The organism is Nesterenkonia natronophila (genome assembly GCF_003595215.1).
GTDB lineage: Bacteria > Actinomycetota > Actinomycetes > Actinomycetales > Micrococcaceae > Nesterenkonia > Nesterenkonia natronophila.
The window spans coordinates 516,291-573,197 of record NZ_QYZP01000002.1 but is presented as its reverse complement, the minus strand read 5'-3'; the positions used below and the strand labels follow the sequence as shown (position 1 = coordinate 573,197).

At 61.4% G+C, this 56,907-nt stretch carries 52 protein-coding genes and 3 tRNA genes (2 of these 55 running past the window's edge); 29 read left to right on the top strand and 26 right to left on the bottom strand.

Going from position 1 to position 56,907, the window contains the following annotated elements; translation table 11 throughout:
* From D3250_RS07770 to D3250_RS07745, 6 genes are all read left to right on the top strand, one after another.
* Positions 1-178, top strand: partial view of a hypothetical protein gene (locus D3250_RS07770; RefSeq protein WP_119902779.1) — the 3' portion only. Its footprint begins 143 nt before the window's first position; the window shows 178 of its 321 coding nt (coding positions 144-321); its start codon lies beyond the left edge, outside the window; its stop codon occupies positions 176-178.
* Between the two features lie 20 nt (positions 179-198).
* A complete protein-coding gene (locus D3250_RS07765; RefSeq protein ID WP_119902778.1) occupies positions 199-408 on the top strand; it encodes a hypervirulence associated TUDOR domain-containing protein in 210 nt (69 codons plus the stop codon).
* 17 nt (positions 409-425) lie between these two features.
* Entirely contained in the window at positions 426-1,838 is a 1,413-nt protein-coding gene (locus D3250_RS07760; protein WP_119902777.1) for a dihydrolipoyl dehydrogenase family protein, read from the top strand.
* Positions 1,839-2,056: 218 nt separating this feature from the next.
* Positions 2,057-2,767 (top strand): Crp/Fnr family transcriptional regulator, encoded by a 711-nt coding sequence (locus tag D3250_RS07755; protein WP_225973214.1) that lies wholly within the window; start codon positions 2,057-2,059, stop codon positions 2,765-2,767.
* Positions 2,768-2,827: 60 nt separating this feature from the next.
* Entirely contained in the window at positions 2,828-3,370 is a 543-nt protein-coding gene (locus D3250_RS07750) for a carboxymuconolactone decarboxylase family protein (protein ID WP_119902775.1), read from the top strand.
* Between the two features lie 268 nt (positions 3,371-3,638).
* Positions 3,639-3,866, top strand: a complete 228-nt coding sequence (locus tag D3250_RS07745; protein WP_119902774.1) for a hypothetical protein — start codon at positions 3,639-3,641, stop codon at positions 3,864-3,866.
* Positions 3,867-4,100: 234 nt separating this feature from the next.
* On the opposite strand, the gene D3250_RS07740 is transcribed toward D3250_RS07745, so the two are convergent.
* On the bottom strand, positions 4,101-5,081 hold the full coding sequence (locus tag D3250_RS07740) for an NAD(P)H-quinone oxidoreductase (protein ID WP_119902773.1): 981 nt from the start codon (positions 5,079-5,081) through the stop codon (positions 4,101-4,103).
* Between the two features lie 65 nt (positions 5,082-5,146).
* Between D3250_RS07740 and D3250_RS07735 the strand changes: the two genes are divergently transcribed.
* From D3250_RS07735 to D3250_RS07720, 4 genes are read left to right on the top strand one after another with little or no spacing between them, the layout of a single operon-like run.
* Entirely contained in the window at positions 5,147-8,008 is a 2,862-nt protein-coding gene (locus D3250_RS07735; protein ID WP_225973213.1) for a DEAD/DEAH box helicase, read from the top strand.
* Positions 8,008-12,663 carry an Eco57I restriction-modification methylase domain-containing protein gene (locus tag D3250_RS07730; protein ID WP_119902772.1) on the top strand — a complete coding sequence of 1,552 codons (4,656 nt, stop codon included), beginning with the start codon at positions 8,008-8,010 and terminating at the stop codon, positions 12,661-12,663. The genes D3250_RS07735 and D3250_RS07730 overlap by 1 nt, the downstream gene beginning before the upstream one ends.
* Positions 12,660-19,268: a DEAD/DEAH box helicase gene (locus D3250_RS07725; RefSeq protein ID WP_119902771.1), complete on the top strand. Its 6,609-nt coding sequence runs from the start codon at positions 12,660-12,662 to the stop codon at positions 19,266-19,268. Before D3250_RS07730 ends, D3250_RS07725 begins: the two co-directional genes overlap by 4 nt.
* Positions 19,268-21,574 carry a 3'-5' exonuclease gene (locus tag D3250_RS07720; RefSeq protein WP_119902770.1) on the top strand — a complete coding sequence of 769 codons (2,307 nt, stop codon included), beginning with the start codon at positions 19,268-19,270 and terminating at the stop codon, positions 21,572-21,574. The genes D3250_RS07725 and D3250_RS07720 overlap by 1 nt, the downstream gene beginning before the upstream one ends.
* A 154-nt stretch (positions 21,575-21,728) precedes the next feature.
* On the opposite strand, the gene D3250_RS07715 is transcribed toward D3250_RS07720, so the two are convergent.
* Positions 21,729-22,388, bottom strand: coding sequence for an SHOCT domain-containing protein (locus D3250_RS07715; protein ID WP_147383505.1), 660 nt, complete (start codon positions 22,386-22,388; stop codon positions 21,729-21,731).
* Positions 22,389-22,887: 499 nt separating this feature from the next.
* Here D3250_RS07715 and D3250_RS07710 point away from each other — a divergent pair, with 499 nt between their 5' ends.
* Positions 22,888-23,154, top strand: coding sequence for a hypothetical protein (locus D3250_RS07710; RefSeq protein WP_119902768.1), 267 nt, complete (start codon positions 22,888-22,890; stop codon positions 23,152-23,154).
* 6 nt (positions 23,155-23,160) lie between these two features.
* Positions 23,161-23,739 (top strand): hypothetical protein, encoded by a 579-nt coding sequence (locus tag D3250_RS07705; protein WP_119902767.1) that lies wholly within the window; start codon positions 23,161-23,163, stop codon positions 23,737-23,739.
* Between the two features lie 82 nt (positions 23,740-23,821).
* On the opposite strand, the gene D3250_RS07700 is transcribed toward D3250_RS07705, so the two are convergent.
* The 4 genes from D3250_RS07700 to D3250_RS07685 form a co-directional block, all read right to left on the bottom strand.
* Positions 23,822-25,369 carry a gamma-glutamyltransferase gene (locus tag D3250_RS07700; protein ID WP_119902766.1) on the bottom strand — a complete coding sequence of 516 codons (1,548 nt, stop codon included), beginning with the start codon at positions 25,367-25,369 and terminating at the stop codon, positions 23,822-23,824.
* A gap of 151 nt (positions 25,370-25,520) precedes the next feature.
* Positions 25,521-27,035, bottom strand: a complete 1,515-nt coding sequence (locus tag D3250_RS07695) for a tripartite tricarboxylate transporter permease (RefSeq protein ID WP_119902765.1) — start codon at positions 27,033-27,035, stop codon at positions 25,521-25,523.
* 21 nt (positions 27,036-27,056) lie between these two features.
* Complete coding sequence (locus D3250_RS07690; protein ID WP_119902764.1) at positions 27,057-27,551, bottom strand: tripartite tricarboxylate transporter TctB family protein; 495 nt, start codon at positions 27,549-27,551, stop codon at positions 27,057-27,059.
* Between the two features lie 2 nt (positions 27,552-27,553).
* Entirely contained in the window at positions 27,554-28,525 is a 972-nt protein-coding gene (locus tag D3250_RS07685) for a Bug family tripartite tricarboxylate transporter substrate binding protein (protein WP_119902763.1), read from the bottom strand.
* A gap of 191 nt (positions 28,526-28,716) precedes the next feature.
* Between D3250_RS07685 and D3250_RS07680 the strand changes: the two genes are divergently transcribed.
* Positions 28,717-29,376: a GntR family transcriptional regulator gene (locus D3250_RS07680; RefSeq protein WP_119902762.1), complete on the top strand. Its 660-nt coding sequence runs from the start codon at positions 28,717-28,719 to the stop codon at positions 29,374-29,376.
* Positions 29,377-29,407: 31 nt separating this feature from the next.
* On the top strand, positions 29,408-30,082 hold the full coding sequence (locus D3250_RS07675; protein ID WP_158583104.1) for a YoaK family protein: 675 nt from the start codon (positions 29,408-29,410) through the stop codon (positions 30,080-30,082).
* Between the two features lie 20 nt (positions 30,083-30,102).
* Here the strand turns inward: D3250_RS07675 and D3250_RS07670 are convergent, their stop codons facing one another.
* The gene (locus D3250_RS07670; RefSeq protein WP_119902760.1) at positions 30,103-30,528 is read right to left on the bottom strand and encodes a hypothetical protein; all 426 of its coding nucleotides are present in this window, start codon (positions 30,526-30,528) and stop codon (positions 30,103-30,105) included.
* 90 nt (positions 30,529-30,618) lie between these two features.
* On the opposite strand from D3250_RS07670, the gene D3250_RS07665 reads away from it, so the two are divergent.
* Positions 30,619-30,707: transfer RNA gene (locus tag D3250_RS07665), tRNA-Ser, on the top strand.
* Positions 30,708-30,842: 135 nt separating this feature from the next.
* Here D3250_RS07665 and D3250_RS12020 read toward each other — a convergent pair.
* Positions 30,843-31,439: an integrase core domain-containing protein gene (locus tag D3250_RS12020; protein ID WP_225973212.1), complete on the bottom strand. Its 597-nt coding sequence runs from the start codon at positions 31,437-31,439 to the stop codon at positions 30,843-30,845.
* Positions 31,440-31,664: 225 nt separating this feature from the next.
* A complete protein-coding gene (locus D3250_RS12015) occupies positions 31,665-32,006 on the bottom strand; it encodes a helix-turn-helix domain-containing protein (protein ID WP_225973211.1) in 342 nt (113 codons plus the stop codon).
* A gap of 97 nt (positions 32,007-32,103) precedes the next feature.
* On the opposite strand from D3250_RS12015, the gene D3250_RS11800 reads away from it, so the two are divergent.
* Positions 32,104-32,355 carry a hypothetical protein gene (locus D3250_RS11800; protein WP_158583103.1) on the top strand — a complete coding sequence of 84 codons (252 nt, stop codon included), beginning with the start codon at positions 32,104-32,106 and terminating at the stop codon, positions 32,353-32,355.
* 259 nt (positions 32,356-32,614) lie between these two features.
* Complete coding sequence (locus D3250_RS07650) at positions 32,615-33,388, top strand: Ltp family lipoprotein (RefSeq protein ID WP_225973210.1); 774 nt, start codon at positions 32,615-32,617, stop codon at positions 33,386-33,388.
* A gap of 52 nt (positions 33,389-33,440) precedes the next feature.
* Here the strand turns inward: D3250_RS07650 and D3250_RS07645 are convergent, their stop codons facing one another.
* From D3250_RS07645 to D3250_RS07625, 5 genes are read right to left on the bottom strand one after another with little or no spacing between them, the layout of a single operon-like run.
* Positions 33,441-33,995 carry a hypothetical protein gene (locus D3250_RS07645; protein WP_119902758.1) on the bottom strand — a complete coding sequence of 185 codons (555 nt, stop codon included), beginning with the start codon at positions 33,993-33,995 and terminating at the stop codon, positions 33,441-33,443.
* Positions 33,992-35,545 carry a sodium/proline symporter gene (locus D3250_RS07640; RefSeq protein WP_119902757.1) on the bottom strand — a complete coding sequence of 518 codons (1,554 nt, stop codon included), beginning with the start codon at positions 35,543-35,545 and terminating at the stop codon, positions 33,992-33,994. Before D3250_RS07640 ends, D3250_RS07645 begins: the two co-directional genes overlap by 4 nt.
* Positions 35,545-35,730: a hypothetical protein gene (locus D3250_RS07635; protein WP_119902756.1), complete on the bottom strand. Its 186-nt coding sequence runs from the start codon at positions 35,728-35,730 to the stop codon at positions 35,545-35,547. The genes D3250_RS07640 and D3250_RS07635 overlap by 1 nt, the downstream gene beginning before the upstream one ends.
* 3 nt (positions 35,731-35,733) lie before the next feature.
* Positions 35,734-37,122: an aspartate aminotransferase family protein gene (locus D3250_RS07630; protein WP_119902755.1), complete on the bottom strand. Its 1,389-nt coding sequence runs from the start codon at positions 37,120-37,122 to the stop codon at positions 35,734-35,736.
* A gap of 45 nt (positions 37,123-37,167) precedes the next feature.
* Positions 37,168-38,652, bottom strand: coding sequence for a CoA-acylating methylmalonate-semialdehyde dehydrogenase (locus D3250_RS07625; protein WP_119902754.1), 1,485 nt, complete (start codon positions 38,650-38,652; stop codon positions 37,168-37,170).
* Positions 38,653-38,736: 84 nt separating this feature from the next.
* On the opposite strand from D3250_RS07625, the gene D3250_RS07620 reads away from it, so the two are divergent.
* Positions 38,737-40,056: a PucR family transcriptional regulator gene (locus tag D3250_RS07620; protein WP_119902753.1), complete on the top strand. Its 1,320-nt coding sequence runs from the start codon at positions 38,737-38,739 to the stop codon at positions 40,054-40,056.
* A gap of 34 nt (positions 40,057-40,090) precedes the next feature.
* Here the strand turns inward: D3250_RS07620 and D3250_RS07615 are convergent, their stop codons facing one another.
* Positions 40,091-40,393, bottom strand: a complete 303-nt coding sequence (locus tag D3250_RS07615) for a P-II family nitrogen regulator (protein ID WP_119902752.1) — start codon at positions 40,391-40,393, stop codon at positions 40,091-40,093.
* Positions 40,394-40,408: 15 nt separating this feature from the next.
* Positions 40,409-41,338 carry a sodium-dependent bicarbonate transport family permease gene (locus D3250_RS07610; protein WP_119902751.1) on the bottom strand — a complete coding sequence of 310 codons (930 nt, stop codon included), beginning with the start codon at positions 41,336-41,338 and terminating at the stop codon, positions 40,409-40,411.
* 122 nt (positions 41,339-41,460) lie between these two features.
* Between D3250_RS07610 and D3250_RS07605 the strand changes: the two genes are divergently transcribed.
* Positions 41,461-41,742 (top strand): helix-turn-helix transcriptional regulator, encoded by a 282-nt coding sequence (locus D3250_RS07605; RefSeq protein WP_119902750.1) that lies wholly within the window; start codon positions 41,461-41,463, stop codon positions 41,740-41,742.
* A gap of 28 nt (positions 41,743-41,770) precedes the next feature.
* On the opposite strand, the gene D3250_RS11795 is transcribed toward D3250_RS07605, so the two are convergent.
* Both D3250_RS11795 and D3250_RS07600 read right to left on the bottom strand, forming a co-directional pair.
* Positions 41,771-41,908 (bottom strand): hypothetical protein, encoded by a 138-nt coding sequence (locus D3250_RS11795; RefSeq protein WP_158583102.1) that lies wholly within the window; start codon positions 41,906-41,908, stop codon positions 41,771-41,773.
* The gene (locus D3250_RS07600; protein WP_147383504.1) at positions 41,908-42,750 is read right to left on the bottom strand and encodes a hypothetical protein; all 843 of its coding nucleotides are present in this window, start codon (positions 42,748-42,750) and stop codon (positions 41,908-41,910) included. The genes D3250_RS11795 and D3250_RS07600 overlap by 1 nt, the downstream gene beginning before the upstream one ends.
* Positions 42,751-42,845: 95 nt before the next feature.
* Here D3250_RS07600 and D3250_RS07595 point away from each other — a divergent pair, with 95 nt between their 5' ends.
* Positions 42,846-44,255 (top strand): phosphomannomutase/phosphoglucomutase, encoded by a 1,410-nt coding sequence (locus D3250_RS07595; RefSeq protein ID WP_119902748.1) that lies wholly within the window; start codon positions 42,846-42,848, stop codon positions 44,253-44,255.
* 22 nt (positions 44,256-44,277) lie between these two features.
* Here the strand turns inward: D3250_RS07595 and D3250_RS07590 are convergent, their stop codons facing one another.
* The 3 genes from D3250_RS07590 to D3250_RS07580 all read right to left on the bottom strand — a co-directional run bounded on the left by D3250_RS07590 (position 44,278) and on the right by D3250_RS07580 (position 48,020).
* Positions 44,278-44,724, bottom strand: coding sequence for an SRPBCC family protein (locus D3250_RS07590; RefSeq protein ID WP_119902747.1), 447 nt, complete (start codon positions 44,722-44,724; stop codon positions 44,278-44,280).
* 42 nt (positions 44,725-44,766) lie between these two features.
* Positions 44,767-46,596 carry a phosphoenolpyruvate carboxykinase (GTP) gene (locus tag D3250_RS07585; RefSeq protein WP_119903043.1) on the bottom strand — a complete coding sequence of 610 codons (1,830 nt, stop codon included), beginning with the start codon at positions 46,594-46,596 and terminating at the stop codon, positions 44,767-44,769.
* A gap of 260 nt (positions 46,597-46,856) precedes the next feature.
* Positions 46,857-48,020, bottom strand: coding sequence for an ATP-grasp domain-containing protein (locus D3250_RS07580; RefSeq protein WP_158583101.1), 1,164 nt, complete (start codon positions 48,018-48,020; stop codon positions 46,857-46,859).
* Positions 48,021-48,246: 226 nt separating this feature from the next.
* Between D3250_RS07580 and D3250_RS11790 the strand changes: the two genes are divergently transcribed.
* The 3 genes from D3250_RS11790 to D3250_RS07565 are packed head-to-tail and all read left to right on the top strand — an operon-like array spanning position 48,247 to position 49,535.
* The gene (locus D3250_RS11790) at positions 48,247-48,609 is read left to right on the top strand and encodes a DUF2267 domain-containing protein (protein WP_158583100.1); all 363 of its coding nucleotides are present in this window, start codon (positions 48,247-48,249) and stop codon (positions 48,607-48,609) included.
* A 14-nt stretch (positions 48,610-48,623) separates the two neighbouring features.
* Positions 48,624-49,085, top strand: a complete 462-nt coding sequence (locus D3250_RS07570; RefSeq protein WP_119902745.1) for a hypothetical protein — start codon at positions 48,624-48,626, stop codon at positions 49,083-49,085.
* 24 nt (positions 49,086-49,109) lie between these two features.
* The gene (locus D3250_RS07565) at positions 49,110-49,535 is read left to right on the top strand and encodes a DUF302 domain-containing protein (protein ID WP_119902744.1); all 426 of its coding nucleotides are present in this window, start codon (positions 49,110-49,112) and stop codon (positions 49,533-49,535) included.
* Between the two features lie 98 nt (positions 49,536-49,633).
* On the opposite strand, the gene D3250_RS07560 is transcribed toward D3250_RS07565, so the two are convergent.
* Positions 49,634-50,137 carry a MarR family winged helix-turn-helix transcriptional regulator gene (locus D3250_RS07560; RefSeq protein ID WP_119902743.1) on the bottom strand — a complete coding sequence of 168 codons (504 nt, stop codon included), beginning with the start codon at positions 50,135-50,137 and terminating at the stop codon, positions 49,634-49,636.
* 396 nt (positions 50,138-50,533) lie between these two features.
* Between D3250_RS07560 and D3250_RS07555 the strand changes: the two genes are divergently transcribed.
* Positions 50,534-50,848 carry a hypothetical protein gene (locus tag D3250_RS07555; RefSeq protein ID WP_119902742.1) on the top strand — a complete coding sequence of 105 codons (315 nt, stop codon included), beginning with the start codon at positions 50,534-50,536 and terminating at the stop codon, positions 50,846-50,848.
* A gap of 47 nt (positions 50,849-50,895) precedes the next feature.
* A complete protein-coding gene (locus D3250_RS07550; protein WP_158583099.1) occupies positions 50,896-52,854 on the top strand; it encodes a M64 family metallopeptidase in 1,959 nt (652 codons plus the stop codon).
* 98 nt (positions 52,855-52,952) lie between these two features.
* Here D3250_RS07550 and D3250_RS07545 read toward each other — a convergent pair.
* The 4 genes from D3250_RS07545 to upp all read right to left on the bottom strand — a co-directional run bounded on the left by D3250_RS07545 (position 52,953) and on the right by upp (position 55,209).
* Positions 52,953-53,029: transfer RNA gene (locus tag D3250_RS07545), tRNA-Arg, on the bottom strand.
* 95 nt (positions 53,030-53,124) lie between these two features.
* The gene (locus D3250_RS07540; protein ID WP_119903041.1) at positions 53,125-53,643 is read right to left on the bottom strand and encodes a SixA phosphatase family protein; all 519 of its coding nucleotides are present in this window, start codon (positions 53,641-53,643) and stop codon (positions 53,125-53,127) included.
* A gap of 3 nt (positions 53,644-53,646) precedes the next feature.
* On the bottom strand, positions 53,647-54,432 hold the full coding sequence (locus tag D3250_RS07535) for a winged helix-turn-helix domain-containing protein (RefSeq protein ID WP_119902740.1): 786 nt from the start codon (positions 54,430-54,432) through the stop codon (positions 53,647-53,649).
* 141 nt (positions 54,433-54,573) lie between these two features.
* Positions 54,574-55,209, bottom strand: coding sequence for a uracil phosphoribosyltransferase (gene upp, locus D3250_RS07530; RefSeq protein WP_119902739.1), 636 nt, complete (start codon positions 55,207-55,209; stop codon positions 54,574-54,576).
* A gap of 43 nt (positions 55,210-55,252) precedes the next feature.
* On the opposite strand from upp, the gene tadA reads away from it, so the two are divergent.
* From tadA to D3250_RS07510, 4 genes are all read left to right on the top strand, one after another.
* Positions 55,253-55,729 (top strand): tRNA adenosine(34) deaminase TadA, encoded by a 477-nt coding sequence (tadA, locus tag D3250_RS07525; RefSeq protein WP_264080523.1) that lies wholly within the window; start codon positions 55,253-55,255, stop codon positions 55,727-55,729.
* Positions 55,730-55,786: 57 nt separating this feature from the next.
* A tRNA-Ser gene (locus D3250_RS07520) sits at positions 55,787-55,874 on the top strand.
* A 68-nt stretch (positions 55,875-55,942) separates the two neighbouring features.
* Positions 55,943-56,401 carry a 23S rRNA (pseudouridine(1915)-N(3))-methyltransferase RlmH gene (locus D3250_RS07515; protein ID WP_119902737.1) on the top strand — a complete coding sequence of 153 codons (459 nt, stop codon included), beginning with the start codon at positions 55,943-55,945 and terminating at the stop codon, positions 56,399-56,401.
* Positions 56,394-56,907 carry the 5' portion of an NADPH-dependent F420 reductase gene (locus D3250_RS07510; RefSeq protein ID WP_119902736.1) on the top strand. Its footprint extends 158 nt past the window's final position, so 514 of the gene's 672 nt are visible here — the first part of the coding sequence; the start codon lies at positions 56,394-56,396; its stop codon lies off the right edge, out of view. The genes D3250_RS07515 and D3250_RS07510 overlap by 8 nt, the downstream gene beginning before the upstream one ends.

The following is a 56,907-nucleotide window of genomic DNA, read 5'->3' as shown; positions in this document are numbered from 1 at the left end:
CGCCGGGCAGATCAAGAAGATGCAGCAATACTTCAAGCGGCACGTGGTGGACCGCGACACCGAGGGCTTCCATCGGGGCGAGGCTGGCTATCCCACTCCTGGCCGTGTCGCGTGGGACGCTTGGGGCGGCGAACCTGCCCGCACATGGGTCAACCGCCAGAAGTTTAGGGACCTCTGACAGCTTAGAAGGAGTCGACGATGACGTTTCAGAAGGGCCAGATAGTCAGCTGGAAGACCAGTCAGGGAAAGACCTACGGCAAGGTGGTCTCGAAACACACCGAGGATCTCACGTTCAAGGGGCAGACATTCCGAGCCTCAGGCGAAGATCCGGTCTACGTGGTGGAATCTGAGAAGTCCGGTTCCCAGGCAGCACATCACGAGGGCGCCCTCGAAAACGACTCCCGGTAGCACCCGCGCTCCCCGCCATGGAAGAACACATAGATCTCCTCGTGATAGGCGGCGGGACGGCGGGCATTGTTGGGGCCAAAACTGCCGTCCGGCTGGGCGCCCGCACCGTCTTAGTGGAACAAGCGCGCACCGGCGGTGACTGCCTGTGGACGGGTTGCGTTCCGTCCAAGACTCTCCTCTCAGCTGCCGCCCAAGCCGCTGCTGCCCGGCAGAGAACCGGGGCGGAGCCGAACTACGATGCCGTCCGTGCGCGAATACACGAGACCATCCGCGCCATTGAGCCAGAAGACTCCCCTGAAGCGCTTGAGGCATTCGGCGTAACCGCCCTACACGGCTCAGCACGGTTCATCGCCCCAGGTGAAGCGACTGTGGACGGGAAGCTGATTCGCTTCCGCCAAGCGCTCATCGCCACCGGCAGCACGCCAGCGATTCCTCCAATACAAGGGCTGGAAAACGCTCCATTCGTCACCTCTGAGACCATTTGGGACCTGCCAAGCCTTCCGCCCCGGCTGCTGGTGCTTGGAGGCGGACCCATGGCGTGCGAACTGGGTCAGGCCTTCGCTCGGCTGGGTTCAGAGGTGACGCTGCTGGCTCGCTCTGGTCTGCTCCCCAAAGAGGACGACGACGCCTCCTCCCTGGTCCGCTCCAGCCTAGAACGCGACGGGGTGACAGTGCTGCATGAGGAGGCCGCCCGAGTCAGCACGGCCGATGGAACGACTGCAGTGAGCACAGGAACCGGTGAGTCGGTCGAAACTGATGTGGTCCTGATCGCCGCCGGGCGCGCTCCCCGCGTCGGGAACCTGGGTCTGGACACCGTCGGCGTGGACTGCGACGACGCCGGGCAGGTGCTCGTCGACGGTTCGATGCGAACGTCGAATCGCTCCATCTGGGCCGCTGGTGATGTGACCCAGTACCCCAAGTTCACTCACCTCGCGGGCGTGTATTCCAGCACGGCGGCGTCGAACGCTGTTCTGGGTCTGCGACGCACGGTGAGCCGGGATGCGCCCCGGGTGACCTTCACGTCCCCGGAGGTCGCCGCGGTGGGCAAGACCGACGCCTCGGGCCCAGGAGAGACCACCTCCACCGTCACGCTGCAGGACACGGACCGTGCAGTGACCGAAGGGACAAAGGAAGGCTTTGTCCGCTTGGTCATCGGCAAACGCGGCCGGATCCTCGGGGGAACAATCGTGGGCCCGAGGGCTGGCGAATCCTTGGGTGAGCTCGCTGTGGCAGTCTCCCAGAAGATGACCACGCGGCAGCTGGCGGGCGTTACTCACGCCTATCCCACGTACAACGACGCCCTCTGGAATGCCGCCATCGCTCATGCCCGGTCCGGCCTGGACTCCCGCCTGGTCCAAAGAGCCACCGGGGCACTCTCCAGCCTGGTGCGTCGTCGCCAAGAACGACGACGCCGTCACGGCAGCACCTGACGGGAACCGCCGACCCATCATCCTAATTCCGTGAACGTATGTGTCCTGGATTGCAGACTTGAGCTCATCGGCTTGCCTACTGTCGGTAGGGTCGTCGAAACGAGGAGGTCCAGCACATGTCGGTGGTCGCCAGCCGCTTGCTGTGTGCCCGTGACCTGGTACAAGCTTCAACATGCGGTGACCAGCCATGGTCGTCGCAGCGACAGGAGAGCGACACTTTGACCGCCCAAGACTCCGAGTTCACCTGCCTCAGCGAGGTGGACCTCTTTGCCGATCTCTCCTCAGAGGAGAAGGACTCGCTGCATGAGCGAGTCCCGGAACGGCGATTCCGTCGCGGTGAGCTCGTCTTCTCCCAGGAAGAGCCGGTCAGTGCGCTGTTTGTGCTGCAGGAAGGCAGGGTGCGCATCTTCCGGGTGGCGGAGGACGGCAAGGCCTTCACGCTGGCCATCCTGGAACCAGGAGCCGTCTTCGGTGAGATGTTACTGGTCGGTCAGCAGATGTATGACAACTACGCCGAAGCCTTAGAGGATTCGGTGGTGTGCCAGCTCAGCGTGAGCGACGTCGAGCAGCACCTCCTCACCGACCCCAGAATTGCGGTGCGGATTGCTCGGCTGCTCGGTGGCCAGGCAGCGCGCTTGGAGGAGAGACTCACCGACCTTGCGCTGCGTCCGCTGGCGGCGCGTGTGGCAAAGACTCTCCTGACCCGCAATGAGCCGACCACCGCGAGGTCCTTGGGCGCGCGGTTAGGCCAGCGTCCTGCAATTCGCATCACCCACGAACAGCTTGCAGGGCTGCTGGGCGCCACGCGGGAAGCCACCAGCAAAGTCCTCTCAGAATTCGCCGCCCAGGGCCTGATCCGCCAAGTCCGTGGACGGATCACTCTCTTGGATCACCAGCGCCTGAACGCCATCGCGCGAACAACTGCCTGAGCCAAGACCTAAGAACCGAAGTTGCACAACTACACCCCAACAGAAGGAAAGGCCAGCATTATGAGCCGCGCAAAAGTAGAATCTGTCGACACCGCCCCCGAGAGCGTGCAGACTGAGCTGAAGGGTCTCGAAGAGCAGTTCGGGAAGGTCCTGAACATTCACGGCGCCATGGCCTCATCGCCCGTGGTCCTCCAGGGATATGTCGCACTGCAGCAGGTCATCAAAGACTATGGCACCTTCGATGCCCAGACCCGTGAGGCCATCGCACTTGCGGTCGGCAACGTGGATGAGTGCACCTACTGCCAATCCGCGCACACCCAGGGGGCCAAGGCCGCCGGGTTCAGTGAGGACGAGACCATTGCCATCCGGCAGGGCGCCGTCCAATTTGATGACAAGCTTGCAGCTCTGCTTGAGGTAGCCAGGGAGGCCACGGCCGACAAGGGCAATGTGAAGGATTCCACCTGGCAGGCTGCGCTGGATACAGGATGGTCAACAGAGCAGCTCACCGAGCTCTCCACCCATGTGACCCTGAACCTCTACACCAATTACTTCAACCATATGGTTCAGACGGACCTTGATGTGCCTGCTGCACCCCAGCTCTGAGCCGTGTTGATCTGAGCCCTGTTGAGCATTTAAGACCAATAGGACGACGCCGGTGGGCCGGTGGTGGAGCCATCAGTGCTCTGCCACCGGCCCACCGTTTTCTGAGCGGCGCCACCTGCTCAGAGTGCACCTCGCGAGCGCTCAGTAGGCCCCGCCCTACCGCCTACCGGCACATGGAGGGTATTCTTGAATATCGGATGCGGGGTGCACAGCCCCGCTCCCCGATCGAGGAATCACCCGCAACATCAGCGAGGATGTGATGGTCCCGATGTCCACTCCGAGTGCACACAATCCGCAAGAGCAGAATGCCACGGTCCACGGTGCAGTCCCAAGCAGTTGGCGCCGCGAGGGCGCCTCAGGTCCCATGTCGGCCGATGACCTGATCACAGAACCCGTTATTTCGCCGACGTTTCTGGCGACTTTCGCTCTAGTCTGCGTGGCGTTGCTGTTTCTCCTGCTCATTGGTGAGATCTGGATCTTCGCGCTGGGAAGATAACTCTCTGCACGCCACTTTTTGAGCAGGTGGTTAACGCCGAAACCGTCGAGGGTCAGTTCTTCAGCCCCGAGGAGGCTGGCCCTGTCCACGGTTGCGCTGCTGGAACATGCGAATAGCTGCGCGTGCGACGCGCATTGCGATGAGACGAACAATCATGCAAGGACTGTATCCCAAGACCCTCAACAATTCTTGAACGGGACCTCTGGACTGAAGTTCTGGCCTGCCGCCGGAAATTCAGGGCGTCAGCACGAGTTTCCCGATGACCTTGCCCTGGGCCAGCATGCGGTGGGCTTCGGCGGCGTCCTTCATGGGGAGCACGGTGTGCACCACCGGTTTGACTCGGCCGTCGGCGACCATGGGCCACACGTTCCGCTCCACTGCGGTGACGATCTCCGACTTCTCCTCTGCGGGGCGCCCGCGCAGGGTGGTCGCGGACACGTGGAGCCTGCGCTTGAGCATCCGACCCAGATCCAGCTCGGCGTCACTGAGCCCACCTTGGGCGCCGATGATGACCAGGTGCCCGTTGTAGGCCAGTGAATTCAGGTTCGGCTTCAGGTAGGGCGCCCCGATGATGTCGAGGATGGCGTCCACCCCGGCACCATCGGTCTCCTCCTTGATCCTGTCGGCAAAGTCCTCTTCGCGGTAATTGATGACGACGCTGGCACCCAGCTCTAGTGCCGCGTCGAGTTTTTCTTGGCTACCGGCGGTGATGAACACGCGCGCCCCCAGGGCGTGGGCCCATTGGATGGCGTGGGTGCCGATGCCGCTGCCACCGCCGTGGACCAGGAAGGACTCCCCGCGCTTGAGACCAGCGACCATCCCGATATTGGAGTAGACGGTGCAGGCAGCCTCGGGAAGCGCGGCCGCGCTGACCAGATCCAGGTTCTCCGGCACGGGCAGTAGCTGCTCAGTGGGAACGGCCACCCGTTCGGCGTAACCTCCACCGGTGAGCAGGGCAGCGACGTGCTGGCCGACCTCCCACCCGGTGACATCTTCACCCAGGACGATGATTTTTCCGGAGCACTCCAGTCCTAGAATCTCGGAGGCTCCGGGCGGCACGGGATAGTTGCCCTTGCGCTGCAGCAGGTCGGCGTTGTTCACACCCGCCGCAGCGACCTCAATGAGCACCTCATCGGGACCAGGCTCCACACCAGGCACCTCGCTCCAGGTCAGGACCTCTTCGTCTCCAGGGGCATCGAATGTGATGGCTCGCATGAGTTCAGGCTACGTCAGCACGTCATGTCCTCCACAGTCTCCTTGGTCGCATATAGGCTCGTAGTGTGACGGGGACAATACTCAAGACCGCTTCTGACCAGGTGCATCGCGTCAACGTGGCGCCCGGCTCCGTGGTCACGGTGCGCGATGAAGAGTGGATGGTCACCGCCGCCGCAGACACTCCGCAGGGCACATTGGTCCACGTACGGGGACTGAGCGACCTGGTCCGAGACACCACCGCCGCGTTCTACTCCGGGCTGGACCAGATCACCGTGGTGGATCCGGCACACGCGCAGATCGTCGCCGACCCCTCGCCGGGCTTCCGCCTGTCCAAACTCTTCCTGGAGACCACGCTGCGGAAAACCCCCCAGCCCACCTCCAGTGGCGAACTGACTGTGTCTACGCGCAGCATGGCGGACCCCTTGGGATACCAACAGCTGGCGGTGACCCGGGCGCTAGACCCCGCAAACCTGCGTCCGCGGATCCTTCTGGCCGACGCAGTAGGTCTCGGCAAGACCTTCGAGATCGGCATGATCCTCTCCGAGCTTGCCGCACGCGGCCGGGCCGAGCGGATCCTGATCGTGACACCCCGCCACGTGCTCGAACAGTTCCAGCAGGAGATGTGGGTCCACTTTGCTCTGCCGTTCGTGCGCCTGGACTCCGCGGGTATCCAGAAGGTGCGCCAGAAGATTCCGGCCACGCGCAATCCCTTCACGTACTACAAGCGGGCCATCGTCTCCATCGACACCCTGAAGTCCGCCCAGTACCGGGCGCACCTGGAACGCATGCACTGGGACGCTGTGGTGATCGATGAGTCGCACAACCTCACTAACAGCAGCACGCTGAACAATCGCCTAGCCCGCACCCTGGCACCACGTACCGATGCCCTCATCCTTGCGTCTGCGACTCCACACAACGGGAACCCGTCATCCTTTGCAGAGCTGATCCGGCTTCTGGATCCCACCGCGGTCAGCCCGGAGGGCCGGGTGGACCAGGAGGCGGTCAAGCGCCTGATCATTCGGCGCCACCGCTACAGTCCTGAGGTCGCCTCCGAGGTGGGCGAACAATGGGCGGAACGTCCCGAGCCGCGGAACCTGCTGGTCTCACCCACCCCGGCAGAAGATGCTGTCGCCTCAGAGATCGCAGACACGTGGTTGTACCCCGCCTCCGGCAAGTCTCCCTCCACCAAGAACAACGCCCTCTTCGGCTGGACCCTGGTCAAGGCGTTCCTCTCCTCCCCCGCCGCGCTGGCTGAGACGGTCGCAGAGCGGCTCAAACGCATCGAGACCAACCTCTCCCCCGCCGCAGACACTGAACGTGAGGCGCTCCGGATCCTGCAGGAACTCACTGCCGAGGCCCAGCGAACACCCGGTGCCAAACTCACCCGGCTTGTCGAGGAGCTGAAGACCATTGGCATCGGCCCCCGCTCCGAGACCCGGGCCGTGGTCTTCGCTGAACGAGTGGCTACGCTTCATCATCTCTCCCACGGGCTCAAAGATGCCCTGAAGCTGAAAGACCCTGCCGTGCGCATCCTCCACGGAGGTCTCAGCGACGTCGAACAACAGGAGATCGTGGACGAGTTCAAGCGCGGCTCCTCCAAAGTCCGGCTGCTGATCACCGGGGACATGGCATCGGAGGGGGTAAACCTCCACTCCCAGTGCCATCACCTCTTTCACTATGACGTGCCGTGGAGCCTGATCCGCATTGAACAGCGCAACGGGCGGATTGACCGCTACGGCCAGCTGCGGCCTCCGCAGATCGCCACCCTGCTTCTGCAGCCGAATCACGAGCGTTTCCGCGGAGACATCCGCATCTTCACCAACCTTGTCCGCAAGGAACACGCCGCCCACAAGGTGCTCGGGGATGCGGCTTCACTGATGGGCAAGCACAGTGTCGCCGCCGAGGAGAAGGATGTGATGACCGCCCTGGAGCGCGGTCAGGACGTCGATGACTTCATTCCTGAACCGGAGGCAGTCTCCGGGGACGACGACGGCGCCTGGGGCCAGTACTTGATGCTGTTTGAAGAGGCCAACTCACCCGAGACCGAGACCAGCCCCACCGAACGAGCAGCTGTCGCTCCGCGGGAGTCGCTCTACGGCTCGGATCTGGAGTACCTGGAGGAGGCCCTGCGCCAGGCCTTCGACGATCCGCACACCAAGCTGGGGTGGACCAATTACTCGCCGCACTCAGCCATTGCCGAGCTCTCCGTCACCGAGGACATCCGCGACCTTCGCCGCCGGTTGGAGTACCTTCCGCAGGACTACGTCAGCGAGCGCAAAGTGCTGCAGCAACTCAAGCTGGCCACCACCCCGCAGGAGGGCCGCCGCCAACTGGAGCACGCCCGCAAAGAAGAGTCGATCACCTGGCCTGCGGCGCACTTCCTCGGCCCCCTGCACCCGGTGCTGGACTGGGCTGCGGACCGTGCCCTGGCTGATATGTCCCGCAACCAGGTGCTCGCGCTGCGCGCCAACGTGCCGGCACCCACGTTCCTCATGATGGGCACCGTGACCAATCGTCGCGGTCACCTGCTCAGCCGAACCTTCATGGCAGTCAACCGTCTCTACGTCCTTCCCCTGCATGATCTGAGTGACTGGCTTGAGGAGACCGGGCTGAGCACCCGCCTCACCAACCCGGGCGCCCTGGATGTAGAGCCGCTGACCCAGCAGCTGGGGCCAGCCATCACCAAAGCACAGGACCACTTGGAGTCCAGCAATGAGATGCACCGTTCCCACGCAGAGCAGCTGCTCAACCGCTGGTTGAACCGGGCCAGCCGGTGGGAGCAGGAAGCTGATGCACTGGTCAGTCGCCAGGAGCTGAGGTCCCGCCGGAACCGGATCGCTGAGGAGAAGCAGCTCGCTGAAGACCTGCGCCCGGCCCAGAACCTGGTCCGCCCGCTGCTGGCCCTGGTGCCGGAAGGAGCAGCCTGATGCCCCAATTCGAATCGCTGCTCAACAGCTCGGAGTTCCTGAGCGACCACTTCTTCACGACCGATGACACCAAGGCCTCCTTCCTCAAAGAGGTCCACACCCTCCGCAAAGAGTGGAAAGAGGCCGACAACGCCGGCGAACCCAACACCCACCGTCGCTTCAGCTCAGTGCGGCAGAAGTTGGTCACGGACCTGGCCAACCTGACCGAAGGTGCACCGGCAGAGCGAATGCAACCGGTCTACGCCACGCTGCGTGAAGCCCTGGGCTACCCGGGCGAACTCACCACTGTGCGCACCGAACGCTCCGGCGCCCCGCTCACCGTGGAGGGCGTCTGGGCGGAGCCTTCTGAGACGGAGACCTCCGACCTCATCTGGCTCAGCGCCACCCCCGCCGACACCGTGGAGGATGCCCTGACATCTTCGGTCCCGTTGGGCGCCATCTACGAGGGAGAGAAACTCACCAGACCGACTCTGGGCTCACTGATCTCAGACCTGTTTCTCACCGAGGAAGCACCTCAGTACGTGGCCGCTATGGCAGGGCGCTTCATCATCCTGGCTGAACGTGAACGCTGGCCAGAAGGCCGGTTCCTTGCCGCTGATGTGCTGCTCGTCTCTGAACGCAATCAGAGCACCCGCGGCGGAGAGATCGACTACTTCCTGGCGATCTTCGGCAGAGATTCCCTCCGGCCCGCCGCAGACGGCAGCATCTGGTGGGACCGAGTCCTAGAGGAATCAGTGGCGCACTCCGTGTCAGTCTCGAAGGACCTGCGCGAAGGTGTGCGGCGCAGCATCGAGATCATTGCTAACGACGCTTTGGCCCGGCGCCGAGCCCAAGACCTCCCGGTCACAGACATCGACGGGAAAGAACTCGGACGCCAATCACTGCGCTATCTATACCGGATACTCTTCCTTCTCTACGCCGAGGCCTCGCCAGAGCTGCAGGTGCTCCCTGTGGGAGCCCAGGAATATGACACCGGCTACGGTCTGGATCGGCTGCGTGAACTGATCGGCCAGGAGCTCAACACAGAATCCTCCCGCCGCGGCACGCACTTCTATGACTCTCTGCAGCTGCTCTTCGAACTGGTTAACGGTTCCCACCACTCCCAGCAGCACGACCGGCCGGAGTCAGAGGAGAACCTCGATGCTCCCACCCTGGACTTCCAGCCCCTCGAGGCTGACCTGTTCAACCCCGAACGCACCGCGCTGATTGATGAGGCGCAGCTGTCTAACGAGGCGTTGCATGACGTCCTGACTCGCCTGCTGCTCTCCAGTGAGAAGCGCGGTACACAGCGTGGCTTCGTTTCATACGCCAACCTGGGCATCAACCAGCTCGGCGCGGTCTATGAGGGCCTGATGTCTTATACGGGTTTCATCGCACAGGAGGACCTTCACGAGGTCGCCCCCGACGGCAACGCGGAGAAGGGCTCCTGGGTGGTGCCCACCACCCGCAGTGACGGCATCGAACCCCAACACTTTGTCCAGACTGAGGACGGCACCGGTGGCTCACAGGCGGTAGTTCACCGGCGTGGCAGCTTCGTCTTTCGTTTGGCAGGCCGGGAGCGTCAACAGTCCGCCAGTTACTACACCCCCGAGGTCCTTACCAGGTTTGTGGTCTCCCAGGCTCTGGAGGAACTGCTGGACCAGCCTGATGAACACGGACACCCCCACACCACCACGGCCTCGGAGATCCTGCAGCTGACCATCTGTGAGCCCGCACTGGGCTCCGGTGCCTTCGCGATTGAGGCTGTCCGGCAGCTTGCCGGTGAGTATCTCAAGCGCCGCCAGGCCGAACTCGGAGAGCAGATCCCTGCCGAAGACTTCGCCGTTGAACTGCAGAAGGTCAAAGCCCAGATCGCGCTACACCAGGTTCACGGTGTTGACCTGAACTCCACTGCGGTGGAGCTGGCAGAGGTCTCCTTGTGGCTGGACACCATGAACAAAGGGTTGCAGGCGCCGTGGTTCGGGCTGCGCCTGAAACGCGGCAACTCCTTAGTCGGGGCCCGGCGTGCGGCCTACACCGCCAACGCAGTACGAGCAGGCCACTACACGGGTGAGAATGCAGTGGAGCCCACGCCTCTCCCCCTGCGCGAAATGGCGGAGGCCAGCCAGCGAGGGGAAACTGATCCCGCCGCAGCAGGCGCCATCCATCATTTCCTGCTACCCGGTGAGGGGTGGGGAGCCGCTGCGGACGCCAAAGAGATCAAGACCCTGGCAGGCGCCAACCAGAAGGCGCTGAAGGTCTGGCAGAAGGACGTCAAGCGCAAGCTCACTAAGGAGCAGGTCCAACGTCTTCAGGGGTTGGCCCAGCGCGTGGAGAGCTTGTGGCCCATTGCCCTGCGGCGTCTTCAAATCGCTGAGGCGGAAGCTCGTCGCGATATCGACTACTACGGCCGTGAGGCTCCCGAACACGGCACCCCGGCGGTGACTCGCACCGAGATTGAGCGGAAGCTCTGGGACCCTGACGGCATCTTTCAACGCCTAAAGCGTGCGATGGACGCTTGGAGTGCGTTGTGGTTCTGGCCAGTGCTGCCCGACGACGCCGAACAGCCCTTGCCGCCGAATCTCGATGAGTGGATTGTGGCCCTGGAGGGAATCCTCGGCACCACTGGGACCAGCTTGAAACCTAAGTACCGGTCTGAAGGCCAAATGAGCGTGCTGAGCAGTGCCAGCTGGGCCGACCTGGAAGAAGCGGAAGAACTCGAAAAACAGTTCTTCCTGATGCGGCCGGTCAAGAACCTGGTAGAGGAACACGGATGGCTGACCACCTGCGAGCGCATTGCCAACGAACAAGGCTTCTTCCATTGGGAGCTGGAGTTTGCGACTGTGTTTGCTGAAGGCGGGTTCGATCTCCAAGTGGGGAACCCGCCCTGGGTGCGGCCACGATCAGATCTCGACGCGCTTCTGGCTGAACACGATCCGTGGTGGCAATTGGCCGCCAAGCCGACGCAGGCACAGCGTAGTGCTCGTGAAGTGGAGACTCTGGCACTACCCGGCGCCCGCGAAGAGTTCGTCTCCGGCGCCGTGCAGGCTCCGTTGCTGGCCGAGTGGCTGGGCGCAACCACACAGTACGCCACCCTCAAGGGCTTGCAACCAGATCTATACAGGGCGTTTATGGTCCGTACATGGCGATCGTCAAGCGAATCTGGTCGCGTCGCTCTCATCCATCCAGAATCACACTTCACTGAGAAGAAAGCTGCCCGGCTCCGCGAAGAGACGTACCGACGGTTGCGACGACACTGGCAGTTTGTGAACGAGAAGAAACTGTTTGAGGTCGACAACCACACCGTTTACGGGGTTCACGTTTACGGAGACCGCCGTACTGAGGCGCAGTTCATCATGGCCGCTTCCCTCTATCAACCGGACACCGTTGAGCGATCCCTGCATCATCAAGGCGGAACCGAAGTTCCTGGTCTTAAAGACCCCGAGGGAAACTGGGACGTGCGTCCCCACCCGGAGCGCATACTGGCCGTGGACCAAAGCGTCTTGGCCACATGGGCGTCGATTCTCGACGAACCGGGGACACCCGCACTGCAGGCAAGAATGGTCTACCCAGTGAACCGTGCGAGTTCACTCGTCCTGGGCAAACTCGCTCACGCTCCACGCGTTCGAGAGCTGAAACTGCAGTATTCCTCCGGGTGGCATGAGACCGCTGACCGAAAAAGAGGCTACTTCGAGGTGGGTTCCGCAGTAAACGACTCCTGGGATGACATCATCCTCCAAGGACCCCATTTCTCAGTGGCGAATCCCTTCTTCCAAGAGCCTCGCGCCACTATGAAGAGCAATAAAGACAACGAGGAAATTGACCTCGAGGCCCTCCCCGCGGACTTCATCCCACGAACCAGCTACCAACCCAATCGCGACATGCCCTACGACCGCGACTACGGATCTTGGATCGGACCAAAGGGCCAGCCGGTGCCCGAACGTTCGTACTTCAGAGTCGCGTGGCGGCGTATGGCCTCCACAACGGGCTTTCGGACCCTCTATCCGACAATCGTCCCGCCGGGGGCAGCGCACCTCTTCACTCTCAGGAGCGCTTCAACCTTCCGTATCGGGGCTACGAATGCACTAGCGCTCGCTGGTGCCTTGTCCAGTCTCCCCTATGACTTTTATACGCGAGTGTCCGGTGTCGCAGACCTTACCGAGTCATTCATGTTGAGTGCGCCTGGCTTGCCTGCCTCCTGGGGACGCGCCTCAATGGCTCGTCGGGCCGCCTCTCTCATCTGCCTCACATCCGCCTACGCCCCACTTTGGGAAGAAGTCATGGGTGAGCCGTGGACGCCGTCGTCGCCTGCTCGCAATGCTGCTCAACGCCGTCAGCTCATGGTCGAGCTAGACGCGTTGGCCGCACTCTCACTCGGCCTCACCGCCGACGAACTGTGCATCATCTACCGTACGCAGTTCCCCGTCATGCAGGGGTACGAGAAGAAGGATCGCTACGACGCCAACGGGCGGAAGGTGCCCGATCCCGTTCTGAAGGCCTACGCCAAGCTCGGCGAAGAGGGTATGACCCGAGAGGACCGGCAGTGGACGCACCCTCAGTCCGGCGTCACCTACACCTACGAGTTCCCGTTCCGACAGTTCGACCGCGAAAACGACATGCGCGAAGCCTACGCCCGCTTCGAAAAGGAATTCACCACCCGTGAGGATGAACCATGAGCCCGACCCAAGAGCTGTGGCCCACCGAGCACGCCGGGTCTCTGATTGAGAACCTCACTGAGTACCTGACCACCACATTTGCGCTCTCGGACAAGCGAGCCGCCGACGCCCTGGAACATTTCCTGCAGCAACCCGACCAGGGCATGTTCCGTGGCCCCTACGTACGCTTGCGCCTACCCTTCGCTTCCGCGCCAGCCGCACTCGACGCGCAAGACAAGCCAACGAGCCTCGACTTCTACCCGGTGGACTATCCCCCTTATGGCCACCAGCTTGAAGCGTTCACCAGACTGACCACCAAGTCCCCCCAACCCGGTCAGTTCCGCCGTCCCGAACCCACACTGGTCACTACCGGCACCGGCTCGGGTAAGACCGAGGCGTTCCTCTTCCCCATCCTGGACCATATACTCCGTGCCAAGCGTGAAGGCATCACGGGGATCAAAGCGCTGATCCTGTACCCGATGAACGCCCTCGCCAATGACCAGGCCAACCGGCTGACCCAGCTGCTCACCACACACCCCGAGCTGTCTGGCGTGACCGCAGGGCTCTACACCGGACAGCAAGACACCGCACGTTCGCAAGTGACCACCGAAGGCCTGATCACCAGCCGTTATGCGATGCGGGACAGGCCGCCGGACATTCTGCTCACCAACTACAAGATGCTGGACCAGCTGCTCCTGCGCCGCGACGACAGCCGTCTGTGGCAGGCATCGGCCACCAGCCTCCAATACTTGGTGCTGGACGAATTCCACACCTACGACGGCGCTCAAGGCACTGACGTTGCCATGCTCCTGCGCCGGCTGGGCGCAGCGCTGAAGTCCTACTGGCCTGCCGACCTCACGGGCGTCGCCCATGGTCCGGACGAATCAGACCGAGAAAAGCCATTAGGCCGCATCACACCAGTAGCGACCTCAGCCACCCTGGGCGGCGCGCTGGCCCCAGGCGAGGAAAGCCCGATGCTCACCTTCGCGAAGACTGTCTTCGGTATCGACTTCCCGCACTCTGCCGTGGTGCCTGAGTCCAGGCTAAGCATCAACGACTGGCTCGCCCGGGGCGCTAACGTGTACGCCCGCCCCCGAGAGGATCGGGAAATCCGGCCGAAAATCACCAAGGCCAATGCTGCGATCCGCCACAGCAGCGACCCGCAGGAACTTATCGCCAAAGTACTGGATGTGCTGTTCGAAAAGTCCCCCGCCGCAGACTCCCCAGCGGACATTCAGGCCGCCCTGAAGGCCCACCCCTGGACTAGGAAGTTGTTGGAAACCGCCACCGAGGCCGTGGCACTTCCTGACCTAGCTGATCAGTTGCTTGTCTCCGGGGATGGACTCGGACAGAAGGAGATCGCGGAGTTCCTCACCCACCTGCTGGCCGTGTTCTCCCATGTGCGCAAACACTTGGACCGCGCGGCTGTGACCGTAGAGACTCACCTGTGGGTCCGCGAGGTCAGCCGCCTGGACTCCTTCCTGGACCATGTGCCGGTCTACCGGTGGTCCGATGATGGACCCGTCCAAGAAGACGCGGAGGGCGAAGGCCTCACCCCACTGCCCGCGATCTTCTGCCGTCACTGCGGAGCCCGAGGATGGGCCTCCATGCTCACCCCCGACGGGCATTCGGTCGAAATGAACGGGCCTAAAATACGGGAAGCATCCGTACGCCGCGACCCAAAAATCCGAGCGCTGATGGATGCCTCCAAAGAGATCGATGCCCTGTTAGAACGCGGCCGGCACCCCAATGTGGCCGAAGGCCTGGAGATCCTCCACACCCGGAACCGGGCCTTCCTGCAGAAAGACAAGGTGTTCACCGAGACCGGGACCGCGGTCGACGTCGCAGACGACTACCGGGACGAATTCACCCAGCAGAACCTGTTGGCCGTGCGCATGCATCATGGACTCACCGCCGAGGATCTCTCCCACCGGCAGGTCTGTCCGGTCTGTGACACCCCAGACGCCATCCGGTTCGTCGGCAGCTCCATCGCCACGCTGCTCACAGTGGCGGTCAGCGGACTCTTCGGCGCAGAGCACTTGGACACAGCAGAGAAGAAGGCCCTGGTCTTCACCGACTCCGTCCAAGACGCCGCCCACCGCGCCGGATTCATCCAATCCCGGTCCCACACGTTCACATTGCGCACACTGCTGCGCCAAGGCATGGCAGAACTCGCAGAGCAGGGCCAGCATGCCCCATCCCTGGCCGAGGTGGTGGACGCGGTCATGGACCTGGCCAATAGTGGTGAGGCCTCTGACCGGTTCATGGTGGTCCCCCCTGAACTCACCGAACACCAGAGATTCAAGCCGTTCTGGGACCCGGAAGTTACACAAAGCCAACGCAGCAAAGCCAAAGCCACCGTCCGGCGTCGTCTGCTGTTTGATGCCGAGCTGGAGTTCGGCCTCCAGGCCCGGTTCGGACGGACCCTGGAGCTGACCGGGGCGGCCGTGGTCGAGACGGATGTACCCTCCGGTGCGTCTCTGCCGGATCTGGCCAAGGCAGCCCTCGCACGGCGCGGAGACCAGTTGGAGCTCGGTCTTGAAGATGATTCCGCATTGGCTCAATGGGCGCGCGGGGTGCTGATCCGTATGCGGCTACAGGGTGGGCTCGCCCACCCCTGGTTGGAGAAGTATCTGCGCCATGACGGGCACCGGTGGCACATCTGGGCGGGCCGCAGACGCAGCGAAGGGGCACCCGCCTTCCCCACTGGCCGGTCCACGCCTGCTTTCCCACGTGTGGGAGGAGAGAAGCCCAAGGACTCCGAGCTCGACGCCGTCACCGCCGCAGAAGCCTGGTACTCCTGGTGGACCAGACAGGCCCTAGGCGCCGGACGTGAGGAAGCCGGGCACCTTGCCAAAGCACTGTTCGCTGAGCTCGCCGAGGCCGGAGTGGTGGAGACGCACACCTCCGAGAAGACCCAGGCGGTCATCTACGCGCTCAACCCGGAGCGAATTCGCCTCACTCTCACTCGGGGCGAGGACTTGGCAGGAGGCAAGCATTCCCTGGCATGCACCGCCTGCCGAGCCAAGACGATGGGCACCCAGAAGGTGGTCGAGCAGATGAACGGCGCACCCTGCCTGCATCTGCGGTGCACCGGCACTTTGGAACCGGCCAAGATGTTGGCAGAGAACTATTACCGGCAGCGGCTCTACGGGGCGCGGAGGATCTCCCGGGTCATCGCCCGGGAACACACCTCACTGCTCAACGACGCGGTACGGCTGGAGTATGAGGACCAGTTCCGGCAGTCTTCCCAGACCCCGTCCGCGCCCAATGTGCTGGTAGCGACCCCGACCTTGGAAATGGGCATCGACATCGGCAGCCTCTCCACCGTGATGCTCTCCTCCATGCCGACCTCAGTGGCCAGCTACGTCCAACGAGTGGGACGTGCCGGAAGGCTCTCCGGGAACTCCCTGGCCCTGGCCTTCGTTCAGGGCAGGGGGAAGCATCTGCCGCGGCTGCACGAACCCCTGTCCGTCATCAACGGTGAAGTCCGGCCACCGGGAACATACTTGGAGGCAGACGAAATCCTGCGCCGGCAGTTCCTCGCATTCTGCGGTGACATTCTGGCCCGCACTGAAGACGCGCCACGGCCCAACAGGCTCAGTGATGTCCTGCGCAGCATCACCGAGGACCAGGACAACTACCTGGGCCGCATCATCAGTCTGCTCTCCATCAGAGGCCAAGAGACTCTGGACCAGTTCCTCAGCCAGTTCAGTGATGAGCTCCCCCACTCCGCCCGCGAACGTCTCCAGCAGTGGGCCCTGGCGCCACAGGGGCAGGGGGAGACTGCACTGATCAGCAGACTGCACCAGGCCTGTCACCGGTACAACGACGACCTGCGCGAAGAGCAGGAACGAGTCAAGCAGCTCACCGCGCAGATGCCCACCCTCCGGGAAGCCCTCGCCACTGCACTGCGCACCAGCACTGCCGCAGACTCGAAGGATGTAGCCGACGCCAAGGAGGAACTGCGCGGGGCTGAAAGCTCCCGCCGTCACTCTGAGGCGGCCATAAGGCAACTGACCACAGAGCAGTGGTGGATCTCCGGGTTGGAACGCTACGGCCTCTTCCCGAACTACACGCTCATCGAAGATTCTGTGGAACTGGAAGCACGCATCTCCTGGCTGGACGACAGCGATGGCGAATGGAGAGCTGAGGTCTACCCCTTCAAGCGTGGCGCCGAGGCGGCCTTGCGCGAACTGGCACCCGGGTCCACCTTCTACGCCCAGGGCATGCAGTTGGAAGTCGATGCCGTGGAGCTCGGAGAGGACAGTAGGCATCTGAAGCACTGGCAGGTCTGCCCCTCCTGCGGCTGGATCAACACCGAGGTCCACTCCGCCGGTGAGACGGGGGACGGCTCGCTGCGCTGGTCCAACACGGTCCAAGCCTGCCCCCGGTGTGGGGCAGCCGGGGTCGCTGATACCGGTCAAGTGCTCAACGTCGTCGTGCTTGAAAAGGTCAGCGCTGAAATGCGTCGGGACGAGGCAGCTATCAATGACCGGCGCGATGATCGCGCTCGCTCCTCCTATGAAGTACTTGCCGCTGCCGATATTGACCCCCACGCCGTTCGTGAGCCTTGGTACGTCAAAGACTTCGCGTTCGGGGCGGAGTTCCTTGAGTCAGTGACTCTGCGCTGGCTGAACCTGGGGCCTCGCGGTCATCATGCCCGGGCGCGCACCCTGGTGGGTCAAGAGGTGCAGGCGCCTATGTTCCGTGTGTGCGCGCAGTGCGGAACGCGTGACCGCCACATTCAGAGCAACCACGCCAAGGATCACCGTTTCTGGTGCAGCTACCGTAATGAAGTCGAGGAGCAGTCGCTGGAGATTGCGCTGGCGCGTGAGCTGACCACTCAAGCTGTGCTGCTGCACCTGCCCGTGGAGCTGGTGGAGGACACCTACACGATCCCCACGTTGAAGGCCGCACTGTTGTTGGGGATGCAGGAAGCCTTCCGCGGCACCCCTGCACACCTCAATGTGATGGAAGTGCCGGAGCAGGAATCCATGAGCAGCGGTGGTTACTCCGGCCAGACGCTGCTGCTGCACGACAACATTCCCGGCGGCACCGGATACTTGGCGGAGTTCACCCAGCCGGAGAAGGTCCACGCCATGCTGCACGCTGCGTGGAGAGTGGTTAGCGAATGCCTGTGTGACTCCGGCGGAGCCCAGGAACGCCAGCTGGCCTGCCACCGGTGCCTGCTGCCGCACGCCGATCACCATGCGATGGACCTGGTCTCCCGGTCCTCGGCCGAGCGGATTCTGTCCACGCTGCTGGCCGCGACGTCTGACAGTACTGGCCCCTTCGATCCCTGGGAGACCTCGCAGGAACGGCCTGTCGTGGAGAGCTCCGGGGAGTCCCCGTTGGAGATCCAGTTCCGGGATGTGCTGCGGCAACGGGTGGAAGCCGAAGGCGGCGTCGTCACCCAGGATGTCCAGAAAGGCCGGACCCGGCTGTCTTTCACACTGCCAGGTCATCGTCGCCAGTGGCTCTTGGAACCACAGGTGGACCTCGCAGGCACTCGCCCCGACTTCCTGCTGCGATCCCCTGGCGTGCCCCACATTGCCATCTATACCGACGGCCGGCAGTATCACGCCTCGCAGAAACACAACCGCCTGGGCGACGACGCCAAAAAGCGTCACTCGTTGCGAGTCAGTGGGGAAGCTATCCCGTGGGCATTGACCGATCAGGACGTCCGATCGTTCCGTGCCGACAGCGCCCCGGCGGTGACACCGGTCTCCTGGATCAATAGCCGTTACTTAGAGATGCTCGGAGCTGAGGAAAAGTTGGTGGCGGCCATGCAGCGTTCTGCCATGCACTTGCTGTGGGAATGGCTCCACCAGCCGGACCGGGAAGTCTTCGCAGAATTCGCTCACCGGGTAGCGCTTGCCTCCATGCCCCAGGGCAAGCCTCCGCATCTGGCTGAATTGGACGCCACAGCGTTGGAACCAGCGCCGCAGGTGGAACCGGGTGTCATCAGCGAGCGACTGAGCCTAGGTGCCGGCCCGCAGGACCGGTGGTGGCGACGGCACCTGGGGGCCGCGGATCTCTTCGTGGCAGTGGGCAGCCCGGGGGCCAACGGCCTTCCCACCTCCCCCCGGGTGGTCTACAGCTTGGAAGACACCCCGGAGGCCTTGGCAGCTCCAGACTTTGCCCACCATTGGCGGGATTGGTTACTCGTCTCCACCCTGCTCAGTTTCCGACCCACCGTGGAGACCGCCCTGCTGACAAGGAGATCGGCGGAATCCATCCTGGCGGCCGATTACGCAGCAGTCAGCGTACCCGTCACCTACCCGGCACCACGCACCGCCACCGAGACACCCGTCCCGGACCATGTCCGGCAGACTGCTGCCGAAGCCGAGCTCACTCCTGAGTGGCGGACCGCGATCGGTCAAGGGATCAGCGAAGTTGAGCGGGCACTGCTGCGCGAACTGGCGACTCTGGAGTTACCCATACCTGAAGTCGGCGAGGAGCAGGTGGACGGAATCCCCGTGGACATCGCCTACCCCTCGGCGCAGATTGCGGTCTTCGCAGTAGACGACCAGGGCGTGGAGGAAGAGTTGACGAAGGAAGGTTGGACAGTCCTGGTGGCGCCGTCTGCTGCCGAGGTCGCTGACATGGTGAGGAGCAACTAATGGCGACGATGGTGATGACCAAGACGGGCCTGAAGTCCATCAGTGCCCTTGACCAGTCCGTACAGCCCATGGTGTGGAGCTTCTTGGAGAAGCTCAGTGACAACGATGAATCACCGGGGTTGAAAATCAAACCCCTCAAGAACGCCGCGGACAGGCGCGTGCGCACCGGGCGGGTCAACAAGTTCTACCGTGCTGTGCTCTTCCGAGTGGATCACGACGACCAACGCATCTACCACATGGTCGGCGTATGGCCCCACGACGAAGGCAACGAAAAAGCCCTCACTAGTACGGCCGAAGAAATGGCTTCGAGTGTTCAGCTGACATTCAACGCAGCACTCGGCGTCGCTGAAGTGACCGGTGCCGAAACGCGTGATCACGCAGCCGTGGAGAAAGCCTTCCAAATGGGGCGGGAGGAAGGCCGCGAGGAAGCCCTGACCGCAGCCGGTCAACGGGATAATCCCCTGGAGAATTTCTCCTGGACGGTAGACACGCTCGTCGAAGACGCCGGCATCACACCCCGATACGCCGAGGCGGCGCTGCAGGCAAACGACCAAGCTGGCGTCAGCGCCGTCGCAGACCGGATGCCTGAGGTGCAACGCCTCATGCTGCTGGAGCTGGCCATGGGTACTGGCATTGCGGAAGCGCGGCGGAACCTGAGCCTGCCAGACGATCAGGAAGTCCAGCAGCTGCGTGAAGCTGAGGAAGATCAGCAACTCACCGCCGGCGCCCGGAATGCGCCGTCAGCATTCTCCTTCATCGGAAGCACGCCCGAAGAAGTCAAGAAGGCCTATAACGAGCTGTCGATGGCCGAGTGGCAGATCTTCCTGCACCCGGAACAGCGCCGATATGTGGACCACCGCGGCACCGGATCCTTCAGGCTGACTGGTGGAGCAGGTACCGGCAAGACCGTCATTCTTGTGCACCGTGCGCGCGAGATGCACCGGCGCTCCCCTGAGGCGCGCATTCTGCTGACGACCTACACGGTGGCGCTCGGTGATTCGCTCCGGCACCAACTCAAACAGCTGGACCATACTGTTCCGCAGGTCCCTCTGGGGGCCGCTGGAGTGGCTGTGACAGGGATCGATCAGGTGGCTGCCAAGGTGCTTGACGCCGCCACCGCCGAGGAGAAGGGTGCGGCCCAGGAGCTTATTTTCGGGCCCGGACGCAATGAGTTCCGGCGTCGTGTGGGCGGCCCTCAGGAAGCACAGCTGTGGAAGGATGCGGTGCTGACTGCCGACCCTCAGCTGGACCAGTCACTGACCCAGGAGGCGTTTCTTGAACAAGAGTATCTGTCGGTGGTGCTCGCTCGCAGGGTGAAGTCTTTGGAAGAGTATGTGCGCGTTCCGCGGACCGGCCGGGGTACCCGGCTGTCCCGTCCACAACGCGTGGAGCTGTGGAAGATCTTTGAACAGTTCCGCACCTCAAATTTGGCGTCCGATCGCCTGACCTTCGCAGAGGTCACGGTGCTGTCCGCCGCTATTCTCGAGCCGCGGGCTGACCTTGGCGGGGGCCACCTTGTAGACCATGTCTTGGTTGATGAGGCCCAGGACTTTCACGCCGGACACTGGCAGTTGTTGCGAGCCCTGGCGCCTGTGCATGGCGACGACCTCTTCATTGCTGAAGATGCCCACCAGCGGATCTATGGGCAGAAACTGACGCTGAAGCAGTTCGGGATTGAGATTCGTGGGCGCAGCCGGCGCCTGAAACTCAACTACCGCACCACCGCGCAGAATCTGCGGTTCGCGGTGTCACTGTTGGAAGGCGAGAAGTGGGAAGCGTTGGAGGACAACACAGAGGATCCCGACGAGGTGACGTCCACACTGGGCTACACCTCCATCCTTACCGGGCCCGAGCCGGTGATCATCGAGCGCGAGACCGTCCAGGAAGAGTACGTGGCGGCCGCCGAACGGATCCAATACTGGCAAGAATGGGGCCGCGCCTTAGAGGATGTCACGGTTCTCGCGCGCAGCAAACGTCATATGCAGGACCTGGCCCAGGTGCTCGGTTCCCAGGGGGTCCCTGCCCAGGTGCTCGGGCGGGACAGCGCCGTCAAGGAGGGTGCTGTGCAGATACGCACCATGCACGCCGCCAAAGGAATGGAATTCCAGTGCGTGCTGCTCACCGGCGTGGGCGCGGACCATCTCCCTGCCCGGTACGCCTTGAAGAACCTTCCCGAAGCGGAGAAAAGGGACGCCCGGCAAAGGGAGCGCTCCCTGCTGTACGTCGCGGCTTCTCGGGCTCGCGACGAGTTGGTGGTCACCTACAGCGGAGCGCCCAGCGAATTCATGGAACTGACTCCCCCGTAGAGGGCCGTTAAAGTCGAGGAGTCAGAGTTGATCGATTCGTTAGGTCTACCCTGAATGTCGCGCTTGATTCGGATTGTTATACACCTACGTAGCAACACCTGAACTCCGAACCACGCTGCCGGACCTGCATCGCCCCCGGGGGGGGCGAGCAGTCTCAAGTTTCTGACAGGACTTGCATTCTTCGCTCCTGGTATTCCTCCTCAGAGATCAAGTCCGACTCACGCAACTCCAACAGCGATTCCAGGCGTTTACGAGAGGGTGGCTGGACGCTTGTCGCGGCGTCACTGGGCGGAAGCGGGTTCGGGGTCTCCAAAGACTTAGTCGCACGGGACGACCCCGAGCCGATCAGTGCGACGACTATTCCCGCGATGAGCGCCAGCACTCCACCACCGACTAGGAAATAACCCGTGATCTCGACGGTACCGACGGAAAGCTCCGAGCATGGACCCCGGGATGATTGACCGAGCATGGCACGTGTGAGGTTGTTAACTTCGCATTCAGACCGCGCTGTTTCGGCAGCGGTTGTTATGACCGCTATGCCAATTGAAATGCTCACGATACCCGCGAGCGCCAGGAGCAGCCCTTTACTTGCCGTACCGAGGGCGTGGCTCGTGCTCGATGTTCGATTATCGGCGTTCTTAGCGGGCATCGTGTGCCCAAGATGGGTCGCAGATTCACTGGCATCACCTAGTTTTCCTTGGGCATTTCCACGGTGAGTCTTCCGTTTTCTGACTACGTAGATACCCACGATCACCATAGCGACTCCAGCGCCGAGCATGGCATATCCAGTGTATTCACCGGTTGTCGTTGCCAAGTCGCCACATCTCAATTCGCTGAGACGATATTGTCCGCGATTGGTGTAAAAGGTTTCGCAACTACGGCGGCGATCCGCCCCGGTCAGCAGTGCCGTACTTAGACCCAAAATGACTAGTATCGCGCCCCAGATAGGCGCGAAGGAGCCAGTAGTGAGTTTTTTCATTCTTAAGCCTCTCGTACGCGACAAACTGATCTTCTGTGAATTTATCGCAAGGGGCATCCTTCGCACTTTCCAAGCGATTCAGACTTCCAAAAGCGACCTGCTTTTTCACCCAAGCACTTCTCTTGCAAAATCGACGCGGCGGTGCGCTTTGACCCGGTGTCGGTCACGGGGGACAAAGGTTTCGGCAGCGTAGGTCCGTACGCCACAACTTGGAGGGCTCCGATCCTCACTCGAGACGCACCTGCCAAAAGAAGTTTCAGATTTTCACCATCCAGTCCGCCCGGAGCTCCGAATCCCTCATGACCCTGAAAACGGATACTGAAGGAGCAACGCAATGCGGACCTCAAAAATCACCATGGGCGCAGCAACCGGACTAACCCTGGCCCTGACACTGGCAGCGTGCGGCGACAACGGCGCAGAGGCCGAAGAGCCCATGCCGGAAGAGCTCGCCACCGAGACCGTGGACGAGAACTCAGTGGCTCTGGCCGACGCCGTCGGTGAGCTCGCCGGCGACGACGCCCGTGAGTCCTTCCTGCGCAACTGGCGGGAGCACATCGACTACTTCGTCGACTACGCCGTGGCCGCAGAAGCTGGCGACTAGGAAGGCATGGACCAGGCCGTGGCCGACCTCACGGAGTACGCCGACGGCGTAGGGATGTTCTTTGACCGGACTACCGACGGCGCGCTCGACGCAGACGCCGTCAAGGAGTCCATCAACGGTCTCATCCAGACCCTCGCAGCCGCCGTAGATTCCCTTGCTGCCGGTGACCCGCAAGCCTTCGCAGACCTGAAGGCGGCCGCAGATCACATGGTCATGGGCGCTGCCACCATGGCTGAAGGCCTGAGCGAAGCCGCAGCCGGTGTGGTCGACGACAATGCCGTGGCACTGGCTGACGCGGTCGGTGGACTCGCCGGAAACGAACAGCGCGATCCGTTCCTGGACCTGTGGTGTGACCACATCGGCTACTTTGTGGACTACGCCGGGGCCGTAGCTGAAGGCGATGACGACTCGGCCGACTCAGCCTTGATGGCTCTCGACGCCTACCGTTCCGACGCCGGTGAGTTCTTCGGGGACATCCCCAGTGGAGAACTTCCTGCCGAGGATGCCGAAGAGGGCCTGAGCATGCATGTTCAGACTGTGGCAGGCGCGATCGATTCGCTGAACGAGGCCCTGGTTCAGAACTGATTAAGAATTACGATCACGCCGTAGCGCTCGGTGAGGCCGGTGGCGGATCATTTAACCTTCGCCGGCCTCACCGACGTCATTGTCACCTGACGATTACGGCAGAGCCATCCGAACGAGGATCACTAGAAGCACGATACACAGTGTGCTCAGCACTATCAGCAGAAATCTCAATCACGTTGGAATGGCCCAGTTTTTCGTCTCGTGGCGGGACGCGAGTGACTCCATAATCTGATGTATCCAGCACTGAGCGCGCCTCCTCATCTAAATCGGCCTCCATTATGAGAGGGGTCACGGGGTCCGACTCGGTCTTGACCCCTGTGATCCAACGCGGAGATGAGGTCGCTTCCTGGGGTGACCGACCCGCTAGCAGCTGGAGAAGAAGCTGCGCATGTATCTGAGGCTGAGCTTGTCCACCCATCGTTGCATTCACGTACTTCAGACGACCTGCCTCCTCAACAACCACTGGCATGAGCGTGTGGGGCGGCCGCATCCCTGGCTTGATGGCGGCCGGGTGGGCGGGGTCAAGGGAATAGGATGCTCCGCGGTTCTGAAACAAGATGCCCGTTTCTGGTTCCAGGATCCCTGACCCGAAGCCTTTGAATAAGGATTGAACCAGGGAGATAGCCCAACCGTCCGAGCTGACGGCCGAGAGCCCGACTGTATCCCCCGTGGCGGGCGGCAGAATGGGGGCCCAATCTGGTGCGGAAACTGTCAGGAGCTCCTCCCCTGTGATGGACATTGATCGGGGATCCGCCAAGTGCGCATCACGAATCCTGTTCCCTTCGTCAAAGAAGCCAGCGAGGCGATTTGCGTCGGCACCCAGTGGAGCCTTTACTCCTTCCTGCGCCAATTTTTGCATCGTGCGTAGTAACGAAAAGCCCTGAGTATTCGGACCACCGGTGTAGATCCGCAGCCCCATGACGTCCGCCGTCATCGGAGACTCAACTGTGGGTGCATACTCTGCTGCCTCCTGAGCGGAGATGCGCCGGCCTAGATGCTGGAGCCCCTCTCTCCACCTCCGGCTGAGCTCGCCAACATAGAAATCCTCGGGACCGCGCGCGATGAGCGCATCAAAGGAGCCAGCCAGCGCAGGTTGGACCAGGGTCTCCCCGCGTGCTAGTGGTTCTCCGTCAGAGAAGAAGACGCCTCGAGCGCCGTTGTCAGACGACAATAGCTCTTTGTTCGTCTGCAAGGCCTTAGCAACGGAGGACGCGACTGGAGCACCTGCGGCAGCGAAGTTGCGGGCAGCTTCTAAACGCTGGGCCCAGGTGAGCACTCCCCCAAGGTCGCTTAGTTTTTGCCAACCTCGCACGCCGCCCGGCAGAGTGATGGTGTCAAGACCACGCTCAGGCATCTTCTTCCCGTGTTTGGTACGCAGAGACTCGAGGGATTGATCTGCGGCCGCTGGTCCCGTCGCGTTGACAAACTGAACCTTACCGGAGGGACTTCGAACCACAGCAACCATGTCACCACCCAGGGCGACGTTGTTCGGATACAGTACGCACAGCGCAGCGGCCGCTGAGATCGCAGCATCAATTGCGTTTCCGCCCGCCCTGAGCGCGTCCGCCCCAGCTTCGGTCGCCAAGTAGTGGGATGTAGCGACGGCCCCCTGGGAATGGTGGGATGACATGGTGTTCTCCTGGTTCTGGTATCGGTAGACGAAATTTGATTGAAGCTGGCGGATGTCCGGGGGTGGCGAAGACACACATGATCGAGAGGATGTGAGCTGAGGGATGCCCAGTCAGTTCGCTGCAGAACTGACAACCTAAGCGCCCAAGGCGCTATGTCGGCTGAGGCGTATGGGGTCGCTTACGCTGTCGCAGAACATAAATCAGGACAACTACGAGGGCAACCACAAGGATGCTCAGGCTTATGGGCCGCGTGACATAACTGGCGAATGTCGGGTCTAGTTCGACCGACCTGACTAAATTGAGCTCCAAGACAGGGCCGAGAATCACCCCTAGCACAAAAGGCGTCAAGGGTACACCGATACGAGTCATATAGTAGCCCATTATCCCAAAGGCGAGCATTGACCACACATCGAACATACGGTTATTCAAAGCAAAGGTGCCAACAGTCGACAACATCAACACGATGGGAACGATTGTCCATACTGGCATTCCGGCGATTTTAACAAGATATCTTGCTAAGAAAAGCATCAGTAAAATCATCATAATGCCGGAGATAAACAATCCCAGGTAAATCGATCCCATAAGTACCGGTTGCTCCGCGAAAAGGGCCGGCCCCGGCTGGAGACCATACATCATGAGGACTCCGAACATAATGGCCATGGTGATATCCCCAGGGATACCCAACGTCAGAGTCGGCACGAGCACCCCGCTGAGGGTGGCATTATTCGAGGTTTCGGCTGCGACGAGTCCGCGGGGATTGCCCTTGCCGAATGACTCTGGATCCTTAGAGGTGCGTCGAGCCTGGTCGTAGGCAATAAATGTTGAGGTTGTGGCTCCGACCGCCGGCAGTGCACCAATCGACGAACCAATAACACTGGACCGAAGCACGTTCATTTTCTGGCCTATTATATCTTTTACAACCTGAACGTAAGGTATCTTTATCTTGCGGTCTACTTCTTCGGGGACTTCAGCTACACCGCCGTTGGCCTCTGTCTCGTTCTTGTCGAATCGCGTCAGCAGCTGGGAGAAGGCAAACGCCCCGACCAATACGGGGAGAAGCTCAAAGCCACCAGTCATCTGAGGAAACCCGAAGTCGAATCGTACGGATCCCGTAGGCGATATTCCAACGGTCGCTACCAATAGTCCCAACCCTGCCGAGATCCAGCCCAAGACCAACGCGCCATGGGACAAGCTGCCCACCAGCCCTAGAGCGAGAAGGATGACAAGAGTTATTTCCCAAGGCCCGAAATTTAAGCTGAACCTGGCAATTAGAGGAGCCAAGAAGACTAAAATTGCCAACCCAATAATGTTGCCGAAGAACGACGAGATAATGCCTAGCCCGAGCGCGCGACCAGGTTCACCACGAATGGCTAGCGGATAACCATCGAAAGTTGTTGCTATTGATGAGGCGGTACCTGGGATGCCCAGCAATACGCTTGACACGACTCCACCTGAGTACCCCCCCACAAGCACTGAAATCATCAGTGCTATGCCCTGCACCGGGTCCATACCAAACGTGAAGGGGAACGCCAACACGACCCCCATAGTGACTGTGAATCCGGGGATTATTCCGGCGGTGATGCCGAACATAGTTCCGACAAGCATCGTGAGAAGCACGGGCAGGGTGAAGACCTCATCCAATGCGCTTAATATAAAGAAATCCATTTTATACCTTTATTGGCGGTCTCATGGCAGGAATATACGAAGCACGTCGGTGAATATGTACTCCAAAGCAAACGGCAGTCCCACAGATATCACTGAAACGATTAGCAAGGCCTTAGGGCTACGCTTTTGCATCAACACCACCTGGCAGGATAGGAGAAAGAAAATCGATGCGTATACGAAGCCGAGTGGCTCGAGTAAGAGCAGATAGACGACGAACAGCGCTACGACCAGAGCTGGTTTGGCATGTCTTTCCCGGACAGTCTCGAGCATGGCGCGAACACCCCGTGGCTCATCTTCGTCAACACCGCGCCGGGGCCTGAGAGCTACAAGTATGCCTAAGGCCACCAGACCAAAAATCAGTAAACGAGGATATGTTTCAGGCTCGTTTACACTTCCCAAACCGTAACCGGCTGAAAATTTCAATGTCTGCCAATACGCTACGAGGGCTAGAAGAACCACCACTCCAGCGAAGAGCCTGTCCTGAGTGCTGACCTTATTGCTGGGAGTTGTGGTCATGACTAGAAGGTCATGTCTTCCGCCAGTTCGTTGTAACTCTCCTCAAGCTCTTCCAGGAAGTCCGCGTATTCGTCATGTGGAAGAAATGAAGTCTCGGTTCCGAATCCAGCAACCTGCTCTTGGAACTCAGGGTCGTTGGTGACAATTTCAAAGGCATCGCTGAGCTGCTCTACGATCTCAGGCGGAGTCCCCTCAGGGGCGAACACTCCCCTGGCCGTGCTGTACGTGAAGTCGTAGCCTTGCTCTTCGAAGGTTTCAGCGTCCGGAAGCGCCTCGAGCCTTTCGGTGTGCGCAACTCCAATTGAGGTTACGGCTCCTGTTTCAAACTGAGACTCTGCGGCCGCTGAGTCTGCATACACGCCAGCGATTTCTCCGCTCTGCACTGCCGTGAGAGCGTCTGTTGTTCCCACGTAATTGACGAAGTTGAGCGAGTCCGCGGGTAGGTCTAGTTCATCGAGCATCATTTGGGCGAAGAAGTGGCTCGTGGAGCCTGTCGTGATCCCCCAAGACACTTCGCCAGGGTTGTCACGCACTTCTTGGACGAAATCATCAGCGGACTCCCAGCCGGTGTCAGCGCCCACCGTTGCAATAATGGGCGTTTCCGTCAGCAGTGCCACAGGTTCGAATGCGTCGTGTGAGTAGTCTGAGACACCGGCAATATTGGTCTGGATCACAGTTTCGTGCGTGCCCAATAGCGTGTAACCGTCCGGTTCAGAATCCTTCACCTCCCGCGACCCATTGGTTGCGGAGGCCCCGGGAACGTTGCGCGGCACCACAGGCTGACCGAGCTCGTCCTCGAGTTGGGTTATAGCTGCTCGAAAGATGATGTCCGTTCCCCCTCCTGGCTCGTAGGGAATAACGAACGTCAGGCCTTCCGAGGGGTACTCATTGTCTTCGGAGTCTCCGCCGCATGCTACGAGGCCTAGCGAGGCAATACTTACGCACGCGGCCAATTTCGTCTTGATACTCACCATGGTGCAGTCCTTTCATATGGCGGGGACGACTCGTGTGTTGATCCACGCCGAAGGAGACGCGTATTGAGAAGCCACCGAGTGGTTCATTTTCGCGAGTGATCTGCTTCACTTCGAATCAGATACTATAAGATTCTAGAATCACTGGCAACAGGTCTCGGTGAAGCTGCTACCGATTTGGAGGAGTCTGCAAGGTGACAACAACCAGGAAGTCTCGCGATGAGGGTGCCGCTTCAGTGAGCAACAGAGTGCAAGTAGCCATCCGGGATGGCATCATCCGCGGACAGTTTGAGCCGGACCAACGCATTAACGTGGACCGGGTGTCCCGTGACCTCGAAGTTAGCGCCATCCCCGTTCGAGAAGCTTTGCGCTCTCTCGAGGTCGAGGGCTGGGTCTACTTCATTCCTAAACGTGGTGCTTTTGTCAGTTCGCGCACTGAAGAGGAAGCCCAGGAAGTCTTCGAGGCGCGACTCATGCTGGAGCCTCAGATTGCTCTGTTGGCTGCCTCCCGCAGGACAGAGGCAGACCTTGAATCCCTAGATGATCTGGTTCGGGCGGGTTACGAAGCATCCTCTCGAGACGATCTGACTAAGTTTCTCGATATAAACACTGAGTTTCACAGGATGATGGCGGCTTGTACCCGAAACTCAGTGATCATTCGGCTCTATTCACGAATTCTTGGGTACGTGGAGCTGTATTACGGGGCGGCTGTGGTCCAACGAATCGCCATGTCTGCCCGAGAGCACGAAGCGATCTACCGTGCCGTGCTTGCCAGGGACGGCAAGGAGGCACAGAGACTAGCGTCTGAGCACGCTGGTGCTACGTTCGAGACATTTCTGCCAGCAGACAATTAGATGTGGTTACGATTCCGAAAATGGGTGCCGTGTGAATAAATCTAGAAGTATCAGCGTCTTATCATTATTAGCTTTCACAGCTGGTTCATTGGATGGGACGCTTTTTAGTCTATTCGACAAAGCTTTCGCAAGTATCATGACCGGCAATATAATTCTATTTGGTGTGGCTGTTGCCTCCGGCTCGTTGCAGCAGCTTGTGGTGTTATGTGGCGCTTTGGCAGGCTACGTATTTGGCGTTTTCGTGGGTGCTCGTATCGTCCGAGGCTACTCTGATCTCTTTCACCTCAGGCGATGGCCGTCGCGCATGGTCTTGAGTCTAAGTGTTACGTGCATCCTGCTGATAGCTTCACTCGCGTTTCTGGCGGCATTTGGTGAGGACACCAATGCATTACCTTTCCTATTCTTCTTGCTGGCACTTGCGATGGGAATTATGGCAACTGCTGTCAGAAGAATAGGAAGTAGCGTTTCTGTTACATATCTGACCGGTGCGATCACGCAGTTTTGGGAGCGTCTTGCGACCCGCGCACCGTTATCTGAATCGGGATTGGTTTCATCAGTAAGCGTCGCTTCACTGGTACTAGGGGCCATTCTCGGAGGGGTATCGAGCGCTTACCTTGGCAAGCTGGCTCTGGGCCTACCGATTCTAAGTGTACTCGTCGCTATCCTTATCATCGCTTCTGTAAATATTCATGCGAAGAATACTTAATTATATGAGATTTTCAAGATTTATTTGAAGACTGACTCTGCATCGCTTAGAGAGTCAAGGACCTGGCTCGCGCGGTGGCGCACCGCGTCCAGCTGCCCGTTGCTCAAGCGCACCATCGCCTCGGCCTCAGCGGTAGTCGCCACGTGGTTGGCCGCCCGGGACAAACCAGAGTGCAGCGCATGCGCCCCCTGCGGGATCTGCATTTCAGTAGCGGGGAATTCCAGCTCTCCGCGCCGACACAGTTCGTAGACTCGGGGAAGCTGCTCCGCAAGTTGGTCCCCTATGAGTACCAACTGGTTGTACACGGCGTCGTCATCGACACCGTCAAGTATCTGGTGGTACCGGTCCAAGCCGCGGACGTACCGATCATGGGCCTGGCGCCACAGTCCCTTGCCGAGCTCCTGATCAATCTTCTTGGCTCGGCGACGCCCTTTGAACAGCTTCATAGTGCCGCCCAGTCTACGTGTCGAGCGCCCGCGATTCGGTTAGAGTCGCCCAACCAGTTTGGCGTATAGTAATCTGCCGGACGTAGTCCAGGTGCGGTGACCGAGCGGCCGAAGGTGACGGTCTTGAAAACCGTTGTAGGCAACCCCTACCGTGGGTTCGAATCCCACCCGCACCGCCATGTGAGGTCCCGCGCCATTGTTCATTGAATGTCGCGGGACTTTTTCTATTTTTGGGTGTGGATGTCCCGGGTCATCGTGCACTATTTTGGGGTGCTGTCCCGGGTCATCGTGCACGGGGTGTCTCCCGTCATCGTTCATTTTTTGGGTTGGTAGTTCTTGGCTGGGTTGAGGGTGTGCTCGGCGATGATGGTGCCGGTGGAGCGGTCGATGACCATGGTGTGGTTGCCGTGGGCGAGGAGGATGACCCGGGTGCCGGCGTGAGGGCGACCGACGCCGAGGTGTCGGAGTTTCCCGGCGTAGCGAAGGGTGAGTTTCCCGGCGGTGTCGATCCTGTCGTAACGGATTCTCCAGAGCGTGGAGCCGATCTCGATGACCGGTTGGGCTTTGGGTGTGCCGGTGTAGACAGCTTCTGGGGTGCGTCTGTCCAGGGCCCGGTGTGGGCGGTGAGTGTTATAGATGATGGTGAATGTGGCCAGTTGGGTGTTGAGCTCATCAATGGTGTCGGTGAGCCCGTCGGCGTGTAGCCAGCTTTTCAGGGTCTGGTGGAACCGTTCGATCTTGCCTTGGGTGGCGGGGTGGCCTGGGGAGCGTTGATAGATACCGAGGTCGGCCAGTAGTTGTTCGAATCCGTTAGATTGGGTGTTCCGTCCGGCTTTGAGCCTGGCTAACCGGGTGGTGTAGACCATCCTGTTATCGGTCAGGGTCGCTGCTGGTGGCCCGTAGTGGTTCATGGTGGTGATGAGGGTTTCTAATACGATCGGGCCGGTGATTCTGGGGTAAGCGCCGATGCTGAGGAGTTTGCGGGAATGGTCATCTCACCAGGAGATAATCCCTACATTGGTGCCTTGGGCTAGGGGCCAGTGGGTGAAGTCCGATTGCCAACACCCATTCGGTGCCGCCGCTTAAAAGCGGCGCCAGGAGGAGCGGGGTCGTTTCGGCGGTTGCGGGGTGATTTTCTACGCTCGTGTGAGGATCCGCCAGATCGTGGTGGCACTGGGTCGACCCGCTGGGGGCAGCCGGTCCCAAATCGACTGCGGGCCGGCATCGAAGCCTTCAGAGATCAGGCTCTGCCGCAGGGCCAGCACAGCCGCAACGATGACAGGGTCTGTGGCACGTGGATTAGTATGCGGTGCCCGTGAGCGTGGGTCCACCGCCTCCAGGCCGCCGTGGCGGGAGCGGGCTAAGAGCGTGTAGACCCAGCGGACCGAGACACGAAATCGCCTCGCAGCCTCGCTGGGGGTCAGTCCACCGTCGGTAACAGCCAAGACGATCGTACGGTTCTTATTGGTATCGGTCATAGATGAACAATGACCCGAAACAGCTACTGAAAGATGTCTCGAGAGACCCACTGAACCATGTCCTGAAACACCCAGTGAACGATGTCCCGAGACAGCAGTGAACGATCTCCTGAAACCAGACACCACCCGCACCGCCACAGCATCCGGTGGCGCGATGCCGATTCAGGATGGGTCAAAGCCCATGATCAGCTACACGTTGGCCTTTTACCTCAGCGGCAATCCGATCCTCTTATATAGGGACATAGCCTCACTCAGGGACTATAACTCTCTGCTGGCGCAGGCATCAGGGGATCTCCCCACCAGGCTCACCAATGGGCTGGTCTGCAGACCCTGGCACGCCGTCCGGTGAGACGCCTGACGACAGCACCCGACCCACTACGTGTCCTACCCCTCCCCTACGTTTGTCTTTATGGGCTTGGAGGTCTACACGTACGCGCTGAACGGGCAGTTCACCAATCGGGTGATGCCCGGCGACTTCAGAGGCAACTGCTGCAACTCAGCACGCACGGTCCAGCCAACACCAAACCTAGGCGCGATGCAGCGGGCATACGCCGCTACGAATCGTCACCAGATCGCGGTGGGGATCACTTACACCTTGAGAGGGAATCATGACAGAGGCAAGCTATTCACAGACAGCCTCAACACGGAATGACCCCGAGAGACTGTCTCTGTGGCAGCGATTCAAGCGGTGGCCGCTGGTCGCCCGCATTAGCACTCTCGGATGCGGCGGGCTCGTTGCTTTGTTCGCGCTCCTTCTGATGCTGGCCGTCATCATCCAGGTGGTTGACCCAGAGGGAGCTGAGGAACGTGCCTCCGAGGCTGAAGAGGACCGGATGGCACAAGAGGATCAAGAGGCGGAGGAAGAGGCCGAACGACAGGCAGACGAAGAGGCTGAGGCCGAGAGGCAAGCCGAGGAGGAGGAGGCTGCTGCTGAGGCGGAACGTGAAGCTGAAGCCGAGAGGGAGGCTGAAGAAGAAGCAGAACGAGAAGCCGAAGAAGAGCGTCAAGCCGAGGAAGAAGAAGCAGAACGAGAAGCCGAGGAGGAGCGGGAACGCGAAGAGCGGACGGCTGAGGAAGAGGCAGCTGAGCCTGACGAAACTTCGGGCCAGAGGAACGCCCGGTCTTCAGCTGAGTCGTACCTGAACTACACCTCGTTTTCTCGTCAGGGGCTCATCGAGCAGCTTGAGTTCGAAGACTTCAGCAGAGACGACGCCGAATACGCCGTGGACAACGTAGGGGTGGATTGGTACGAGCAGGCGGAACTGTCCGCCCAGTCCTACCTTGACTACGCGTCATTCTCTCTTCAGGGACTCATCGACCAGCTAATATTTGAGGGGTTTACCCCCGAGCAGGCGGAGCATGGAGCCAATGAGGCGTACTGACCCCCCCCCTTGGCGGTCTACCTGACGATAGGATCCACGGCCCAGAGACGGTTCAAGCAGCAAACACGTAATGGTTGCCGTTGAGCGCATCTATGATGACTTCGAATTTCCTGCTGTTGTAAGTGCCGGTCACCCACCAGTTGGGCTTGCCGAAGAGAACCGGGTCCTGGTGGGCTTCGATGCGCCCGGCGAAGTCCAGCCGACGGCGGCGCAAGACTACACCGTCCACCAGCCGCCAGGCAGTGTCTTTGGCCTGAGCATCTGAGACTTGGCGTACCGGGGGTTTGACGGTGCTGCTGACACCCACCTGTTCGATCGGCACAAAGTCCACATTGTCCCAATGCTCAGTGGCATAGGCCCGCCCGCCCACGAGGTCAACCAGAGCGTGGGCGAGCATGGGCCGGGCCAAGGGGCGGCGCCACTGGAAGGCGACGCCGAGCATCGGGTGGTGGTACAGGTCAGTGCGGACGTGCTCAGCCCCGGGAAGCCTGCGCCGGACCCACTTCATGACCTGTTGCTCAGAGATCGCTACCGGCCACGCAACTCTAGGGCTCTCCCCGAGTCCAGTGGAGCTCTCAGCTTCCGAGGCGATCTCAGCAGCGTTCATCGGTCCTCTTCATTCGAAATGACTGGCCGCTGGGTTGAGAGGGTGCGGTCTTCCCCTACCAGTAGCCGTTTTGGCGCGGGTGCCACCTTCATGGTTTCCTCCACCGCAGCAAGCACCCGCGGCGGTACTGGGTGGGACTTCTGAGTGGCCAGGGACACCACGATAAGCGTGATGACCGAAGCGCTGAGTCCGAAGACCATGGCGTCCAAGCCGATGCCGTCTTCAGTGTTGAGCAGCTCAGCAGTGATGGCCGCGACCGTGCCGCTGATCATGGAGACAATCGCACCTGGGGTGTTCGCACGCTTCCACCAGACAGCGCATACGTAGACAGGAACGAAAGCCGACCCGAGTACTGATGTGGCGAAGACGACAACATCGAAGACGCCAGGTGGGCGGATCAACGCAAAGCTGAGGCCGATGAGCGCGACGATCACAATGGCGACTCGTGAGATCGTTACAGAACTCCGCTCCCCCAGATCCTTCTGAACGAAGCGACGCCACAGATCCTGGGACGCAATGGTGCCGGTTTGCAGGAGCAGTGAGTCCGCTGTGGACATAATCGCAGCCATGATTGCCGCCATGACCAAGCCAACCGCGAACGGCGGCAGCACGGTATTGGCGACCTCAAAGATCGCCATCTCCGGGTCAGCCAGATTCGGTACGATCAGCAGGCCCATCATGCCGATGATGTAGGCGGCCGGGATGAACAGGAAATTGAATCCAGTGGCGTACAAGCCGGCCCTGCGGGCAATAGACGCCCGCCGCATAGACATGTGACCGACGTTGACATGCGGCCAACCCATGTAGCCGATGGAGAAGACCAGGAGAGCGCCGAGGATCAGACCCCATTGGCCGAAGTACTGGCCTTCTGCACCCCACATGGTGAGCAGGTTCTCGTTGAGGTCGGCCAGTCCCTGGTTGCCAGCGGTGAAACCGCCAACGTACTGCAGGGTGGCGATGAAGATCCAGAGCATGCCGATGACCATAATGATCGACTGCAGGAAGTTCGTGTACGCCACTGCAAGGAAGCCGCCGAGGAACGTGTAGGCCAGGATGACGCCGATCGCAATGACAAGCGCGATGTTCAAGTCCAAGCCCGTTACAAGTGACAGGCCCTGCCCTCCGGCCAGCAGCTGTGCCAGCACATAGAAGAACATGCAGAAGAGCGCGATGGGCGCAGCCACCAGGCGGGTCCACTTGGAGGGATAGCGGTGCTCCAAGTACCCGATAGAGGTGATGGAGCCCAGGAGGTGGGAGAGCTTACGCATCCGCCGACCGATGACGGAGAGGTTGATAACACCGCCGCCGATGTCGCCCAGCGCGTACCACATGCCGTAATAACCCTGGCTATAACCCAGTCCACCAGCTCCGAGGAACATGTAGCCGGACATGGAGGTGCTCTGCAGGCGTAGGGCCGTAACACCCGCGTTCAGTCTCCGGCCTCCGAGCAGGTACCCGGCACGGTCTTTCGCCGTAGAGCGATTGACTGCTACGCCAATAGCGATGACCGCAGCGAAGTAGAGCAGCAGGAAAGCGAGTTCCATACTCATCAGGAATCACCACCTCCGGCTCGGGGCGAGACCGTGCCCGCATCATCCTCCTCAGAGGAAGGCGCGTAGTCGGCGTCCTCAACGGCCCAATTGGACGTCGAAAAGTAGAACACCAGGGTGTAGATGACCCAAAACGCCATCACACCACCGATGATCAAGGTCGTAGTCGTCGGGAGTCCAAACATGGCTCACTTCCTGTCGACGAAATCGTCTGCAAGCTTCAGGGCCTCGTCCACCACATCCAGGCCGAAGTTCAGGTCTTCGCGGGTGATGTTCAATGGTGGGCAGATGTGGAGGCGGTTCATGTTCATGAACGGCACAGCGCCCCTGCTCCGGCACTCTGCCATGATGTCCTTCATGACCGAGGCGGTCTGCCCGTATGGCGCGATGGGCTCCTTGGTGTCCCGGTCCTGCACCAGCTCAATCGCCCAGAACGCTCCAACCCCCCGAACGTCACCCACGGAGGGGTGCTTGGCCTTGATCTCGGCCAGTCGGGGACCAAACACTTCCTCACTCAGCCGTTGAACGTGTTCGAGCACGCCTTCACTCTCCATGGCCTCGATGGCGGCAACTGCGGCTGCCGCAGCCAAGGGGTGCCCGGAGTAAGTCAGCCCGCCGGGGTATGCCCGGTCGGCGAAGGTGGCGTAGATCGAGTCGTCCATCACCACCCCACCCATCGGCACATAACCGGAATTCACACCCTTGGCGAAGGTGACGATATCCGGTTCGACATCAAAGTGCTGGTGGGCGAACCACTTTCCTGCCCTGCCGAATCCTGCCATGACCTCATCGAGAATCATGATGATGCCATGCTCGTCGCACAGCTTTCGTACGCCTTCCATATATCCCGGAGGGGGCACGTAGATGCCGGCGGTGCCGGGAATCGCCTCTAGGACGATGGCGGCGACCTGGTCTGTGCCCTCGAGCATCATCACATCGCGCAGGTGGTTCAGCGCACGCTCGGTCTCCTGCTCCTCGGTCTCCGATCCGAAGTGGGACCGGTACGTGTAGGCCGGGAAGAAGTGCACGACGCCGTCGCTGGCCCTGTCTGAGGCAAACCGCCTGGGGTCACCAGTGAGGTTGATCGCCAGATGTGTGCCACCGTGGTAAGCCCGGTAGGCCGAGAGCACCTTGTGCCGACCGGTGTGCAACCGGGCCATCCGTACAGCGTGCTCGTTGGCATCTGCCCCGCCATTGGTGAAGAACACGTGGTTGAGATCATTGGCCAGCCGGTCGGTGATCAGCCGGGCGGCCTCAGAGCGGGCGCCGTTGGCGTGCTGCGGAGCAATGGTGCACAGCTCTTCAGCCTGCTGCTTGACGGCTTCGACCACTTTGGGGTGCTTGTGGCCCAAGTTGGTGAAGATCAGCTGGGAAGCGAGATCGAGCACCTTCTTGCCCTCACCGTCCCACATCCACGAGCCTTCGGCATCGACCACGGTCATGGGATCGATCTGTTCCTGTGCGCTCCAGGAGTGGAAGACGTGCTTGCGGTCCAGCTCGTAGGCCCGGCGGCCAGCCTCCATTTGGCTCTCGGAGATGCGCCCGTCCGTGATCTGTTCAGTAGCCGTCTGGCTCATAGTGCCTCGTTTCATACAGAGTTGGTGCTTGCCGTGACGGCGTGCTCAGTCGTTCTGGGGGAAGCCCAGTTCCAGCCCACCTTCGGCGGGGTCGCCCCAGCGGGAGGTGACCACCTTGCCGCGGGTGTAGAAGTTGACCCCTTCTGCGCCGTGAGCGTGGGAATCACCGAACAAAGAGTTCTTCCAACCCCCGAAGGAGTAGTAAGCCATGGGAACCGGAATCGGAACGTTGACTCCGATCATGCCGACCTGCACCTCCATCTCAAAGTGCCGGGCGGCCGCACCGTCGCGGGTGAAAATGGCAGTGCCGTTGCCGTATTGGTTGCTGTTGATCAGCTCCAGCGCCTCGTCATAGTTCTCAGCGCGAACCACCGAAAGCACGGGGCCGAAGATCTCGTCCTTGTAGGCGGCCATCTCAGAAGTCACACCATCCAGCAGGGTCGGACCCAAGAAGGCAGCGTCGGTCTTATCCGCCTCAGACCATGTGCGCCCGTCGACGACAAGCTTGGCACCTTCAGCTTCGGCGCCATCTACGTAACCACGGACTTTGTCCCGGTGGTCCCGGGAGATCAGTGGACCTAGGTCAGGGTTGTCGCCCTGCATCGTAAGCCCTCGGGTCCGCTCTGCGATCTTCTCGACCAATTCATCAGCGATATTGCCCACGGCCACCACCACGGATATGGCCATGCAGCGCTCTCCCGCAGAGCCATAGCCTGCCGAGACAGCGCTGTCGGCGGCCTGATCCAGGTTGGCATCAGGCAGCACCAGCATGTGGTTCTTCGCTCCGCCCAAGGCTTGGACGCGCTTTCCGGCAGCGGTTCCGGTCTCATAGACATGCTGAGCTACCGGTGTGGAGCCTACGAAGGAGACCGCTTCAATATCGGGGTGGTTGAGCAGGCCATTGACCGCGTCCTTGCCTCCGTGGAGCACATTGACCACACCGTCGGGCAGACCTGCCTCTTTCCAGAGTTCGGCCTGCCAGTTCACGGCGCTGGGGTCTTTTTCACTGGGCTTGATGACCACGGTGTTACCGGTAGCGACGGCCAAGGGGGTGAACCACATCGGCACCATGGCCGGGAAGTTGAACGGAGTGATGACGGCCACCGGCCCCAGCGGGTGACGGCCGGAGCGGACATCCACGCCGGTCGAGGCGTTCTGCGTGGCTGAGCCTTTGAGCAGGTGCGGGGCGTTGCAGGCGAATTCGACGACCTCCAGGCCTCGAGTCACTTCACCCAGAGCGTCGGAATGCACCTTGCCGTGCTCACGCGTAATGATGGCCGCCAGCTCGTCCTTCCGAGCGTTGAGCAGCTCCCGGTAGCGGAACAGAATCTGAACCCGGCGGGACAGGGACACAGATCTCCAGGAGGCGAAGGCGGCCTTCGCGGCGCCGACCGCTTGGTCGACCTCAGCGGAGGAGGCGAGCGGGACGTTTCCCAGAATTTCTCCGGTGGCGGGGTTCTCCACCTCAGCGGTTGCGGAATCAGCGGGCATGACCTCTTGGCCATTGATCAGGTGCGGTGTATTCGTCATCACCCCATCATCGACCACCTATGTGCGCAGTCACAGTGACAAGCTGTTCGCTTCTCCTGGCAATTTCTTTCATACTGTAAACCTATGAACGACGGCGCCGCGGCAGTCCAGTTGCGGGTATCTGATGTGTTAGAGCTCCGCTCCTTTCTGGAGTCGCGCTGGGAGTTGCTGACCCCTAACGCTGAGCTGACCTCCCCGGTCCGTTGGGTGCATACCGTTGACGACCCACGGCCAGCTGCTCTTCTGCAGGGCAAAGAGTTCGTACTCTCCACACTTTCGCGGTTCACTGAGGACGCAGAGGACCTCATGTCTCCCTTGCGAGCCTATTTGGACGAGCTGGATGAGGTGCAAGCCTCAGCGCTGGCTGTGGAGGTCCTTGCCGACCGGCCCCGGCTGCGTGAAACTCTGCGTGCCGTGGCAGCAGAACGGCGGTCAGGTGAGGCTGACCCCTTGCCCATTGTGCTTTTCACTGAGCAGGTGCGCTTTGTCGATATCACCGAGGACTTTCACCAGTTGCTCATGGCCCGGCATATCGCTCAGGAATCGAGCATTGACTCCGCCGACCCGTTGTTCGAGGTCTCCACCCAACTGATCCGCGACGTCATCGGCGGGCATCTCAATTCCGCAGAGGAAGCGTCCCAACGGGCTCAACCGCTGGGGGTGGCTGGGGCGGCCCAGTACCGGTCGCTGGTGCTGCGGCTGCGCTCCGTTGGTCGCCTCAGTGCCGCCGAACGAGCGCGCGCCAAGGAGCTGACCGTGCAAGCCATCCGCAGGGTGGCAATAGACGCCCATAGCAAGGTTCTGGTGGGACAGTCATCCCCCAAAGACATTGGGATCATCATCGCTCTGGAACCCCATCAGGCGCAGACACCCGAGGCGGATTTCGGTCTGGCACTCCAGGGCGCGGTGGCTAAGGTCCGCAGTTCAGGAGTGGTCCCAGCGTTTGACGTGGCCACTGGCGAGCCAAATCCGACGATCCTGGCCGCAATCAAGGAACTCGAGTCAGCGCAACAGGTGCTGCACAGTCTGGAGAGAATCCTCCCCCGCGCGGACCATTTCCCGCACCTGGGCGCCGGCGCTGCTGAACGTGGGTTCTGGCGGGCTTCCGATCTGGGAGTGCTCGGGCTGCTGGCCCGGGTGGAGGACAGAGAGGCGATCGATTGGTTCGTCTCGGCGCAGCTGGGATTCCTCACCGGTCCCGACGCCCAGGAGCTGCGCGAGGTGCTGCGAGCCATGGCTTCCCCGACCCGCAGCAAGTCTGAGGTGGCCGCTGAGCTTGGGATCAGCAGACCGACCCTCTATTCGCGCGTTCGCCGGGTGGAGCGTCTGATTGGTCAGGAGCTCACCGATGAGGTCATCCAGACTATGCACCTGGCACTGTTGGCGGAGGATCTGTTCTCCTGAAGGTCGCGTGCTGGTTCAGGGGCCCTACGCCGCGTCAGAACTTCGTCGGCCGCAACACCTCAACTTCGGCGATGAAGAGGATCATCGCGTAGTCCTGGTAGTAACGGTCATGAAGGTGCGCCGCCAGGGATTGAGCGGTCTCAGCGTCGCAGACTACCTCCACTCGGATGTTGGCACTGGCCGGCCAGCCCGCGTCCCGCACTCCGTGGTCTCCTTTGCCGCGGGCGTCTGTGACCGTGTAGCCGTGCGCGCCGCTCCGGTCGATCTCCCGGATCAATGTGGTCTCCAGTGCTGCTTCCGTAACAATGGTCAGCAGTTTTCGCTTGTATGAATTCACGGAATGTCTCCTTTATTAGCCGAGGACCCAGGTGGCCATGGCGTGATAGATGGGGATGCCGATCAGGACGTTGAAAGGGAAGGTGACTCCGAGGGCGGCTGCCAAGGACAGTGTGGGGTTGGCCTCCGGCACAGAGATGCGCATTGCCGCCGGCACCGCGATATATGAAGCGCTGGCGGCCAGTGTGGCGAGGATGACGGTTCCACCGAGTGAGAGCCCCAACATCAAGGCGGTGGCGGTCCCCACGACGGCGGAGAACAGCGGCATGGCGATGCCGAAGGCCACCAGGAACAGCCCGTACCGGCGCAGACCGGTCAGCTGAGCGGCGGTGATGAGGCCCATCTCCAGCAGGAACAGCGCAAGAATGCCCTTGAAGAGGTCCATGAAGAGCGGTTCGAGCGGCAACACCCCCTCCGGCCCGGCTGCCCATCCGATTAGCAGCCCGCCGAGCAGAAGCACAATGCCTTTGCCGAGGAAGACCTCGTGCACCACTGAGCCCCAGCGCGTGGAGCGGGAGACGCCTCTGGCCAGGATGATCCCGACAATGATGGCTGGCACCTCCATCAGAACCAGCAGCAGCGGCATGTGCTCTTCGAAGGAGACCTGCTGGCTGCCCAGGTAGGCAACAGCCACCGCATAGGTGCCGACGCTGACAGAACCGTAATGGGCGGCGATTGATGCCGCGTCTGCACGCTGCAGACGGCCCAGCTTCCGCAATACGGGGAAGGCGATCAGAGCCAGCACGAAGCCCAGCACCACCACGGCCACCATCTGTGGCAGAAGTTGGCCCAGCGGCTGCTTCGCCAGCTCTATACCGCCTTTGAGGCCAATGGCTAGGAGCAGCACGATGGTCACGAATTCGTAGACAGCTGCTGGCAGCCGAAGCTCTGAGCGCAGCAGTCCGGCAGTGATGCCCAGCACAAAGAAGAGTATGACGGGATCCATGGCGCCGGTGAGTCCTTCCAGGAGTGTTCTTCACAAGGGGGCGCAGGGTGGGCCCACCAAGGACATAGAATACACGACATTTGTTTCATGCATAGCGTGTCGTATGTGAGTTATGCTGAAGTATGCCTGACTGGACGTTCCTCACTAATCATGCCCACGTGCTCATCTGCGTGGCCCGGGACCCCGGTCTGCTGGTGCGCGAGATAGCTCACCAGGTGGGCATCACCGAACGCGCCGCACAGCGGATTTTGGCAGAACTCATTGCTGCCGGGTACCTCGATCGAGAGCGTGACGGACGCCGGAATCGATACCGGGTCCATCCGGAACTGCCGCTGCGCCATCCTCTGGAGCGCCATCACCGAGTCGGAGAACTACTCACCGCGCTCAACGACGAGGCTGAATAAGCGCATCCGGGACTAGCGGCCAACCGGATCAGTTCTGGTGGGGGTCCTGTCTCTGAGCCCTGCGCGCGGCGTTCTTCCGGTTGTTCGCCATGATGGAACCCAGGAAGACCAGCAGCATAAAGGTCAGGCCGATCATGATCACTGCAGTCAGCTGAAGAGCACTCATCAGTCCTGATTCTTGAAGACAACTAGGAAACGGTGGGCTTCTTCCGTGGTCAGCGGCGAGTTCGCAGCGAGCAAGTCCGCCGCCTGGTCAACGTGGTCATCACGGAGCAGTGCGTAAAGCTGATCGTGGACCCACGGCTCCAGGTCCTCGTGTGAGAGGGTGATCTTCTCATCCCCGCGCTGAACCTCCAGGTGGAATCCAGCCTGCTCATCTGCGGCAGCCCAGTCCTCAGGGATGGTGAGCTCCTGATCCGGGTCAAAGCCGGAGGCCTCCATCAGCTCGCGGGCCCGGGCATCGATCTCATCATCGTCGCCATCTGTGGTGGGCTTCTGCCCGCTTGGGATGTCGGGAACGTTGGACGAGTTCTCGCCCACGATCTCGCCGGTGTTGGGGTCAGCCTCAGCCAAGGGAGCCTCCTCAGATGCACCTGAGGATCCGGCGTCGTCCCTCACCTCATCAATAGCGTCCTCAAGGTACTCGTCACTGACGCCTTCACCGCCGGAGTCGTCCTTATTGAGGTTGAACCCCTCCTGGAAGCGGATCTCTGAAGAGTTTGGCTGCGGAAAGCGGAACAGTGCCTGGACGGCTATCACGCAGTCCTGGACTGAGGCGCCGGTGGCCTGCTTGAAGACCATCATGGCTCGCTTGGCGTCCTCGGCGGCGATCGCCTGGTACACAGCTTTGTGCTGGTCATCGTTCAGTGCCAAAGCGGCCTGGCGAGCCGTCTCAGGGGTGATTTCCTGTTGAATGCGGTTGTTCATCTTCTGCGCCTGGCGCTGCATCATGGACCGCACGAACAGGAAAACCACCAGCCCGAGGACTAAGAGCATAAGGATCTCCATAGAACCCAGTGTACGCATTGCGCCGGCACCTGGTCAGACTTCACTGCCGGGACCGTGGTGTTGACTCCGGGAGGGGCTCCTCCCGGCCGTAGGATATGCCCGTGACTATTGAGCTTTCTGATTCATTCAAGGCCTATGACGTCCGCGGGATCGTGGGCGAGACCATCACCGCTGAGTCGGTGCGGGCAGTCGGCGCCGCTTTCGTCGACGTTTTGGAGCTCACCGGGCAGCGGGTGCTGGTGGGCGGGGATATGCGACCCTCCTCAGCCGAGTTTGCACGCAGCTTCGCCGAAGGGGCCATGCTCCGCGGTGCTGACGTGACCGACCTGGGACTGATCTCCACCGATATGCTCTACTACGCCTCCGGGACGGCTAACGCACCCGGGGTGGTCTTTACCGCCAGTCACAACCCTGCCGGCTACAACGGGATGAAGATGTCCCGGGCAGGCGCGGTGCCACTGAGTGCAGAGAGCGGGTTGGAGGACATCCGCGCCGCCGCGCAGGCCTACCTGGACTCCGGTGAGATCCGCCCATACGACGCCGCCGGCAGCCTGAAAACCGCAGACCTCCTCACCGACTACGCCGGATACCTCCGCACGCGGGTGGACCTCTCCGGGATTCGGCCGCTGAAAGTGGCGGTCGATGCTGGAAATGGGATGGCGGGAATGACCACACCTGCAGTGCTCGGCAGCGAGCGCCTGGAAGAGCTGCCGCTGGAGATCATCCCGCTGTACTTTGAGCTCGACGGCACGTTCCCGAACCACCCAGCCAATCCTTTGGAGCCGGAGAACCTGCGTGATCTGCAGCGTGCGGTGCTCGACCATGGGGCGGACATCGGCCTGGCCTTCGACGGTGACGCTGACCGCTGTTTCGTCATCGATGAGCAGGGCGAGCCCGTCTCCCCCTCCGCGGTCACCGCGCTGGTGGCCCGCCGGGAGATTGGCCGGGCCCGCGCCGCGGGCGAGGAGCAGCCTGCCATCATTCACAACCTCATCACCTCCCGAGCCGTCCCGGAGTTGGTGGAACGTGAGGGAGGGCGCGCTGTAGAAACCCGTGTGGGGCACTCCTACATCAAGGCCGTCATGGCTCAGGAGTCCGCAGTGTTCGGAGGTGAGCACTCCGCGCACTATTACTTCAGAGACTTCTTCAACGCCGACACCGGCATGCTTGCCGCCATGCACGTGCTGGCGGCCCTGGGTGGGCAGGATCGGGGACTCCACGAGCTCGCGGCTGAGTACAACCCCTACGTCGCCTCAGGAGAGATCAACTCTGAGGTGGAGGACAAGGCCGGGGCGATGGAGCGGCTGGCAGAGACCTTCGACCGTGACGGCGCGCTGCTGTCGAGGATGGATGGACTAACGGTCAGTGCCGGTGACGGCACATGGTGGTTCAATGTGCGCCCGTCCAATACGGAGCCGTTTCTGCGGTTCAACGGCGAGGCTCACAGTGCCCAGACCATGCGGTCGGTACGCGATGAGGCGCTGCGTCTGATCCGGCGGCACTGAGCCGCGAGCACTGATCTGGGGGTCAGGCCCGGGTGGCTACTGCTTTGAGCCGCTCGATGGAGGCTGCCAAGTAGGACTCGTTGATGCTGCGGGCACGTTCCATTCGCGTCTGGTCGGTCAGGTCGGTCCAGTCATAGGTGTGGGTGACCTCAGTGGTTCCGTCACTGCGTTCGTCCAGCTGCCACCTCCACAGGTGCCCAGCAGGGGCCTCCCCTTCCGAAGCAGGCTTCCACGCAATCAGCCGGTTCTGAGCGAACTCGACGATGTGATTGTCCCTCACCTTCCCATTGGTCAGCCGCACGGTGAATACATCCCCCACAGCGGTCACGCGCTGGCCCGGTTCGGCTTTGCCGACATTGTCGTTACCGTCCCACTCGGGCTGCTTCGAGGGCTCCGCGATCAGCTCGAAAATCCGCGCCGCGGAAGCATCGATAGTGGCATGGGCTTGTACAACCTGCTGCTCTGTCATGCCTCCAAGAGTACCGTCGGTAGTGTTGAGCGGCACCCGGGGTCAGCGCAACCGCCCACGCAGCTCCTCCAGCTCGGCGCGGATGCTCTCCGGTAGGGAGTCACCGAACTGATCGAACCAGGTCTCGATTTCGGCCAACTCCTTGTTCCACTCGGCAGGGTCCACTTTGAGCGCGTCCTCGATGTCCTCGTCACTGACGTCGAGGCCAGCGAGGTCAAGTCCCTCCGGGGTGGGGGTGTGGCCAATCGGTGTTTCCACCGCATCGCCCGTTCCTTCGATGCGCTCTACGATCCACTTCAGCACCCGGGTGTTCTCTGCGAATCCGGGCCATGCGATACGGCCGTCACGGTTGCGGCGGAACCAGTTGACCAGGAAGATCTTGGGCAGCTTCTCTGGGGACGCGGCGGAGGAGACCTCTACCCAGTGTTTGAGGTAATCACCGGCGTCATACCCGATGAAGGGCAGCATGGCCATCGGGTCCCGGCGCGCGGTGCCGATCTGACCCTCCGCGGCAGCCGTGGTCTCGGACGAGAGCGTGGCCCCGAAGAAAATCCCGTGGTTCCAATCCCGGGCTTCGGTCACCAGCGGCACAGTGGTCTTGCGCCGGCCGCCGAAGAGGATGGCATCGAGTTTCACTCCGTTGGGTTCGAAGTACTCCGGTGCCAGCATGTCGGTCTGATCGATCGGCGTGCAGAACCGGGCATTGGGATGGGCCGCGGGCCGATCCGAGTCCGGCGTCCAGTCATTCCCCTGCCAGTCGATCAGATGATCGGGCGTCTCCTCGGTCATGCCCTCCCACCACACGCCGCCGTCATCGGTCAGCGCGCAGTTGGTGAAGACGGAGTTGCCCTTGGCTATGGCGCGCATGGCGTTGGCATTGGTGTGCCACCCCGTGCCAGGAGCCACACCGAAGTAGCCAGCCTCGGGGTTCATCACCCTGAACTCGCCGTTCTTGCCAGGGCGCATCCAGCTGATGTCATCACCGAGCGTCTCGGCCTTCCACCCCTCCAGGGTGGGGTCGATCAGCGCCAGGTTAGTCTTTCCGCAGGCTGAGGGGAACGCCCCGGAGATGTAGTAACTCTTCTGCTCAGGGCTGGTGAGCTTCAGGATGAGCATGTGCTCCGCCAGCCACCCTTCATCACGGGCCATGACGGAGGCGATGCGCAGCGCGTAGCACTTCTTGCCTAGGAGCGCGTTTCCGCCGTATCCGGAGCCGAAGGACCAGATCTCGCGGGATTCGGGGAAGTGCACTATGTACTTGTCCTCATTGCACGGCCACGGCACATCTTCCTCGCCGGGCTTGAGCGGGGCGCCCACCGAGTGCACCGCCGGGACGAAGAACGCGTCGAGCTCCTCCATCTTGCGCAGCACATCAGTGCCGATGCGCGCCATGATCCGCATGGACGTCACTACATAAGCCGAATCGGTGATTTCGACGCCGAACTTGGGGTCATCGGCCTCGAGGTGGCCCATCACGAAGGGAATGACGTACATGGTCCGGCCCTGCATGGCCCCTTGGAAGACTCCATTGAGGGTCTCCCGCATCTCTTGGGGATCCACCCAGTTGTTGGTGAAACCGGCGTCGCGCTCCTTCTCGGAACAGATGAACGTCCGTGACTCCACCCGGGCAACATCGGCCGGATCGGAGAAGGCTGCGAAGGAATTGGGGAAATCCGGACTGGTCAGGCGAGTCAGGGTTCCGGCGTCCACGAGGTGGTCAGTGAGCTTGGTGTGCTCCTCTGCCGAGCCGTCTACCCAGTGAATGTTCTCCGGCTGGGTCAGCTTGGCGATCTCGTTGACGAAGTCGATGAGTTTCTGGTGAGTGGTAGGGGCACTCTCCGCATTGCCCCTGAGCTTTTCACCGGGCTCCATTGCAACGGTGTTCACTGTGTTTCCCTCCATTGGGTGACAGACGTTTCATGTATACCCTGAACGGCGAATCATGCCGGACGTGGTGGGACCGCTAACCGCCTAAGGCCCCTCGCTCGAACGTCATTGTCCGCGCGCACCCCGAACTTGCACTCAGCTTCGTCGTACAGGTGTAGACAGCGCTCACTCTATCGCTCAAATGTCACAATTAGGTGAACACGGCCTCTAAATGTTGCAGGTATCACCTGGATGCAGTCTCACCGTCACTTCAACTGACGGTTCTTCCACCAGCGGAGCCGACGCCGGATGACCCTGAGTTTTCTGCGCATCTGTGAAGTGACCCCGGGATCCGGCGTCTTCTCAGGAGGAGGTGCCGTCTTCAACGCTGCAGTAGGTTTCTGCGGAACACTTGCGGGGAACATGGCATCCAACAACATGCCTGCCGCATCTCTGCTTTGCCCGACCCAGGGATAATGATGGCCGGTGATCATCGCACTGCTGTTGACCTCGAGAACATACGGCTGCTCGCCATTGCCTTCGCGGGGAAGGAGCATATCGATCCCGGCGACGCGCAACCCAGGGATGGCTTTCGCCACGGATTCTGCCATGCGGATCTCTTCTGCGGTCAGCTCATCGGTAGCGTCCACGCCGTCTCCCCCGCTGTGCACATTGGAGTTGGGGCGCAGCCAGACCTGCTGCCCCTCCCCTGGAACGGATTCGAGGCTCAGCTGCTGTTTCTGCAGCTCCTTGAGCACCACGGCATCGATAGGGATCTGGTAGTGCACCGGATTCTGTGATTCAGTGCGCAGCCTATTCTTCTCCTCCACCAACTCTGCGACCGTGGAGACCCCGTCTCCGATCACATTGGCCGGTACGCGACGGGCTGCGGCAGCGACTTTGCCGTAGACCAGCAGCACCCGGTGCTCCACACCTTCGACGAATCGCTCTACGAGGATGTACTCCGACTGGGAGGCCACGTCCTCGAAGGCTTTCTTGAAGTCGGAGAACTCCGTGATGTTGACGTGCACCGAGGCGCCCATCCCCTCATTGGGCGGCTTCACCACCACAGGCAGCTGATGAGCTGCCCAGCTCCATGCTTCCTGCAACTGATGGTCCCCAAATGCGACGTTCTCCGGGGCACGTATTCCCTTGTTGAGCAGGAGCCGGCTCGTGACGTCTTTGTAGCGGGTGCAGCGGCGGGCGAGGGTGTCATTGAGATTGGAACGAGCGCCGTCGAACCATACACGACGCTTACCCACCTTCATGGTGAGCCGACGCTTAGCGTCCCCGGAGATGGGCACACCCTTGGCCATGGCCCGGTTGGCCAGCAGGGTGGCAGTGAGGCCACCTTTGATGTCGTGCTTGACCAAGTACTTGTGCGTTTCAGCTAGATCCACGACCGTTTCCTTCACTGTCCGCTTACTCATCGGCGCCCGAATAAGGCCAGCCCGGAGCCTTTCGAGGAAGACTGTACAGGGCGACACCCTGCAGTTGCGCGCTGTGCGACCCGAATCAGCCGCGCGTCGGGAGTGCCGGATGAGGGAATCCAGGGGGAAAGGGCAGGTTGCAGCTGACCCCGGCCCAGCCGGTAGCGTGGCAAATCCCTGCATAACCGTACAGATCAACAAGGAGGCTGAATTGCAGACTGAAGAGATGGACACTTTGATTCAGGATCGTGCCGGACTGGAATCCGCGGACCAGGCACACCAGGCCGGTACTGCGGTTCTGAGTGAGCTCGGCCGGCTGGACATCGCTTCAGAAGGGCGCGACGCCGCTGCTCAGTTGCCCGCCGGGTACAAAGAGGCTCTCGCTAGCGAGGGCGGCTCCGCTGAGCCGGTGACTAAGGACGAGTTCCTCAGCCGGGTCGAGTCCGCGCTGGAGATGGACCGCGAGGCCGCGGCACAGGTGGCCCACGCGGCGATAGCTACCGCTGCCGATGCCGTCACCCCCGGTGAGCGGGTGTCATTCGTGAACGCGCTGCCCTCAGAGATCTCCGCTCTGGCCACCTGGAGCTGAGAATAGGAAGAGCAATGACACATACGGAGCCAGATGTCGACCTGACTGACCCGGTCCGCTCTGCTACCTCGGAGCGGGTGCTAGCCGACCTGGATCGGGAGATCCTCGAGCGCGTTGAACGTTACGCCGGAAAGCCGGCGGCGGAGATCTCCGATCGCATCGACCAGCTGGAGGACGAATGGGACATCGAACGTGTCCTTGAGCTCAACGCTTCGTCATTGGCCTTCCTGGGAACGGCGCTCGGCGTCACCGTGAGTAGGAAGTGGCTGCTGCTGCCGGGCACAGTGCTGCCCTTCCTCTTTCAGCATGCTGTTCAGGGCTGGTGCCCCCCGGTGGCCCTCTTCCGGCGCATGGGAGTACGCACCCAGAAAGAGATCGAGCTGGAGAAGTACGCACTGAAAGTCCTTAGGGGGGACTTTGACTCTCCTGCCGATGAACTCGACGCTGAGGGCGCCCTCCGCAGAGCCACGCGCTAAGCACCCCTGGAAAGGAACCCACTCATGTCCTACACCCGCAGCATTACGATCCCTCTGCCTTACACCCAAGCTATTGAACGAACGCGTGAGTCCTTGGCAGAACAGGGGTTCGGCATCTTGAGTGAGATCGACGTCAAGGCGACCTTTGAGCGGAAGCTGGGCGCAGAGTCCGCAGAAGCCCTTGGCGACTACGTGATCCTGGGTGCCTGCAATCCGGGGCTGGCCAGCAAAGCGCTCGCTGCCGAACCTCAGCTGGGCGCACTGCTGCCCTGCAACGTGGTGGTCCGGCGCAGCAGCCAGGACGATCAGACGATTGTCGAGGCCGTTGATCCCCAAACCCTGGTCCAGCTCAGTGACGCTCCCCAGGTCCGCGAGGTGGCCGACGACGCTGAGACGCGGCTGCGCGCGGCACTGGCGTCACTCGAAAGCGGCACCTCCGACACTGCATGAGAGCAGCGTGCGGTCCGCGTCCGCCTCTCCGCAGGGCTTCGCAGTGAATTGAGACTCCACGGGCCCACCGACAATCGTAGCGGCTGGAACTAGCCCCCTCAGGTGGGCGCCGGGCCGTCTACATGAGTGGAGCCGAAGACTCTGCCCTCAGGATCCAATTGACCCAGCAGCGCTTCTGCAATCTCCGATAGCTGTCTCACCTGCTCAGGTGAAAGACGGTCCAGCACAAGCCGGCGCACATTCTCTACGTGGCCCGGGGCCGCTCGCACCACTTTTTCCCAGCCCGCGTCGGTGAGAGTCACGTTCTTAGCTCGGCGATCCTCCGAACAGGTAGCTCGCTTCACCAGACCCGCCTTCTCCAAGCCGGTCAGCACCCGTGAAAGCCTGGGAAGGGTGGCGTTCGTGAGGGCGGCCAGGGCAGTGATCCGAAGGGTTCGCTCCGGAGCCTCGGACAGGGATGCCAAGGCGAAGTACTCGAAATGCGTCAGCTCCGAGTCGCGTAACAGCTGAGAGTCAAGGGCCCCTGGCAGCAATTCGAGCACAGCGGCAGCGCGCAGCCAGGCTGTCTGCTCCTCCTCACTGAGCCAGCGTGTGTCTGTCATCTCAACACTCCTCTTATGATTGCATCTACAACAAACTCTACTGCAGGAACCGTCACGTGACCATTCACCGCGATCTAGTTGACGGACCCAACCACCCATTGGGTGTTCGACACCCCGGATCATGGCCTGCATTCCCCTGAGACGAAAAGAGCCCCACCGGGGGCTGCCCGGTAGGGCTTCGTTCCGCTGTATCAGCTCCAGGCGCTGTGCCGGGTATCAACTCCAACCAAGCGCGGCCACTGAATTGACGTAACGTGACTGTCGTCACATTACCGCCCGGCTGACTTCGAGTCAAAACGACACGCAGTGAAAAACTCCAGGTCAGAAGTAGGGCCAAAGGTTCCACGAAGCGCTATTGTTAGTTCGCTCACAGTCCAATAACTCTAGGGGCAACCAATGGCAGCCAAACTCATTCTCCGCACCGACACCGAACGGTTCACGGCAGAGATGCCGACTCCTCAGTGTGAACTGATTGCAACCATTATCGGCCTGAGACTTGGACGCGGTCTGCCCACACCTTTTCTGATGGAGTCCGCCGACGGCGATCGATCACAGCATTTGGAGATCACCACCGCTGGTGACTACTCGGTGCACTTTGGGCCAGAAGGAGGCTCAACTGTTCCCACAGAACGCCTCGTCCAGGACGCCACAGAGTCCGACCAATACATTGACGATGGTGGTTACATTCGGGTCACCACCGAGGATCTGTAGTCTCACACCAGCCGCAGTCAGCTATGTTCGGCCTGGCAGGAGGTCCGATGTCCACACAGAGCCAAGACATTCGGTGGCTCAACGGGTTCCTCCAGTCGCTGTGGCCGGCCGCCTCCGAACTCATCGGAGCTGAGTTCAGCCATGCGGCAGTCACCGCATTCAATCGTGTTGAAATCGACTCGGTGCCTCCAGCCCCACCGGCCCCGGGCCCTACCCCCAGGAGAGACCCGGCGCGACCACCGGACGCAGAAAGTGGCCCATCGCCAAGAGTCGCTGACCTGGTCTCTGCGAAGAAGGCGATACGCCGGTACCGCCGGACCATGAACCTGCGGTTCAGAGCAGTGACCGATGAGCTTGGACGGACTCTGAAAGTCACCCTGCGCATGAGCCGTTCAAGCACCCGGATCCATCTGAGGCCCCCGCCGCAGTTCCGGGCGACCGGTCCTGAATCGATCACTGCATACTTCCCACCCCTGGACGCTGACCGCCATCACTTGAGGACCAGGATCAGCACACTGGGAAAGGTGGGTGAAGCGGTAGGACTGCGCATCAGAGTAGACGCATACCTGCGGCTGCGGGTGAGATTGTCGGCGGACGAAGCTCCTGTGGTGAGCATAGATAAGCCAGTTCTCGCCACAGACCGGCGAGGAGCGATAGCCCAGTCGCTGCATCAGTGGAAGGACGAAGTCAAAGCGAAGGTCACCGACAACGCACTGCACGAGAAACTGGGGTTCCTCAGCACTGCTCGATACGATCCTGTGGCGGCCCGAACCACCCGGCCTCGACGCATCTTTCCTGACCGCGGCGTGCTGCCCGACGGGATAAACCTCGTGCTAGTGCCTGACGGTTTCAACCCCGAAGACCATAACCTGTTTGACGCCTATGTGCAGGCTGTCCGCGACCGCCTGTACCAGCCCGACGACGAACGGGTGAACGAACCGTTCCACAGTTTCAGATCGGTGCTGCATCTGTGGGAGCTGCGGCCCGACCAGCGCCGGGACGGAGACTTCGTCGTCGGGGCGCATGCGGTCGGTTCCGGGTACGCCGCTTGCCTGGGCAATCTCGCGCGACTGGCCGCCATCGGCAGATCGGCCGAGGAGGCGACGTCCGGGACGACGATCCTAGTCTTCATCGCCCACCGACGGGCCGCACAGTTCGACCAGGCCCGCGCTGCGGGCCGGAAGGTGCGGGCCATGGCGATGGGCAACGTTGTGCTGTTGCCACTGCGCGAGAATCATGACGTGCGAGCATTCGCCAACCTGCTGCTTCACGAACTGGGCCACACCGTACTGGGAAACCTCGCCGACGAGTACGACGAGAACAAACACGAGACGTACCGTGGCCAGCAGCGGCTCGCCCCGAACCTCGAGAGCGAACCCGTGCGCCGGCCCGGTCCGGGTGCTCACTCCTTGAGGTTCACGAAATGGGAGGAGTGGATACGCAATCCCGAGCATCTTCCTGTGTGGAATCAGCACCCGATCATCGGTGTAGAGGGTGGAGGTTACTACGGTCGGGGGATCTGGCGCCCCGCGCAGGACTGCGCAATGAACTCAGGCCAGAACGCCGACATGGCCCAATTCTGCGCGGTCTGCAGGGAGCAGGTAACCCGTACCATGTGCGGCCTGCTCCCACCGGGGCGATTTCTCCTCCGGATCAGTGACGCGACTCGAGACGCCGAGCTGCTCATGGTCGAACCGGTAACACCCGACCGGACCCTCATCAGAGAGCAGCTGCGAGTTACGGTCGGCGCGACCGCCGAAATTCAGGTCGGCTTGCTGGCCGGAACGCTGCCAGAGCCTTGGACAATCTCGACACACTTGAAGGGGGCCGGCAGACTGCAGAGTCCGCGGGACCACAGGTTCATCGAGGGCGCTGTGGCACCACCCCGAGCTTGGTCCTTTCGGGGGCAGGTGGGGGACCTGCTGACCATGAAGATCAACTCTGGCTGCCCATTCACACCATCGGACGAGACACCGCAGTACACGATCGAGCTGGAGTGCAGGTGAGCGGCAGGGCCAGTCTCAAATGCCGCGAGAGGAGTTGCCTAGCACGAAGAAACCCCCTCCAACCGCTAGCTTCAGGGGATGGAGAGGGTTTCTCTATGTGGTGCGCCCATAGGGATTCGAACCCCAGACCTTCGGTTCCGTAGACCGACGCTCTATCCAGCTGAGCTATAGGCGCATCATCCTAAATCCTCACGTTACCGTGAGTTGGACCTTGACGATACTACACGCGCATCTCGGAGTGAACCAAATCCACTCCCTCAGGCTGAATCCTCAGCGGCCGGGCTCTGCAGTGACGAACTCGGTCAGCGCGGCGTCGCGCCCGTCCAACTTAGCCCAGGGCTTGCGCACCTTGAACCGAGCGAGCCCACCCGGGGGCCACTGCGCAGCCATGTCCAGCGCCGCCTCCTCATCCGACTCTGCGCTGGTCAGCCTCATACTCAGCTCCTGCACCCCGGGCATATGGGCGATCACCAACAGCGTGTTGGCGGTTTCGGGGGTTTCGTTGATGACCGAGCACAGCTGAGTCGCAGACCCCAGGTACATGCGGTCATCCAGCTGGGCTGTAGGTGCCTGGTCTCCCAGCTCGTGGGCGATCCAGATGCTGGTCTGGCGGGTGCGCATGGCAGAGGACACCAACGTGACCTCAGGGATGCAAGGCGACTGCCGCAACCACCTGCCCATCTTGCGGGCCTGGGCCTGACCGTGCTCGGTCAAGGTGCGTGAGAAGTCGTCGTCGGAGAAGCTATGCCCCGCCTCAGCATGGCGGAGCACCAACAGCGTCTTGGACATCACTCAAATGCTGTACTCAGGCGCGGCCCACACCGTCACCTCTGGGTGCTCGTAGAAGCGGTATCCTTGGCCGCGCACCGTGCGCACCGTGTTGGCCAGCCGCCCGAGCTTGGACCGCAGTCGGCGGATGTGGACATCAATCGTGCGTTCATTGGGCATCTGCTCCACATCTACGTGGCGCCACAGCCGCTGCAACAGCTCCTCCCGGCCCACAGTGCGGGAAGAGCTCTCCACAAGGTAGTTCAGCAGTTCGAACTCTTTGTACGTGAGGTTGAGGTTCTCCCCATCGAGCTGAACCTCCCGCCGGGCCAGGTCAATCAGCACTCCCGAGGCGGAGTAGGACGCCGGAGGCACGCTGGGGGAAACAGACTGTTCCGGCTGCACCCTACCGGCCACAGTCGGGTCCCCCAATGCCTGGCGGACCACCTCAAGATCTGCTCCCTCTGCGGCGGGGGAAGCCATTGCCATAGCAATGTGGACCTGCGATTCAGGAGCGATGTGTTCCACGTAGTCGCGCAGCTCTGTAGCGATGCGGTGCAGCGAGGTGCCCTCAGCTTTGGCGGTGTCCTCATCCAGACCCACGTAGACCACGAATCCGCGGGCCACTACGTCGGGGTGGACTGTGCCATTGTTCGCCGCAAGCACCTGGATGGGGGCCGTGCGTGGGTGACCGTTCGCACCTGCGGAGCCGTTGCGCATTTTGCGAGCCAGCTCAGCACGCCGGGCAGCGTTCCTCACTGAAACGTGAACGTACCCTGGATTTTGGGCCTTACTGAGCGGTGCGGACATTAGAATCGTGACTCTTCCTGGCTAGTTGCCGGGTTACGGGCCCTCTCAGGATGTCCGTAATATTTCATGAATGCAAGTAACATAACGCCGAAAATTTCATATAGTGAGACTTTGTGCAACTCATGTGGCACAACTCACGTACTATTCTGCGAGACCGTAGAGCCTATCCCCCGCGTCACCCAATCCGGGCACGATGTATGCCTTCTCATTGAGCTTCTGATCGATCGCAGCGACGAACAGCTCAATGTCACGATCTCCGACTTCATCCTCCAACCGTTTGATGCCCTCCGGCGCCGCCAACAGACAGATACAGGTGATCTTGGCTGCCCCGGCGCGCTCCAAGAATCGAATAGCCTCCACCAAGGTCCCACCGGTGGCGAGCATGGGGTCCAGCACAAACACATGACGGCCGGTCAGATCGTCAGGAAGCCGCTCCGCATAGGTGACGATGTCCAGCGTCTCCTCATCCCTGGCCATCCCCAAGAAGCCGACTTCCGCAGTTGGGATCATGGCAGTCATCCCGTCGAGCATGCCCAATCCGGCTCGTAGAATCGGCACCACGAGGGGCTTAGGGCCGGCGAGGCGGGTGCCGACCATCTGTGTCACAGGGGTCTCAATCTGCGCATCCTCGGTGGGAAGCGAGCTCGAGGCCTCATATCCCAGCAGCGACACCAGCTCCCGGGTGAGGTCCCGGAACGTGTTGGACGGTGTCTCCACCCGGCGGAGTTGAGTGAGTTTGTGGTCGACAAGTGGGTGTGAGACGGCGTGAGTGCGCATGGACTCAAGGTACCAGCGCACGCACGGCAGTATCGTGTGATGAGTGAGCTTCTCCCCCAGGAACCCGCGGACGCAGCACCAACTAATGGGCCAGTGCCTGGATCTGGCCGCCCAGGCGCCGACTTATGGTGATGTGCCAGTCGGCGCGGCGGTGCTCAGCGCCGACGGGGTAGTGCTCGGCACCGGGTTCAACACCCGCGAACGCGATTCCGACCCCACCGGCCATGCTGAGCTCAACGCCCTGCGCGCCGCCGCGGCGGGGATGGGATCCTGGCGGCTGGACGGCTGCACCCTGGTGGTCACGTTGGAACCCTGCACCATGTGCGCCGGGGCCATCAGCCAATCCAGAATCTCTACGGTCATCTTCGGAGCTTGGGACAAGAAAGCAGGAGGCGCCGGCAGCGTTTTCGACATCCTGCGCGAACCTCGCCTGAACCACTGGGTGGAGATTCAGCCGGGCGTCAGAGCTGAGGAGTGCAGCGCACTTCTGACTACGTTCTTCGCAGACCAACGCCGGTGAGGCCCTTACAGTCCCGCACAAACTGGTAGCATGGCGAGGCGCGAATTCGTGCGAAAAGGTAGCGTGTCCGAGCGGCCGAAGGTGCAGCACTCGAAATGCTGTGTAGGGTAACCCCCTACCGTGGGTTCAAATCCCACCGCTACCGCGTTCTGACGGCCCCGCAGACCCCAGACGTCTCGGGGCCGTTGCCCTTTCTGCCCGGAGAGGCCAGCAATGAGCACAACTGTTCTTGCGATCGGCAAGAAGCATGAAGCGTGGGTTGCTGATGGGATCGCCCGGTACGGCAAACGACTCCGTAAGCCCTTCGACCTCAGCTGGCGCCTGCTCCCCCACTCATCCAAAGAGCACGACGCCGCCCGCGCGGAGGAATCTGCCAAGGTGCTCCACGCCCTGAAACCCCACCAGCACGTCATCCTGCTGGATGAACGCGGCACCAACCTCTCCTCCCCCGAGCTGTCATACCACCTGCAGCGGCAGTACGACGCAGGCACCGAGGTGGTCATGGTCATAGGCGGAGCCTTTGGGGTGAATGAGGAGCTGCACAGCCGGGCGAACCTCACCTGGTCTCTGAGCCGCTTGGTCTTCCCGCACCAGCTGGTCCGCATGATCCTCACGGAGCAGCTTTACCGCGCGCAGGAGATCAGCGCAGGACGGGCATACCACCATGTCTGAGCAGGCTGTGGTGGGCGTCCTCGGCGCTGGGCGGGCAGGAACTGCCTTCGCAAGGGTCATGCTGCGTGTCGGCATCGACGTGGACCTGTGCTCTACCCGACCCCCTAGGGCCCTTCAGCACCACCTGAAGATCTACGCGCCCGGTGCTCTGGCCGTCTGGCCCGAACAGGTCGGGGTCCGGACCGCCCAACAGGGTTCCGGCATCGTGATCCTGGCCGTGCCCCAGGAGGAACTGGACGAGGTGGACCCTGAGTGGCTCAACATCCCGGGCACCGAGTCCCTGATCCTGGTGGATGCCACCAACACCTGGCACGATGAGGAGCTGCCCAGTTGGCTGCAGGCCGCCATCGATGAGCAGCTGCCCTCCTCATACGGCATCGCCGGTCGATTTGGCCGAACCCGAGTCGTCAAAGCCCTCAACCACATCTCCCACCACGACATCGAATCATTCGCCAACCCCGATCTGCCACTGGACCAGCGCCGCGCAGTCGCACTCGCCGGAGACG

Coding starts and splice junctions, on each gene's coding strand:
- D3250_RS07695 (WP_119902765.1), bottom strand. CDS start 27,035: ATGGATTTCTTTATATTAAGCGCATTGGATGAGGTCTTCACCCTGCCC.
- D3250_RS07540 (WP_119903041.1), bottom strand. CDS start 53,643: ATGTCCAAGACGCTGTTGGTGCTCCGCCATGCTGAGGCGGGGCATAGC.
- D3250_RS07690 (WP_119902764.1), bottom strand. CDS start 27,551: ATGACCACAACTCCCAGCAATAAGGTCAGCACTCAGGACAGGCTCTTC.
- D3250_RS07640 (WP_119902757.1), bottom strand. CDS start 35,545: ATGAGTATGGAACTCGCTTTCCTGCTGCTCTACTTCGCTGCGGTCATC.
- D3250_RS07760 (WP_119902777.1), top strand. CDS start 426: ATGGAAGAACACATAGATCTCCTCGTGATAGGCGGCGGGACGGCGGGC.
- D3250_RS07555 (WP_119902742.1), top strand. CDS start 50,534: ATGGCAGCCAAACTCATTCTCCGCACCGACACCGAACGGTTCACGGCA.
- D3250_RS07645 (WP_119902758.1), bottom strand. CDS start 33,995: ATGAACGCTGCTGAGATCGCCTCGGAAGCTGAGAGCTCCACTGGACTC.
- D3250_RS07670 (WP_119902760.1), bottom strand. CDS start 30,528: ATGAAGCTGTTCAAAGGGCGTCGCCGAGCCAAGAAGATTGATCAGGAG.
- D3250_RS07610 (WP_119902751.1), bottom strand. CDS start 41,338: ATGGATCCCGTCATACTCTTCTTTGTGCTGGGCATCACTGCCGGACTG.
- D3250_RS07630 (WP_119902755.1), bottom strand. CDS start 37,122: ATGAGCCAGACGGCTACTGAACAGATCACGGACGGGCGCATCTCCGAG.
- D3250_RS12015 (WP_225973211.1), bottom strand. CDS start 32,006: ATGACCGATACCAATAAGAACCGTACGATCGTCTTGGCTGTTACCGAC.
- D3250_RS12020 (WP_225973212.1), bottom strand. CDS start 31,439: ATGAACCACTACGGGCCACCAGCAGCGACCCTGACCGATAACAGGATG.
- D3250_RS07585 (WP_119903043.1), bottom strand. CDS start 46,596: ATGGAGCCCGGTGAAAAGCTCAGGGGCAATGCGGAGAGTGCCCCTACC.
- D3250_RS11795 (WP_158583102.1), bottom strand. CDS start 41,908: ATGAGTGCTCTTCAGCTGACTGCAGTGATCATGATCGGCCTGACCTTT.
- D3250_RS07750 (WP_119902775.1), top strand. CDS start 2,828: ATGAGCCGCGCAAAAGTAGAATCTGTCGACACCGCCCCCGAGAGCGTG.
- D3250_RS07625 (WP_119902754.1), bottom strand. CDS start 38,652: ATGACGAATACACCGCACCTGATCAATGGCCAAGAGGTCATGCCCGCT.
- D3250_RS07580 (WP_158583101.1), bottom strand. CDS start 48,020: ATGAGTAAGCGGACAGTGAAGGAAACGGTCGTGGATCTAGCTGAAACG.
- upp (WP_119902739.1), bottom strand. CDS start 55,209: ATGCGCACTCACGCCGTCTCACACCCACTTGTCGACCACAAACTCACT.
- D3250_RS07650 (WP_225973210.1), top strand. CDS start 32,615: ATGACAGAGGCAAGCTATTCACAGACAGCCTCAACACGGAATGACCCC.
- D3250_RS07730 (WP_119902772.1), top strand. CDS start 8,008: ATGCCCCAATTCGAATCGCTGCTCAACAGCTCGGAGTTCCTGAGCGAC.
- D3250_RS07570 (WP_119902745.1), top strand. CDS start 48,624: ATGACACATACGGAGCCAGATGTCGACCTGACTGACCCGGTCCGCTCT.
- D3250_RS07745 (WP_119902774.1), top strand. CDS start 3,639: ATGTCCACTCCGAGTGCACACAATCCGCAAGAGCAGAATGCCACGGTC.
- D3250_RS07515 (WP_119902737.1), top strand. CDS start 55,943: ATGAGCACAACTGTTCTTGCGATCGGCAAGAAGCATGAAGCGTGGGTT.
- D3250_RS07560 (WP_119902743.1), bottom strand. CDS start 50,137: ATGACAGACACACGCTGGCTCAGTGAGGAGGAGCAGACAGCCTGGCTG.
- D3250_RS07700 (WP_119902766.1), bottom strand. CDS start 25,369: ATGTCATCCCACCATTCCCAGGGGGCCGTCGCTACATCCCACTACTTG.
- D3250_RS07685 (WP_119902763.1), bottom strand. CDS start 28,525: ATGGTGAGTATCAAGACGAAATTGGCCGCGTGCGTAAGTATTGCCTCG.
- D3250_RS07705 (WP_119902767.1), top strand. CDS start 23,161: ATGGACCAGGCCGTGGCCGACCTCACGGAGTACGCCGACGGCGTAGGG.
- D3250_RS07535 (WP_119902740.1), bottom strand. CDS start 54,432: ATGTCCGCACCGCTCAGTAAGGCCCAAAATCCAGGGTACGTTCACGTT.
- D3250_RS07600 (WP_147383504.1), bottom strand. CDS start 42,750: ATGGAGATCCTTATGCTCTTAGTCCTCGGGCTGGTGGTTTTCCTGTTC.
- D3250_RS07565 (WP_119902744.1), top strand. CDS start 49,110: ATGTCCTACACCCGCAGCATTACGATCCCTCTGCCTTACACCCAAGCT.
- D3250_RS07550 (WP_158583099.1), top strand. CDS start 50,896: ATGTCCACACAGAGCCAAGACATTCGGTGGCTCAACGGGTTCCTCCAG.
- D3250_RS07725 (WP_119902771.1), top strand. CDS start 12,660: ATGAGCCCGACCCAAGAGCTGTGGCCCACCGAGCACGCCGGGTCTCTG.
- D3250_RS07720 (WP_119902770.1), top strand. CDS start 19,268: ATGGCGACGATGGTGATGACCAAGACGGGCCTGAAGTCCATCAGTGCC.
- D3250_RS11790 (WP_158583100.1), top strand. CDS start 48,247: ATGGACACTTTGATTCAGGATCGTGCCGGACTGGAATCCGCGGACCAG.
- D3250_RS07635 (WP_119902756.1), bottom strand. CDS start 35,730: ATGTTTGGACTCCCGACGACTACGACCTTGATCATCGGTGGTGTGATG.
- D3250_RS07595 (WP_119902748.1), top strand. CDS start 42,846: ATGCCCGTGACTATTGAGCTTTCTGATTCATTCAAGGCCTATGACGTC.
- D3250_RS07620 (WP_119902753.1), top strand. CDS start 38,737: ATGAACGACGGCGCCGCGGCAGTCCAGTTGCGGGTATCTGATGTGTTA.
- D3250_RS07740 (WP_119902773.1), bottom strand. CDS start 5,081: ATGCGAGCCATCACATTCGATGCCCCTGGAGACGAAGAGGTCCTGACC.
- D3250_RS07590 (WP_119902747.1), bottom strand. CDS start 44,724: ATGACAGAGCAGCAGGTTGTACAAGCCCATGCCACTATCGATGCTTCC.
- D3250_RS07605 (WP_119902750.1), top strand. CDS start 41,461: ATGCCTGACTGGACGTTCCTCACTAATCATGCCCACGTGCTCATCTGC.
- D3250_RS07710 (WP_119902768.1), top strand. CDS start 22,888: ATGCGGACCTCAAAAATCACCATGGGCGCAGCAACCGGACTAACCCTG.
- D3250_RS07765 (WP_119902778.1), top strand. CDS start 199: ATGACGTTTCAGAAGGGCCAGATAGTCAGCTGGAAGACCAGTCAGGGA.